Consider the following 56,588-nt stretch of genomic DNA (forward strand, 5'->3'; position numbering starts at 1 on the left):
ACCATGGCCTGACCGCTTTCCGCTGACCGATGTGCGGAGGGCCTGTGAGGGGGGTGTGCATGTCGCGATTCGCACGGTGGACGACCGCGGTCGCCCGGCTTGTTGACGAACGTGTGCCGGAAGTAGTCGGCCAGCTTCAGCTTGGACGCGGCCGGCTCGTCGACGACCACCGTGGCGTGCGGGTGCAGCTGGAGTGCCGACGCCGGGCACACCGCCGCCACCGGTCCCTCGACGGTCGCCGCGACCGCGTCCGCCTTGCCCTCGCCCGTCGCGAGCAGCACCAGGTGCCGCGCCTCCAGGATCGTGCCGATGCCCTGCGTGATGACGTGGTGCGGCACCTGCTCGATGTCGCCGTCGAAGAACCGCGCGTTGTCCACCCGTGTCTGCTCGGTCAGCGTCTTGATGCGGGTGCGCGAGGCGAGCGACGAGCACGGCTCGTTGAACCCGATGTGCCCGTCCGTCCCGATCCCGAGCAGCTGGAGGTCGACGCCCCCGGCCCCGGCCAGCGCCCTGTCGTACGCCTCGCACGCCGCCTGGACGTCCTGCGCCGTGCCGTCCGGGCCCATGAACGCGTCCATGCCGATGCCGAGCGGTTCCAGCACCTCGCGCCGCAGCACGGAGCGGTAGGACTCGGGGTGGTCGGCGGGCAGCCCCACGTACTCGTCGAGCTGGGCTATCCGCGCCCGCGAGGTGTCCGCCGCGCCGGAGCGCACCTTCGCCGTCAGCGCCTGGTAGACGGGCAGCGGGGTCGAACCGGTGGCCACGCCGAGCAGGGCGTCGGGCTTGCGTCCGAGGAGCTGTGCCATGGCCTCGGCGATCAGTTCGCCGCCCGCCGCTGCGTCCGGAACGATGACAACTTCCACGCTGGGCCTGCCGTTCTGAAGAGGGCTGGAAGGTGTATGAGGTGGCTATGTGGTTTAGACCAATCTAGCATTCGGCCCGCGCGGACACCGGACCTCGGAGGCACTCCCGGAAAACTCCTCCGCCGCCCATCCCCATACCCGACCATGCCGGGCTAGGCTGCGGAGGACAGCTTGTGAACAGCCTCCAACACATGGACACACAAACGTGGTCTAGTCCACAATGGAGTGCGTACGGCGCGACCGTACGACGCGGACGCACACGTCCGCCTTCCCCGCACAGGAAGGCGGACCGAGGAACCGGAGCTCTCTGCCCTGACTGCCCCGGGTCCTCACCCTTCGGCCGACCGGGACCGCACACCCCACGGCCGTTGTTGCTCCGGGCTGCGGTGCCGGGAGGGTTGAGGGTCCCTCCCAGGCGCCGCGGCCCGCGGGTGTCCCGGCCCGCGCGTTCCCCAGGGGCCCCGTGGCCGCGCCGGAGCACCGGTGTTGTCGCCCGGCGTTCATTTCCTGGCCGCACAAGGCCCCGGGTACGCTCACAACGTGCCCTCCATGAACGAACTCGTACGCCAGCACACGGCCCTCGACGACTCCGACCTCGAGTGGCTGCACCTGCTGGTCTCGGAGTGGCAACTGCTCTCCGACCTCTCCTTCGCCGACCTGGTCCTGTGGGTCCCCACCAGCGACGGCACCCGGTACGTCTCGGTCGCCCAGATGCGCCCCAACACGGGCCCGACCTCGTACCAGGACGACATGGTCGGCCATCTCGTCCCGCGCGGCCGCCGGCCCATGCTGGACGCGGCCCTGGACGAGGGCCGGATCGTGCGCGAGGGCGACCCGGAGTGGCGCGAGGAGGTCCCGGTCCGCGTCGAGTCGATCCCGGTGCGCCGCGCGAGCCGCGTCCTCGGCGTCATCGCCCGCAACACCAATCTGCTGACCGTGCGCACCCCGAGCCGGCTGGAGCTGACCTACCTCCAGAGCGCGTCGGACCTCGCGCAGATGATCGCGGCCGGCTCCTTCCCGTTCCCCGACCAGCAGGTCGACATGGACGCCTCGCCGCGCGTCGGGGACGGGCTGATCCGCCTCGACGCGGACGGCATCGTCCAGTACGCCTCCCCGAACGCGCTGTCCGCGTACCACCGTCTCGGCCTGGCCTCCGATCTGCTCGGCCACCGCCTCGGGCAGACCACCGCCGAACTCGCCCCGACGCGCGGGCCGGTGGACGAGGCGCTGTCCAAGCTCGCCAGCGGCTGGGCGCCGCGCGAGTTCGAGATCGAGGCGAACGACGGGGTCATCCAGTTCCGGGCCATCCCGCTCAAGCCCAAGGGCATTCGCACGGGCGCGCTGGTGCTGCTGCGCGACGTCACCGAACTGCGCCGCCGCGAACGCGAGTTGATCACCAAGGACGCGACCATCCGGGAGATCCACCACCGGGTGAAGAACAACCTCCAGACGGTCGCGGCCCTGTTGCGCCTCCAGGCGCGCCGCATCGAGTCCGAGCGCGGCCGGGAGGCGCTGGAGGAGGCCGTACGGCGTGTCGGCTCCATCGCGATCGTGCATGAGACGCTGTCCCAGAACCTGGACGAGCGCGTGGAGTTCGACGAGATCGCCGACCGGGTGCTCGCGATGGTCGCCGAGATCTCGCCGGGCAAGGTCACCGGCCGGCGCTCCGGGCGCTTCGGGATACTCGACGCCGAGGTGGCCACCCCGCTGTCGATGGTGCTGACCGAGATCCTCCAGAACGCGCTGGAGCACGGCTTCCGTGAGGGCGACACGGGCACCGTCGAGGTCTCGGCGGTCCGCGGCGGCACCTCCAAGGAGTCCCGCCTCCTCGTCACCGTCCAGGACGACGGCGTCGGCCTGCCCGACGGCTTCGACCCGCACCGCTCGGGCAACCTCGGTCTGCAGATCGTACGGACCCTGGTCGAGGGGGAGTTGGGAGGCACGTTCGACATGATCCCGGCGCCCGGACGGGGGACGCGCGTGATCCTGGACGTGCCGGTGCGGGCGCAGAAGTAGCCGGTCACCACGGCCGCCCCGGGTGCCCGCGCACCGCGGCGCACCCCGAACAGCAGTGAGCCCCGGGCCATGTGGCGGCCCGGGGCTCAGAGCTCGGTGCGATGGGCGTACCCCCTGCTCAAGCGATGTCGAGAGCCAGGGGGAGCATCGGGGTTACTGCGTGCTGCGGCTCGGGGGCGGGAGATGCGCACTCGCTGTACGCGCCGCCAAGCTCAGGCTGTCGAGCGGGGTGGTCGGTCAGGCGGAGGCCTGACGGGCCCGGTTGCGGGCGGCGCGGCGCTTCATGGCGCGGCGCTCGTCCTCGCTGAGGCCACCCCAGACGCCGGAGTCCTGACCGGACTCGAGCGCCCACTGCAGGCACTGCTCGATAACCGGGCAGCGACGGCAGACGGCCTTGGCTTCCTCGATCTGCAGCAGCGCAGGACCAGTGTTGCCGATGGGGAAGAAGAGCTCGGGGTCTTCTTCGCGGCAAACGGCGTTGTGACGCCAGTCCATGGCTGCTACCTCTCCTTGTATGACATGCAGATTGCTTGTGAATGTGAACGCTTTCACGAATCCCTCAACAAGTGAAGGGCTCACTGCCAGGTTCACTGGCATGTGTCCTGTGATGTGAAGAGGGGTTCTGGTGATCAGTGGAGGCCGGTGTTGCGGGCCGTCCCGATCGCCACGTAGAGACTCGCAAACCTCAGCGACGGATACAACCCCTTCAGAAAAGTTTTTTTTGATTCCTCGGTGTCGACTAGGTCACAGCCGTACTTCCATGGGGTGGATCCTGGCCTAAACGTTCGAGTGAAAGGACTTTGGGGCCTTCCACTCACACAATCACACGCAGTGCACGGCGTACGCCTGTGAACGTCACGCTCGTACGCAGTCCGAGGTGGTCGCCGTCCATCTGGAGGGGCAGGGGCACCTTCGAATGCAAGGTGAAGCCGTCCAGATCATGCAGGGGTACGGCGTGCTTGCCATGGGGTCCGCGCTCGGGGGACGAAGTGAGCAACTGGGTCCCATACCGGGCAACCGCGGCCGTGGACAGACGGCTGAGACCGAGTACGTCGAGGGCCGTGTCGAACGAAGCCTTAGGTGACGCGTATATGGGGCGATTGCCGAGGAAGGTCCACGGCGAGGTGTTCGAGACTATGGCGATGACCAGGTCGGTCACCGGGTCGGCGCCGGGGCGTTCGAGCGTGATCGTGCCGTGCCTGCGGTGCTGCTCGCCGAGGAACTGCCGGACCACCTGGCGCATGTAGAGCGCGTGCGTCGACTTCTTGCCGCGCTCCCGCTGCTGCTCGACCCGGCCCACCACGCCCGCGTCGAAGCCGAGCCCCGCGTTGAAGGTGAACCAGCGGGCCGGCACCGCCTCGTCCTCCGTGCCCGGGGTCCCCGCGGCGAGACCGAGGCCGACGACCCGCTCGCGCTTCTCGCGCAGTGCGTCCAGCAGGGCGCCGGTGGCCTCGACGGGATCGTTGGGCAGTCCCAGGGCACGGGCGAAGACGTTGGTGGAACCGCCCGGGACCACGGCGATGCCGGGCAGGTCGTCCGGAGCGGGGCCGCCGTGCAGCAGACCGTTGACGACCTCGTTCACCGTGCCGTCGCCGCCGAGGGCCACGACCAGGTCGACGTCGTCGCTCGCCGCGGCCTCCCGGCCCAGGTCGCGGGCGTGCCCGCGGTACTCGGTGGCGACCACCTCGAGCTTCATCTCGCTCGCCAGCGCGTGGATCAGCACGTCGCGTCTGCGTGCGCTGGTGGTGGTTGCCGCCGGATTGACCACGAGAAGTGCACGCATGGATTGCAGCGTACCTACTGGGGGGTACCCGGCCCAGACAGAGGTAGGGATCGGGTAAGAGAAGGCGACGTGAGCCTGAACACTCGGGGCGCCACGGCGGCGGCTACCCTGCTGGGGTGAGCAGCCAGCAGAACCCCGCCCCGAACGCAGTCGACGACGCCACCCCCCGGCCGCGCCGCCTGACGTGGGCGGCGGCACTGGCCGGCGTCGAGGGTCTCGCGCTCGTGGCCGGCGGGGTGTGGACGCTCGCCCTCGGCCTCACCGGTGACCCCGACGACCGGCAGCAGGCCGTCACGCTGGGCGTCACCGTCGTCGTGCTCGCGCTGCTGCCGCTGCTCGCCGCACGCGGGCTGCTGCTGCGCCGCAGCTGGAGCCGGGGCCCCGCCGTGATCACACAGATCATGGCCCTGCCGGTCGCCTACAGCCTGCTCCAGGCCGACAGCGCCGCCATCCCCGCGGGCATCGCCCTCGCGGTGATCGCCGTGGCCTCCCTGGTCCTGCTGGTCAGCCCGGCGACCACCGAGGCGCTGCGCATCCGCGGGCCCGGCCGTGGGGACGAGCCCGAGGCCCGCTGAGCGCGTCGTCCCTTCGGGACGCTCCTCGGCACCTGCTCCTCGCTACTCCTCCACCAGGAGCTTTTCCCGCAACTGCGCCAGTGTGCGTGCCAGCAGCCGGGAGACGTGCATCTGGGAGATGCCGACCTCCTGCGCGATCTGCGACTGGGTCATGTTGCCGAAGAAACGCAGCAGCAGGATGCGCTTCTCCCGCGGCGGCAGGTCCTCCAGGAGGGGCTTGAGCGACTCGCGGTACTCCACGCCCTCCAGCGCCTCGTCCTCCGCGCCGAGCGTGTCGGCGACCGCCGGGGACTCGTCGTCGGTGTCGGGCACGTCCAGCGAGAGCGTCGAGTAGGCGTTCGCCGACTCCAGGCCCTCCAGGACCTCCTCCTCCGAGATGGCCAGCTTCTCGGCCAGCTCGTGCACCGTGGGGGAGCGGCCGTGCAGCTGGGACAGCTCGGCCGTGGCCGTCGTCAGCGCCAGCCGCAGCTCCTGGAGCCGCCGCGGGACGCGGACCGCCCAGCCCTTGTCGCGGAAGTGCCGCTTGATCTCGCCGACGACCGTCGGAGTCGCGTACGTCGAGAACTCGACGCCGCGGTCCGGGTCGAACCGGTCGACCGACTTGATCAGGCCGATGGTGGCGACCTGCGTGAGGTCGTCCAGCGGCTCGCCGCGGTTGCGGAAGCGGCGCGCGAGGTGCTCCACGAGCGGCAGGTGCATCCGGACGAGCCGGTTGCGCAGCTCCGCGTACTCGGGGCTGCCGTCCTGCAGCTTGCGCAGCTCGACGAACATCGCGCGCGCCCCGCTCCGGTCCTGAGGATCGTGCTGGCTGCCCTGGGCGCTCGGTGCGCCCAGCGCCGCTTCCTCGGAGTATCGCTCGTGCTCGCTCATCGTCCCGCCCGTCGCCCTTCCACGAGCCCTCGCCTCCGTCCGGACCGGGGATGCCGCCCCGGTCCGTCCCGCCGGAGACGCGCTCCGCACGGCACCCTCCCGATCCGCTCCGGCGGACTCGTCCACCGGATGCGGTCTGGCCTGCTCGGGGATGCCGTCGATGCCGTCCGTCATGAGTCGGGAACCGTCCGGGGAGCCGGTGCCCCCGGACGGCACCTCCCGTGTGCCGCGCTCTTCGTCCCGCACGGGCCCGTCCCCGTTCCTCACGCCGGCCCGGGTCCCGCGCCGCGCTGTTTGTAGAGGCTGATGGACACGGTCCGGTCCTCGTCGACGGCCGAGGAGACCTTGCCCGCCAGGGCCGACAGCACGGTCCAGGCGAACGTGTCCCGTGACGGGGCGTGGCCGTCCGTGGTGGGCGCGGACACGGTGACCTCCAGCGAGTCGTCCACAAGGCGGAAGACGCAACTGAGGACCGAGCCGGGCACGGCCTGCTGAAGGAGGATCGCGCACGCCTCGTCCACGGCGATGCGCAGGTCCTCGATCTCGTCCAGGGTGAAGTCCAAGCGGGCGGCGAGTCCGGCCGTGGCCGTCCGCAGCACCGACAGGTAGGCACCCGCAGCCGGCAGCCGGACTTCCACGAAGTCCTGGGTCGCGGGCTCGCCTGCGATCTGGGACACCCTCACCTCCATGGTGGTACAAGCTTTTCGGGGCCGAGGGTCGCCCCCCGGGATAACGCGATTCCTGGTTCAGCGGTGACGCTACCGCGCTCCGAACTTATCCGTCCCCGGGACCCCAACCCCCTGGCGTCACTCACAGTAAACCTGCGGATACGCTCCGTGTCTAGAGGTCTGCGGGCCCAAATGGGAAGAGCGCGCGCCGGGTTGACGTACCCCGGCGTCGGACGGTCGAACCGTCGGCGCCGGGCGTCGCTCCGCAGTGTCACACGAGGACGTGGTCGACGAAGCACCAACGCCATGTCTCGCCCACTTCGAAGGTCCGCATCACCGGGTGACCGGACTCTGTGTGATGCTCCGTCGCGTGCCGTCCCGGCGACGAGTCGCAGCAGCCGACGTGGCCGCAGGACAGACACATCCGCAGCTGGACGGGGTGCGTTCCCTCCGCGAGGCACTCCGGGCAGGTCTCGTTCTGGGGGTCGGGTTCCGGGTGCGGCAGCGCATTGGCGTGCGTGCACTGTTTCATGATTGCCAGATTACGACGGGTGTGCGGGTGGCCGCGCGGAAAACGAGGGCGGGCGAGGACATGGATGTGATGCCGCTGCTGTTGCTGGTCGCGGGCAGTGCGGCGGTGGCCGCCGCGGCCCGGCGCACGCCGGTGCCCGCACCACTGCTGCTGGTGGCCGTCGGGCTGGTCGTCTCGTACGTCCCCGGCGTGCCCGACTACACCCTCGACCCCGAGGTCGTGCTGCCCCTGCTGCTGCCCCCGCTGCTCTACACGTCGGCCGGGGACAGCTCCTACCTCGACCTGCGGGCGCAGCTACGACCGGTCGCGCTGCTGTCCGTCGGATACGTGCTCTTCGCGACCTTCGTGGTCGGCTGGGCGGTCTACCAGTTCGTGCCGGGGATGCCGCTGACCGCGGCGCTGGTGCTCGGCGCGGTGGTGGCGCCGCCGGACGCGGTCGCGGCCACGGCCGTCGCGCGCCGGGTGGGGCTGCCCTCGCGGATCACGACCATCCTCCAGGGCGAGTCCCTGCTCAACGACGCCACCGCGATCACCGCCTACAAGGTGGCCCTGGCCGCGGCCGTCGGCGAGGGCGCCACCTGGGCCGGCGGGATCGGCGAGTTCCTGCTCGCGGCGGTCGGCGGCGTCGGCGTCGGCCTGGTGCTGATGGCCCCGCTGCACTGGCTGCGCACGCACCTCAAGGAGCCGCTGCTCCAGAACACGCTCTCCCTGCTCATCCCGTTCGTCGCGTACGGCGTCGCCGAGCAGTTGCACGCCTCCGGTGTGCTCGCGGTCGTGGTCGTCGCCCTGTACCTCGGCCACCGCGCGTGGGAGGTCGACTTCGCCACCCGCCTCCAGGAGGAAGCGGTGTGGAAGATGGTCGCGTTCGTCCTGGAGTCGGCGGTCTTCGCGCTCATCGGGCTCCAGCTGCCGGTGGTGCTGCGCGGGCTCGGCCAGTACGCGGGCACGGACGCCGCCTGGTACGCCGTCGTCCTCTTCGCCGTGGTCGTGGCGACCCGGTTCGTGTGGGTGTATCCGGCGGCCTTCGTGCCCCGGATCATGTCCGCGCGGATCAGGGAACGCGAGGAGAACCCCACCTGGCGCGGCGCGCTGGTGACGGGCTGGGCCGGCATGCGCGGTGTCGTGTCCCTGGCCATCGCCTTCTCGATCCCGGTCACGACGCACGACGGCGACCCCTTCCCGCACCGCAACCTGATCCTGTTCCTGACGTTCACGACGGTCATCGGGACGCTGGTCGTGCAGGGCGTGACCCTGCCGCCGCTGATCAGGCTGCTCAAGTTCCCCGGGCGGGACGTGCAGGCCGAGACCCTGGTCGAGGCCAACGCCCAGGCGCAGGCGTCCCGGGCCGCGGAGAGCCGCCTGGACGACCTCCTCGCCGACGAGCGCAACGCCCTGCCCCCGCCGCTCGCCGACCGGCTGCGCATGGTCCTGGAGCGCCGCCGCAACGCCGTCTGGGAGCGCCTCGGCGCGGTGAACCCGGTGACCGGGGAGACGGTCGACGACACCTACCGCAGACTGTCGCGGGACATGATCAGCGCCGAGCGCGAGGTCTTCGTGCGGCTGCGGGACCACCGCTACATCGACGACGAGATGCTGCGCACGCTGCTGCGCAGGCTGGACCTGGAGGAGGCGGCGGCCTACCGGGAGGCGGCCTGACCCTCAGGGGAGGGCTGGCCCGGCTCCGGGAAGGGCCGGCCCGTGACGACCGCGGCCAGGGTCGTCCCGCGCGCGAAGGCGCCCTCGGACGTCAGGGTGAGCAGTCCATAGAGCAATTTGGCGACATAGAGACGTTCCACGGGCAGTCCGTGACGGTCCTCGAAGTCCTCGGCGAAGGCGTCGAGTTGCGGGCCGGTGCGGGCGTACCCGCCGAAGTGGAAGCGCTCGTCGAGGCTCCAGGTGCCGCGCCGGCCGCCGAACGCGCGCTCCTGGAGGGCGGCCGTCTCCGCGCCCAGGAAGCCGCCCCTGAGCACCGGTATGCCGAGGGCACGCTGCTCAGGGGCGAGCCCCGCGGCGAGTCCGGCGAGGGTCCCACCGGTGCCCACGGCGACGGCGACGACGTCGGTGAGGCCGCGCAGCTCCTCGCCCAGCGCCCGGCAGCCGCGCACCGCCTCGATGTTGCTGCCGCCCTCCGGCACGACGTACGCGTCCTCGGCGCCGGCCGCGCGCAGGATGCCGGCCAGGGTCCCGGGTTCGTTCTTGTGCCGATACGTCGATCTGTCGACGAAGTGCAGTCGCATGCCGTCGGCCGCGCACCGCGCGAGGGAGGGATTGAGGGGGCGGCCGGCCAGTTCGTCGCCGCGCACCACGCCGATCGTGGCCCGCCCGAGCAGCCGTCCCGCGGCGGCGGTGGCCCGCAGGTGGTTGGAGTAGGCCCCGCCGAAGGTGAGCACGGTCCGTCCGCCGGCCGCCTCCAGGTTGGGCACGAGCTTGCGCCACTTGTTCCCGACCAGCTCGGGATGGATCAGGTCGTCCCGCTTCAGCGTCAGCCGCACCCCGTGCCGCCGGAACCGTTCGTCGTCCACGTCCTCCAGGGGCGAGGGGAGACGGGGGACGAGGGAGGCGGGACCGGTCACGGCTCCATTGTCCCGGTCGGGCCCGCCCGGTGCCCGCCCGGGACCCACCTCGTGCCCGTTCGCTGCCCGTCCGGCGGACCGGCCCCGATCCTTGTAGGTGTTCTCCCGGTCCTGGAGGTACCCCTAGCCCTTCAGGTGTTCCCTGACGCGGGCGCGGAGGGAGGCCATGGTGAAGCCGCGGGGGTCGACCTTGCCGGGCTGCCACTCCAGGTGGCCGACGACCGAGCGCTCCGTCCAGCCGTGGTGGCGGCAGACGGCCGCGGCCGCCCGGGCGATCGCGTCCAACTGGGCCGGTGGCCACGGGTCCTTCCCGTCGCCCAGGTTCTCGCACTCGAAGCCGTAGAAGTGCCGGTTGCCGTCGGTGTTCGCCTCGTTGTCGTGCGGCAGCGCCTTCTCGGCGATCACCGCCCGCAGCACGTCGTCGTCACCGAGCCCGGCGTGGTTGGCCCGCCCGTACCCGACGAGGTGGACCCGGCCGTCCTTGGTGATCACGCCGTGGCAGAGCGGCCCGGGCAGGTCCTCGTGCCCCTTCCGGCACAGCTCGACCGTCGCCGCGCTGCCCTCGGTGACCGTGTGGTGGACCATCACGCCGTGGACCGGCCCCCAGGGCCCCTTGTGGTTGCGGTTGTGGTGCTCCCAGTCGCCGACCTCGACGACCTTGACGCCCTCGGCTCTCAGCGCGGCCAGAAAGCCGCTCGCGGACATGGGCGAGGCCATGGACGCCTCCTTCGCGCGGTGCCCGGCGGTCACGGGCCGCGACCGCCTTGTGCCCCTGCTTCTACCGGAGAAAAACGTTCCCCCATGACTCGTTCGCACACTGTACGAGCCGATTCGGACAGGTCAGCGGGCAGGCCGTGCCGGAAAAGTCCCTCCATCTGCCCACTAGTGCGATGATCCATTCCCCCTCTTTCGGGTAATGGCACGGACACGCTCCGTGATGGAACGCTTGGTCGCGAGAACGATGCGCGGCGCACTTCGGCGCCCGGGCATGACTGGGAGGGCATTTCTCTATGTCGGTAGGCGAAGAGGTCCGCACGGATCAGGGCAGGCCTCAGCAGTCCCTGGACACGGCGGCGGCGCGGAACCTGGCCACCACCACCAAGTCGGCGCCGCAGATGCAGGAGATCAGCTCCCGCTGGCTGCTGAGGTCGCTGCCCTGGGTCGACGTGCAGGGCGGCACGTACCGCGTGAACCGGCGGCTGACCTACGCCGTCGGCGACGGCCGCATCACCTTCGTGAAGACGGGCGACCGCGTCGAGGTCGTCCCGGCCGAGCTGGGAGAGCTGCCGGCCCTCAGGTCGTACGAGGACGGGGAGGTCCTCTCGCGCCTGGCCCAGCGGTGTGCCCAGCGCGAGTTCGGCCCCGGCGAGGTGATCGTGTCCTTCGGCAGCCGCACCGACGAGGTGTACCTGCTCGCCCACGGCAGGGTGGAGAAGATCGGCACGGGACCCTACGGCGACGACGCGGTCCTGGGCGTGCTCGCCGACGGCGCCTACTTCGGTGAGCAGGCGCTGCTCGACCCGGACGCCATCTGGGACTACACGGCCCGCGCCGACACGGCCTGCACGGTCCTCGTCCTGTCCCGCGAGGAGTTCGAGCGGGTCGCCGAGCGCGCTGAATCGCTGCGCGAGCATCTGCGCCGGCTGCGGTCGATCCCGGCGCAGCGCACCAACAAGTACGGGGAGAAGGAGGTCGACCTGGCCGCCGGCCACACCGGCGAGCCGGACATCCCGCACACCTTCGTCGACTACGAGGCGACGCCGCGTGAGTACGAACTGAGCATCGCCCAGACCGTCCTGCGCATCCACACGCGCGTGGCGGACCTCTACAACCAGCCGATGAACCAGACCGAGCAGCAGATCCGGCTCACCGTCGAGGCGTTGAAGGAGCGCCAGGAGCACGAGCTGGTCAACAACCGCGAGTTCGGGCTGCTGAACAACTGCGAGTACGACCAGCGGATCCAGCCCCACGACGGCGTGCCGGGCCCGGACGACATGGACGAGCTGCTCAGCCGTCGGCGCGGCACCAGGCTCCTCCTCGCCCACCCGCGCGCGATCGCCGCGTTCGGCCGTGAGTTGAACAAGCGCGGGCTGGTGCCGGAGACCGTCGACGTCGGCGGCAACCGCATCCCCACGTGGCGCGGGGTGCCGATCTACCCGTGCAACAAGATCCCGGTCACCTCGGAGCGCACGACCTCGATCATCGCGATGCGTACGGGGGAGGAGGACCAGGGCGTGATCGGGCTCAGGCAGTCCGGTATCCCGGACGAGATCGAGCCGAGCCTGTCCGTCCGCTTCATGGGCATCAACGAACAGGCGATCATCAGCTACCTGGTGACCGCGTACTACTCGGCGGCGGTCCTCGTGCCGGACGCGCTGGGCGTCCTGGAGAACGTCGAAATCGGCCGGTGGAGGTGACGTCTGCGCACTTCGCGACCGTGTCCGGGTCTGCCGCCGCGGGTAGATCCCCGGGGTACGTGCGCAGTGGGGGCGGTGCCGTCACCGCCCGCGGACTCCGAGGGGGACCCATGGCCGAGTTCACGACGGAGACGAAGCAACGCCGCGCGGCGCGGTCCACGGGGGACGACGGGAGAGGGCCCCTCGACGGGGGCGAGGGGTCCCCTCCCGGGGCCGAAGGGTCTCCTTCCGGGCCCGAAGCCTCCCGCTCCGGGCCCGAGGGAGCCGATTGCGGTGGCGAAGGGGGAGATCCCGGACCCGAGGGGGCCGATCTCGGGACCGAACTGGCTGATACCGAGACCGAAGAGGCTGAACCCGGGATCGAGGAGGGGGAGCACGACGGGCACGAGGCCGTGGTGATCCTGGAGCGTGCACGGGCCGTGGTCGATCCCGAACTGCGGGGTGCCGTCGACTCGTTGCCCGGCTCGATGCGGCGGATCGCGCGCTACCACTTCGGCTGGGAGCAGGCCGACGGCACGCCGGCGGCGGGCAACGCGGGCAAGGCCATACGGCCCGCGCTCGTCCTCACCGCGGCCGGCGCGCTGGGCGGGCCCCCGGCGCGGGCGGCGGCCGTGCGGGCGGCCACGGCGGTGGAACTGGTCCACAACTTCACGCTGCTGCACGACGACGTGATGGACCGGGACACCTCCCGCAGACACCGGCCCACCGCATGGACGGTGTTCGGCGACGCCGACGCGATACTCGCCGGGGACACCCTCCAGGCGCTCGCCCTGCGGCTGCTCGCGGCCGACCCGCACCCGGCGTCCGCGGAAGCCGCCGCCCGGCTCGCGGACTGTGTCGTCGAGCTGTGCGCTGGCCAGCACGCCGACACGGCGATGGAGCGAAGGGCGCCCGACGAGGTCACCCTCGACGAGGTGCTCGCCATGGCCGAGGCCAAGACGGGCGCGCTGCTCGGGTGCGCGTGCGCGCTCGGCGCGCTGTACGCGGGGGCGGGGGAGGAGGAGGTCGCCGCGATGGACGGGTTCGGCCGGCAGGCGGGCCTCGCGTTCCAGCTGATCGACGACATCATCGGGATATGGGGCGACCCGAGGCGTACGGGCAAGCCGGCCGGTGCGGACCTCGCCGCCCGCAAGAAGTCCCTGCCGGTCGTCGCGGCGCTGGCCTCCGGCACCGAGGCCGCGGCCGAACTGGCCGAGTTGTACGGGGCGCCGTACGACGAGGGGGACCTGGAGCGGACGGCCCTGGCCGTGGAGCGCGCGGGCGGCAGGGACTGGGCCCAGGCGGAGGCCGCCGACCGGATGGCCCGGGCGGTGCACGAACTGGCCCGGGCGGTCCCGAAGCCGACGGCGGCGGACGGTCTGCTGTCGCTGGCGGAGTTCGTCACCCGCCGCAGCAGCTGACACGGGCCGCCGGGGGCCGGGGCTGGGGCTGGGGGCGGGGGCGGAGCCGGGGGCCCGGGGGCGGCGGGGTGACCGGAATATCCCTCGTGCCTGCCGTCCCTCGTGCCTGCCGTCCCTCGTGCCTGCCGTCCCTCGTGCCTGCCGTCCCTCGTGCCTGCCGTCCCTCGTGCCTGCCGTCCCTCGTGTTCCGGTCGGCCCGAGCGCCCCAGCTGGCCCGAGCGCCCCAGTCGGTCAGAGTGTCCCGGCCGTCCCCGGCGCCCCGCCCGCTTCGGCGGGGCCTGTCGGATCCCGGGGTCCCCGGGCCGTGCGGCTCCTGCCTCCGTGCGGTCGCCGGGGGCTTTGGCCCGATCCGGCGGGTCCCGCGCATCCCCACGGTGCGCGGGGCCGCGGGGGACCCGGCTCGTGCCCCGCTCGTGTCCGGTCGGTGAGGTCCCGGCGGCGGGGGAGCGCGGGGCGTCCTACGCTGAGGGCATGGACAGCGAACAACCCGTCTGTCCCACCTGTGGACAGCCGGTCGAGACCGTCGTCAAGCGGCACAAGACGCTGGGGGCCTGGGTCCCCGTGTGGACCCCCGGACCGTGCCGCAACCCCGAGTGCGCGTCCGGCGCCGATCCCGCAGGCCGGCAGGAGACACGGCCCAGGGAGCCCGCCGCCGATCGGCGGACCCGGGCGCAGGCCCCCGCCCCCGATCTCGCCCCCGGTCCCCGGGCGACCGTGACCAGGGATTCCTGAGCGCGGGCCGGGTGGGCGGCCGTAGCGTGATCACATGACCGAACTTCCGTACATCCTCCACATCACGGAACGCGCCCTGTGGGACGCGGCCCGCGAGAGCGGCGCCTACGAGATGTCGACCCGTGGCCGCACCCTCGGGGAGGAGGGCTTCGTCCACTTCTCCACCCGGGCGCAACTCCCCCGCGTGGCCGCCTTCCTGTACGGCTCCTACGACGGTCCGGACGAGCTGGTGGTCCTGGTGGTGGATCCGGCGCGGCTCGATGTGCCGGTGCGGTACGAGGCGATGGAGCCGGGCGGCGAGGAGTTCCCGCACGTGTACGGGCCGGTGCCGGTCGACGCCGTGGTGGCCGTGGAGCCCTGGAGGTGACGCCGGAGGAGGGCCGCCGTCGGCTGTGGCGTGGGCTGGCCGTGGCGTGGGCCGTGGTCGTCGCGGTCGGCGGGGGAGCGACCCTGTGGCTCCAGAACTCGCCGGCGTCGGCCGGGGGGCCGGCCCACTGGGAACGGGATTCCCCGGAGCCCGTGCCGAGTTCGGTGAGCTGTCCGTCGGAGCCCGGGCCGCCGGCGTGGTACGGCGAGCCCGCGCTGGTGGTCTGCGCCTACACCACAGGCGGTGGGTGAGGCAGGCCGCCGGTCTCCGGGTCCCGGCCGGTGAGGCAGTAGACGCCGCCCGCCGGGTCGCGCATCACCTGCCAGTGGGGGCCGCGGGCGATCGGGACCGCGCCCGACTCCTCGTGCCGGGCCCGGGTCGCCCCGATGTCCGCGCAGGCGAGGTCGAGATGGGCGGAGGCGGGCCGGTCCTCGCCCAGCCGCTGGAGGAGGATCCGCAGCGGCAGCCCCGCCGGGGGTCTCAGCACCCGGAACTCCGGGCGCGAACCGGTCAGCGGCTCCTAGCCGGTCAGGGCGGCCCAGAACGCGGTCTCGGCGTCGTAGCGGGACGGTCCGACGTCCAGGCAGACCTGGTCGAGCCTGCTGCCCGCCACCACCGGCGGCCGTGCCGACTCCCCGTTCCAGGGCACGACGCAGAACAACTGGCCGCCGGGAGACCGCAGTACGGACCAGCCGGGGTGCTCGGCGACCGGCTGGGCGCCCAGCTCGCGGGCCGTACCGACGTACGCGTCCACGTCCTCGACGCACAGGTCGAGATGGGCCCCGCCGGTGCTCGCGGCGACCCCCTGCACCTTCACGCAGGCGTACGCGCCCTCCGGCAGCAGGGTGGTGAACTCGCCCCGCTCGCCCCGCAGTTCGGAGATCCGGGTGCCGGTGACGGAGGCCCAGAAGGCGTGCGCGCGGGCGAAGGAGGCGGCGGGCCGGTCGACGAAGGCGTAGGTCCAGCGAACGGTCATACGATGATCGTAGGGAATCGCGGGACGGCGTGGAGTGGCGCGGGGAGGCGGACGGCCCTGGTCAGGACTTCTCCCGTTCCATGAAGCGGAGCAGGTTCCCGGCCGGGTCGCGGAAGGCGCAGTCGCGCACGCCGTACGGCTGGTCCATCGGTTCCTGGACCACCTCCCCGCCGGACTCGCGCACCCGCGTGTACAGGGTGTCGCAGTCCTCGGTGGTGAAGATGACCCCGCGCAGCATGCCCTTGGCCAGCAGCTCGGCCACGGCCTGCCGGTCGGCGGGGGAGGCGTCCGGGTTCATGCCCGGCGGCTCCAGCACGATCTCCACGTCCGGCTGGAGCGGCGAGCCCACCGTCACCCAGCGCATGCCCTCGAAGCCCACGTCGTTGCGGACTTCCAGGCCGAGCGCGTCACAGTAGAAGGCCAGTGCCTTGTCATGGTCGTCCACCGCGATGAAGCACTGCTTGAGTTTCAGGTCCATGGGCCCACGCTAAGCGCTCCGGCGGGAGAGCCGCGATGGCTCAGAACGAGCGGCGTCGGGGTCGGGTGAAGGCGCGGGCCACGCAGGAGGGGATCACCGCGCTCTCCTCGTGCGAGCGGGCCCGGTAGGCGCTCGGGGTCTCCCCGACCAGCTCGGTGAAGCGGGAGCTGAACGAGCCGAGCGAGGTGCACCCCACGGCGAGGCACACCTCCGTGACCGAGAGGTCGCCGCGGCGCAGCAGCATCTTGGCCCGCTCGACGCGGCGGGTCATGAGGTAGGCGTAGGGCGTCTCGCCGAACGCCTTGCGGAAACTGCGCTGGAAGTGACCCGGGGACATCAGGGCGGTGCGCGCGACCTCGGCCATGTCCAGCGGCTCGGCGTAATCGCGGTCCATGCGGTCGCGCGCCCGGCGCAGCCGGACCAGGTCCTCCAGGGTCACCGCTCCAGGATGGCACGCCGGCGGACGTCTCCACGAGGTCGGCGCGGGCTCCTGGAACGGACGTCGCCCGCCGTTCGCCGGGCATTGGCCCGCGCCCGTTTCCCTGAAGGGATGGACCACATCACGTTCCTCGTGGCGGTCGTCATCGTCACGGCGCTGGCCTTCGACTTCACCAATGGGTTCCACGACACGGCCAACGCGATGGCGACGTCCATCGCGACCGGCGCGCTGAAGCCGAGGACGGCCGTCCTCATCAGCGGCGCCCTGAACATCGTCGGTGCCTTCCTGTCGACGGAGGTCGCCAGGACGATCTCCGGCGGCATCGTGGACGACACCCTCGTCACCCCCGGGATGATCTTCGCGGGTCTGGTGGGGGCGATCCTGTGGAACCTCGTGACCTGGCTGGCGGGGCTGCCGTCCAGTTCGTCGCACGCGCTGTTCGGCGGGCTGATCGGGGCCGTCTGGGTGGGCGCGGGGTCGGACGGCGTGCACTTCGACAAGGTCGTCGAGAAGGTGCTGATCCCGGCCGTCGCCTCCCCCGTGGTGGCGGGCGTCGCGGCGCTGATCGCCACCTACCTCGCCTATCGGCTCACCGCGCGGGCCCGCAAGGACTCGGTCACCAAGGGGTTCCGGCTCGGCCAGATCGCCTCGGCCTCCCTGGTCTCGCTCGCGCACGGCACGAACGACGCGCAGAAGACCATGGGCGTCATCACGCTGACCCTGATCTCCGCGGGCGCGCTGGGGCACGACGCGGGCCCGCCGGTGTGGGTGATCGGCGCGGCCGGACTGGCGATCGGCCTCGGCACCTACCTCGGCGGCTGGCGGATCATCCGCACGATGGGCAAGGGCCTCACCGAGATCCAGTCCCCGCAGGGCTTCGCGGCGGAGACGGCCTCCACGACCGTCATCCTCACCTCCGCGCACCTCGGCTTCGCCCTGTCCACCACCCAGGTGGCCTCCGGCAGCATCCTCGGCGCGGGCCTGGGCCGGCGGCTCGCGGAGGTCCGCTGGGGCATCGCCGGGCGGATGGCGCTCGCCTGGCTGATCACACTGCCCGCCGCCGCGCTGGTCGGCGGGATCGCGGCGAGCGTGGTCAAGCACGGGGGCGACGTCGGAACCGCGGTGATCGCCGTCGTCGCCGCGGCCGTGGCGACGGGCATCTTCCTCGCCGCCCGCCGCAACCCGGTGGACGCGCAGAACGTCAACGACCACCACGAGGTCACCATCCGCACCCCGGCGCCGACGAACGTCGGCACGGCCGCCTGAGCCACGGAGGTTCCCCATGCATCTGGACTGGACCGCACTCGGCGAGGTCACCGCGGTGAGCATCGGTGTCACGGTCGCCGTGGTCGTCGTCTTCGCCCTGGGTGTCCTCGGCCTCGCCCGTCACGAGGGCGCCCGCGAGGCCGCGGCCGGCTCCCCGCTCGGCATGGCCCAGGCAGCCCTGTGCTTCCTGGCCTGCGTCGCGGTGGTGGCCTACGGCATCTACCTGATCGTGCCTCAGTTCCACTGAGGCCCACCGCCCTTGTCCTCCCACCCCCCACGCACACGACGAGGGCCCGGTCGTGATCACGACCGGGCCCACGCCGAGAAGAGAGCCGTCAGGCCTTCTTGGTCTCCCAGAAGATCTTGTCGATCTGGGCGATGTAGTCCAGGGCCTTCTGGCCGGTGGCGGGGTCGGTGGACGCCTTGGCGGCCGAGAGGGCCTTCAAGGCGTCGTTCACCAGCTGGTGGAGCTCGGGGTACTTCTCGAAGTGCGGGGGCTTGAAGTAGTCGCTCCAGAGCACGGAAACGTGGTGCTTCGCGAGCTCTGCGCGCTGCTCCTTGATGACGGTGGCACGCGCCTGGAAGTGCGGGTCGTCGTTGCCGGCCATCTTTTCCTGGACAGCCTTCACCGACTCCGCCTCGATGCGGGCCTGGGCAGGGTCGTACACGCCGCAGGGCAGGTCGCAGTGGGCGCTGACCTTGACCTTGGGAGCAAACAGGCGGGAAAGCATGGAGCATTCCTTCCTCGTGATCGTCTTCTCAGGTGGGACATTACTCCCTGGGAGGCTCGTTTTCGCGAGTGCCCCCTAGGGCTTAGGACAAAAGTCCAGGGTCACACTGGGACTGGTGGAGGAACGGACCGGGGAGGTGCCGGGGATGCCGGAGCTGTCGCAGGAGACCGAACGGGGGAGGGCGGTCGCGCCCTTCGGGCTGGCCGAGGTGACCGGCCCGTCCATGGTGCCCACCCTGTACCACGGGGACCGTCTCGTGCTGCACTACGGCGTCGCCGTCAGGCCCGGTGACATCGTCGTCCTGCGCCATCCGTTCCAGCAGGACCTGCTGGTCGTCAAGCGGGCCGTGGAGCGGCGCGAGGGCGGCTGGTGGGTGCTGGGGGACAACTCCCACGCGGGCGGGGACAGCACCGACTACGGGGTCGTGCCGGAGGACCTGGTGCTCGGCCGGGTGCGCCTGCGGTACCGGCCGCGCCGGCCCGATCAGCGTTCGCCGCTCGCCGTGGTGCGCTGGGCGCTGTCCGCGGTCAGGCCCGTCTTCGCCGACCGGTCGGCCTCCAGGCGCTTGCGGGCCCGGTAGGCGGCCACGTTCGCGCGGGTCGCGCAGCGGTCGGAGCAGTAGCGCCGGGAGCGGTTGGTCGAGGTGTCCAGATAAGCGTTGCGGCAGGGCGCGGCCTCGCACAGGCCGAGCCGGTCGACGCCGTACTCGGTCAGGTGGAACGCGAGGCCCATCGCGGCGATCGCGGCGTAGCCGGCGGTGGCGTTCGACGGGTGGTCGGCCAGGTGCATGTGCCACAGCGGGCGGCCGTCGTCGTCGCGGTGGTCGTGCCCGGAGATCTGCGGGCTGACCGGGAACTCCAGCAGCAGTGAGTTGAGCAGGTCCACGGCCAGGGTCTCGTCGCCCTGGTCGGCGGCCTCGAAGACCGCGCGCAGCCGTCCCCGGACCGAGCGGAAGCGGGTCACGTCGGCGTCGGTGGCACGGCGGGCGGCCGACTGGTTGCCGCCGAACAGGTCGCGGACCGCGTCGACGGAGGTGAGCGTGTCCTTGCCCCGGAGCGGCTCCTCGCTGTTGACGAGGCGTACGGCGTAGTCCGAGTAATAGGCCAGTTCCACTTGTAGTCCTTACGAGGGCGCTCTATGGTCGTGCGTGCGGTCGGGTAACAGCCGGTCGTGCTTCCAGGGTATTACGGGATCTTCGCGACCGAGGGGCGACGATGACGAACACGCGGACCACCGCGGCCGGTGCCGACTGGGCTGCCTGGCAGGAGAGCTGGGACCGCCAGCAGGAGTGGTACATGCCCGACCGCGAGGAACGCTTCACGGTCATGCTCGACATGGTCGAGGCCCTCGTGGGCACCGCACCCCGCGTCCTCGACCTCGCCTGCGGCACCGGCAGCATCACCGCCCGCCTGCTGCGCCGGTTCCCCGACGCCACCAGCACCGGCGTCGACCTCGACCCGGCCCTCCTCGCCATCGCCGAGGGCACCTTCGCGGGCGACGACCGCGTCACCCTCGTCGCCGCCGACCTCAAGGACCCGGCGTGGCGGGCGGCGCTGCCGTACGACGCGTACGACGCCGTCCTGACCGCCACGGCCCTGCACTGGCTGCACAGCGACCCCCTCGCCGACCTCTACGGCCGGATCGCCGAACTCGTGCGCGACGGCGGTGTGTTCATGAACGCGGACCACATGATCGACGGGACAACCCCGCGCATCAACGCCGCCGAACGCGCCCAGCGGCACGCGCGCATGGACCGGGCGAAGCGGGACGGCGCCCTGGACTGGGCCGACTGGTGGCAGGTCGCGGCCCAGGACCCCGTACTCGCCGGGCCGACCGCCCGCCGCTTCGAGATCTACGGCGAGCACGCCGACGGCGACATGCCCTCGCCCGCGTGGCACGCGCGCGTGCTGCGCGAGAAGGGTTTCGGCGAGGCGCGGCCCGTGTGGTGCTCGCCCTCGGACACGCTGCTCCTCGCGGTCAAGTAGCCCGCGGCCGCACAGGGGGCACGCGCGAACGCGGAGGGGCGGTACGGATCGATCCGTACCGCCCCTCCGCGTTCGTGTCCGCCGCCGCGCGGGTCAGAGGACCTTCGAGAGGAAGGACTTCGTCCGCTCGTGCTGGGGGCGGGTCAGGACGTCGCGCGGATGGCCGGACTCGACGACCACACCGTCGTCCATGAAGACCAGCGAGTCCCCGACCTCCCGGGCGAAGCCCATCTCATGGGTGACGACGATCATCGTCATGCCGTCCTCCGCGAGGTCCCGCATCACGTCCAGCACCTCGCCGACCAGCTCCGGGTCCAGGGCGGACGTCGGCTCGTCGAAGAGCATCAGCTTGGGCTCCATCGCCAGGGCGCGGGCGATGGCGACACGCTGCTGCTGGCCGCCGGAGAGCTGGGCCGGGTAGTGGTTCTTGCGGTCGCCGAGGCCGACCCGGTCGAGCAGCCGCTCGGCCCGCTCCCGGGCGACGGCCCTGGACTCGCGCTTGACCTGGACCGGTGCCTCCATGACGTTCTCCAGGGCCGTCATGTGGGGGAAGAGGTTGAAGCGCTGGAACACCATGCCGATGTCCCGCCGCTGCGCCGCGACCTCCTTCTCCTTCAGCTCGTAGAGCTTGTCGCCCTTCTGCCGGTAGCCGACGAGGTGACCGTCGACGTAGAGCCGCCCGGCGCTGATCTTCTCCAGGTGGTTGATGCACCGAAGGAACGTGGACTTGCCGGAGCCGGAGGGGCCGATCAGGCAGAACACCTCCCGCGCGTTCACCTCCAGGTCGATGCCCTTGAGGATGTGCGCCAGCCCGAAGGACTTGTGCACGCCCTCGGCCCTGACCATGGGGGCGCCGGTCGCGTCCTTGGCGAGATCTGTCATCGGGCCACCTCCGGGCGGCGGAACGAGCCGAACAGGCGCACGTTCCGCTTCAGGCGCTGGAGCGGGGTCGGCGGCAGGCTGTGCGTCGAACCGCGGGCGTAACGGCGCTCCAGGTAGTACTGGAAGACGCTGAACACGCTGGTGAGGATCAGGTACCAGATGGACGCCACGAAGTACATCTCGACCACCGCGAGCGAGGTGCTGGAGATGTCCGTGGCGCGCTTGATCAGCTCGTTGAACTGGACCGCGTAGGCGAGCGACGAGGTCTTCAGCATGTTGATGAACTCGTTGCCCGTCGGCGGGACGATCACGCGCATCGCCTGCGGGAGGACCACGCGCCGCAGCGTCTTGCCCTGGGTCATGCCCAGGGCGTGCGACGCCTCCGTCTGCCCGAGGTCGACGGACTGGATGCCCGCGCGCACGATCTCGGACATGTACGCCGCCTCGTTCAGGCCGAGGCCGAGCAGCGCGGCCAGGAACGGCGTCATGACCTGGTTCATCTCGTCCTTGTAGAACCCCAGGTTGAGCACGGGGAAGACGAGCGCGATGTTGTACCAGAGCAGGAGCTGGACCAGGACCGGCGTGCCGCGGAAGAACCAGATGTAGAGCCAGGACACCGTGCTCGTGACCGGGTTGGACGACATCCGCATGACCGCGAGGATCACGCCCAGCACCAGTCCGAGCGCCATGGCGAGCACGGAGATGTACAGCGTGTGCCAGACGCCGGACAGGATGGTCCCGTCCGTGAGGTAGTCCGGGATCACGCCGTAGTTGATCTTCGCGTTGGAGAACGCGATCCCGATGAGCACCAGGACCGCGACGACCGCGGCACCGGCCACCCAGCGGCCGTAGTGGCGCACCGGGATGGCCTTGATCTGCTCCGGCGGCACCGCCGGAGCCTTGTCGAGAGTGTCAGTCACGGTGACAGCCCTTCAGTGGTGCGCAGGGCTCAGGAGCCGCCGTTGATCTTGGCCTCGGTGACGCCGCCGTCCTTGACGTTCCACTTCTCCAGGATCTTCTGGTACTCGCCGTTCTTGATGATCGCGTCCATGGCGGCCTGGAGGGCGTCACGCAGCTGGGCGTTCTCCTTGGAGACGCCGATGCCGTAGGGGCCGGCCTCGATCTGGTCGCCCACGACCTCGAAGTCCTTGCCGCCGCCCGAGGTCTTCGCGTTGTACGCGGCCACCGGGAAGTCGTTCAGGTCGGCGACGGACGCGCCCTGCTTGAGCCGGAGCAGCGCCTCGGGGTCGGTGTCGAAGGTCTGGAGCGATATGGCCTTCTTGCCGTCGGCCGTGCACTTCTTGTTCTGCTCCTTGGCGATGCCCTCGGACGTGGTGCCCCGCTGGAGCGCGACCACCGTGCCGCACAGGTCGTCCAGGGACTTGATGCCCTTCGGGTTGCCCTTCTGGACGAGGATCGAGGTGCCGGCGGTGAAGTAGTCGACGAAGTCGATGCCGTCGCCGACCTTCTTGCCGGTGTCCGAGTCGATGCCGTTCTGGCGGTCCTTGGTGTCGTTCATCGCCGACATGATCACGTTGAACCGCTTGGACTGGAGTCCGACGATGAGCTGGTCGAACTTGCCGTTCTGGAACGTGAACGTCACGCCGAGCTGCTTGCCGAGGGCGGCGGCGACGTCGGGGTCGATGCCGACGGCCTTGCCGCCCTCCATGTACTCGACCGGCGGGTAGGCGATGTCGGAGCCCACCTTGATGACGCCCGCCTTGCGGATGTCGGCGGGGAGCTTGGCGGCCAGAGGCGCGGCGGACGACGAGCCGGACCCGTTGTCGTTGCCCTTGTCGGTCTGGTCACCGCAACCGGCGAGCAGCAGGGTGCCTGCGACCGCGATCGCGCCGACCGCTGCTAGCCGGGAGCGAGCGGCGGCCGTACGACGGGTGGAGCGTGCGGTCATGGTGGGTTCCTCCGGCGAGTGGGTGGAGATGCCGATGGGTCGACGAGAACACACACCATCGGGTGTCGCGACCTCGTGGGTTTACGGCATCTTGCCATTGGGTCTACGCCATTCAAGGGACCAGCCATGTCAAAATCGGATAACGGGTGACCCCCGAACCATGCCGATACGGACTTCTGGCCGCATCCTCTACGGAAAAGCCTGGTCACAACCGGAACATCTTCGGTCGATCTCAGTATGTGGTCGTTCCTTGTCGAATGCCGACCCTCGTGCGAGGGGCCAGGACGTCATCAGGACGTGACCTTCCGGTGCCCGGACGTGACCTTGGGCTCAACCGACTCGCTGTCGGCGCCGTCCGTCCGGTAAGAAGGTTCTTTACACCCCTCATCCGGGGCGCAGAGCGCGTGTGCGGCGCGTTCGTCGCGGACGACCCGTGGTAACGGTCAATCGGGTCGTGCGCGTCCCCGTCCACTCTTCACCAGGAGTGGCCCACCCTCGCACCATGAACTTCCTAAGGGGTACAGAAAAGTGGCAGCGGAGATCGTCAATCCTCGCAGCGACAGCAATACGGACCAGGACGGCGGGGCGGAGCCCCTCGATTCCTTCGATCCGGCGTTCGCGCTGCACCGCGGCGGCAAGATGGCCGTGCAGGCCACCGTGCCGGTCCGGGACAAGGACGACCTGTCCCTCGCGTACACGCCCGGCGTCGCGCGCGTGTGCTCCGCCATCGCGGAGCAGCCGGACCTGGTCAACGACTACACGTGGAAGTCGTCCGTGGTCGCCGTCGTGACCGACGGCACGGCCGTCCTCGGGCTCGGGGACATCGGCCCCCAGGCGTCCCTCCCCGTGATGGAGGGCAAGGCCATCCTCTTCAAGCAGTTCGGCGGGGTCGACGCGGTGCCGCTCGCGCTCGACTGCACGGACGTGGACGAGATCGTGGAGACCGTCGTCCGGCTCGCCCCCTCCTTCGGCGGGATCAACCTGGAGGACATCTCGGCGCCGCGGTGCTTCGAGATCGAGCGCAGGCTCCAGGAGCGGCTCGACATCCCGGTCTTCCACGACGACCAGCACGGTACGGCCGTCGTCACGCTGGCGGCGCTGCGCAACGCGGCACGCCTGAGCGGCCGGTCCATCGGCGACCTGCGGGCCGTCATCTCCGGCGCCGGAGCGGCCGGGGTGGCCATCGCGCGCATGCTGATCGAGGCCGGCATCGGGGACGTCGCGGTGGCCGACCGCAAGGGCGTCGTCTCGGCCGGGCGCGAGGACCTGACGCCGGTCAAGCGCGAGGTCGCCGGGTTCACCAACAAGGCCGGCATCAGCGGGTCGCTCGAGGACGCGCTCGCGGGCGCCGACGTCTTCATCGGCGTCTCCGGCGGTACGGTCCCGGAGGCGGCGGTGGCCTCCATGGCCGAGGGCGCCTTCGTGTTCGCCATGGCCAACCCGGACCCGGAGGTGCACCCCGACGTCGCGCACAAGTACGCGGCCGTCGTGGCGACCGGGCGGTCGGACTTCCCGAACCAGATCAACAACGTGCTGGCCTTCCCCGGGATCTTCGCCGGGGCGCTCCAGGTGCGGGCCTCCCGGATCACCGAGGGAATGAAGCTGGCGGCGGCCGAGGCGCTGGCCGCGGTGGTCGGGGACGACCTCGCCGCCGACTACGTCATCCCGTCGCCCTTCGACGAGCGGGTCGCTCCCGCGGTGACCGCGGCGGTTGCTGCCGCGGCTCGGGCCGAAGGGGTTGCCCGGCGTTAGTCCAGGTGCCGTCGCGGGGGCTGCCGCCCCCGGGCCCCCGCTTCGGCCTCCGGCCCCGTCCTCGAACGTCGGACGGGCTGAAAGACGTACGTGGCTGGTCCCCGAGGTTGTGACACGCGTCTCCGCATCCGGGGGGCGTGTGTCACGGAGGGGCGTGGTTCCTTCGGAGTGGGCGGGAACCTATCGTCTTGGCCATGTTCGCTGCCTACGCCTCCCGTATCGACCGTGACCAGCCGCTCTCCGGGCTCGAGCTGGGGGAGCGGCCGGCTCCCGAGGCCCGTTCCGGGTGGAGCGTCGTCGACGTCAGGGCCGCCTCCCTCAACCACCACGACCTCTGGTCCCTGCGCGGCGTCGGCCTCGCCGAGGACAAGCTGCCGATGATCCTCGGCTGTGACGCCGCCGGTGTCGACGAGGACGGCAACGAGGTCGTCCTGCACTCCGTCATCGGGCAGACCGGCCACGGCGTCGGTCCCAGGGAACCCCGCTCCATCCTCACCGAGCGCTACCAGGGCACCTTCGCCGAGCGGGTCGCCGTGCCGACCTGGAACATCCTGCCCAAGCCCAAGGAGCTCTCCTTCGAGGAGGCCGCCTGTCTGCCCACGGCCTGGCTGACGGCCTACCGGATGCTCTTCACCAACGCCGGTGTACGTCCCGGTGACGCGGTGCTCGTCCAGGGTGCCGGCGGCGGGGTCGCCACGGCGGCGATCGTGCTCGGCCGGGCCGCCGGGCTGCGCGTGTTCGCCACCAGCCGGGACGAGGCCAAGCGGAAGCGGGCCGTGGAGCTCGGTGCCGTCGAGGCCGTGGAACCGGGGGCGCGGCTGCCGCAGCGGGTGGACGCCGTGATCGAGACCGTCGGCGCCGCGACCTGGTCCCACTCGGTGAAGTCGCTGCGGCCCGGCGGCACCCTCGTCATCTCCGGCGCCACGAGCGGGGACCGTCCCTCGCACGCCGAACTCACCCGTGTCTTCTTCCTTGAGCTGAAGATCGTCGGCTCGACCATGGGCACCAAGGACGAGCTGGAGGACCTGCTCTCCTTCTGCGCCGCGACCGGGGTCCGTCCCGTCATCGACGAGGTGCTGCCGCTCGACCGGGCCCGCGAGGGCTTCGAACGGATGGAGTCCGGCAACCAGTTCGGCAAGATCGTGCTCACCAACGGAGGCTGAGACCGCCCGTCTCCGGGCACGCCTGCGTCAACTGTGGTTGACATCTGCCGGATGTCAACGTACGTTGACGTCATGACCGAAGCAACGGATCTCGCCGAGCGGGCGGGAGACCGCGATCCGCGGATCGGACTGCGCGCCGTCGCCGCGCTGCGCAGGCTGCTGGAGCAGCTGGAGGCGGTGCAGGTGCGCAGTGCGCGCAATCAGGGCTGGTCGTGGCAGGAGATCGCCGCCGAGCTCGGCGTCAGCAGGCAGGCCGTGCACAAGAAGTACGGGAGGCAGTGATGTTCGAACGGTTCACCCAGCATGCTCGTGACGTCGTACGGGGTGCCGTCGAGCACGCCGGACGTGACGGCGCGCGGACCGTCGAGGCCGAGCACCTGTTGCTCGCCCTGCTGGACCGGGAGGAGAGCCGCGCCTCCGCCGCGCTGACCGCCCTCGGCGTCAAGGATCACCCCGAGTCCGTGCGGGAGGAGCTGGACGCGGCCCGGCGGCGGGCCGGTCTGTCCCGGGCCGACACCGACGCCCTCGCCGGGCTGGGGATCGATGTCACGGAGATCGTCCAGCGGGTGGAGGAGGCGCACGGAGCCGGAGCGCTGTCCGGGAACCGCGCCGACGGGGCGGGCGGCGAGGGGCGGCGCTCCGGGCGGCGCTTCCTCGGGCCCGGCGCCAAGGACGTCCTCGAACGGTCCCTCCGGATCGCTGTCGCCCGCAAGGACCGTCACATCGGCGACGAGCATCTGCTGCTCGCCCTCACCGTCCGCCCCGGCGTCCCCGCGGAGGTCCTCGCCGACCACGGCGTGACCCACGCGTCCCTCATGCGGGTGCTGTACGGCGAGGGTGAGGCCAAGGCGGGCTGAGGGGCGTCGGCGGCCCCGAGGGGCCGGGGGCCGAGGGGCTCGGGAGCTCAGGGGGAGTCGTGGGCGGTCCGGTGTGGCCCGGCGGGTGGTCGGTGGGTCAGGGTTTCGGGGTGCGGAGCAGCGCCCCGATGTGGGCCGCCGCCGTCGACAAGTGCCTCCGGGCGTCGCGGAGTTGGTCGGGTGAGACGCCGTGGTCGCGGGCCGCGTCCCGGATGTCGTCGCGGAAGCGGTCGAGCAGCCGGTCCAGGTCGCGGGCCGGGTCGCCGGTGGGTTCCTCGTGGGTCCAGGACGGTTCGTACCCCGCGGGGAAGTCCTCCGGGGTCTTGGAGAAGTCCGGTCCCGGGCTCCGCCGCCCGGGGGCGGTGTCCGTCGGCGCCCTGCCGGGGTCGGTGGAGCCACCGCGGCCGAAGGCATAGTCCTTGCCGAACTCGCCGAATTCCTTGGCCAGTTCGGCAAGCCCCTCGCGCACCCCGGTCGGCCAGTCGCCCCGCGTGAAGTGGTCCTGCACCTGCTCCTGGACGCGCCGCGCGATGCGCTGCATCTCCTCCTGTGCCTGGGCCCGCGCCCGCGCCTGGGCCTCCTGGGCCTGGCGGCGGGCCCGCTGTGCCTCGTCCCGGGCGCGGCGGCTCTCGTCCTTCGCCCGGCGGGCCTGCTCCTTCCACTCCTGCTTGACGCGCCGCATCTCCTCCTTGGCCGCGCGCCACGCCTCCTTGTCGTTCGTCTCGCCCGCCGTCCCGAACGGCCCGTGCTCCCCGTCACCCGCCCCGGAACCGTGCCGGGCCTCGCTGGCGGCGGCCCGCATCTCGCGCCGCAGATCCCCCGCCGCGCCGCGCACATCGGCCCGGATCTCGGCGGCGAGCTCGGCCACGGACTCGCGGATCTCCAGCTCCAGATCGGCCAGTTCACCGCTGCGGTCGGCGAGTTCGGCGCGGCCGGCGTCCGTGATCGCGTACACCTTCCGGCCCCCCTCGGTGGTGTGGGTGACCAGGCCCTCGGCCTCCAGCTTGGCCAGCCGGGGGTAGACCGTGCCCGCCGACGGCGCGTACAGCCCCTGGAAGCGCTCCTCCAGCAGTCTGATCACCTCGTAGCCGTGGCGCGGGGCCTCGTCCAGGAGTTTGAGCAGGTAGAGGCGGAGGCGGCCGTGCGCGAAGACGGGAGGCATGTCAGAGCACCTTCTTGTCGGTCGTACCGTCGGCCGGGGCCGCGGCGCTCGTCCCGGCGCCGGCCCGGCCGGAAACGGAATTGTCCCCCGAGTCGGCCCCCGCCCCGGCCGACGGGTCGGCGTCCGGGGCGTCCCAGGTGCCGTCCTCGTCCTCCTTGGGCGGGCGGCGCAGCAGGGCGATCGAACCGGAGACCGTCGTGGCCCGCAGTGTGCCCGTGCCGGCGCCGAGGCGGCCGGTTATCTTGTGGGCGCCCCACTGGCCGTGCACCCGCAGGCCGTCGAAGGCGTTGGAGATCGTGCCGCTCGCCGTGTTGGCCTCGACGTCCGCGTCCGCCGGGTGCGGCAGGCGGATCGCGATCTCGCCGGAGACACTGGTCAGCCGGACGTCGGTCGGACCCTCCGGGTCGAGGTCGACGATCATGGAGCCGCTGACGGAGTCGGCGCGCACGGCGGAGCCGGACGCCTCGACGACGGTCAGGTCGCCGGAGACGGAGTTGAAGCGGAGGTCGCCGGTGACGGCCTGTGCCTCCACGTTTCCGGACACCGTGTCGGCGCGGACCGGGCCGGAGAGGGCGACCAGGGTCGTGTCGCCGGTGACGCCCTTGACCGCCGAGGTGCCGCGTATGCCCGAGAGGACGGCGCCGGCGCCGACGACGCCCACCTCCACGCGGGTGTGCGCGGGGACGGCGAGGGAGACGACCGCGCTGCGGCGCCAGCCCTTGCGGTCGAGCCACTTGAGGAAGCCCTTCCAGGGCAGGTCGTCGTAGGCCACGGTGAGGGTGCCGTCCTCGTGGGTGACCACCAGGGGCGGGCCCTCGACGTCCGTCACCTCCAGGCGGGCGGAACCTTCGTCCGTGCCCACGACGTTGACCGTCCCGTTGACGATGCGTACGTGGAGTTCGCTCACGGGGGTGTCGAAGGTGAGTTTCCTGGGCTCGGCGACGGACCACTCCGGCATGGTGCTGACCTCCTCGGGCGTGACGCGACGCGCCATATCGCGTCTTACGTGAAACACGATATATCGCGGCCGGGGAAAGTCAAGACACTCGTTCGTGTGGCAGGGAGGGGTGCCCGCGGGAGTGAGGTCAGGCGGGCGCGTGTAGGGGTTCTACATATCAGGCGAGGATTGGGCAAATCGGTCGACCGATGGGCATGCCGACGGGAGCGCTCCGCGTCGGGAGCGCTCCCGACGGGGGTGCGGTTCCGGAGAGGGGTGGTGCTACTCGTCGTCCTCGTCGTCCAGGCGGGCGAGCCACGTCGCCAGGCGTTCGACCGGCACCTCGAAGTCCGGGTTCAGGTCGACGAAGGTCCGCAGCTGCTCGGCGAGCCACTCGAAGCTGACCTCCTCCTCGCCGCGCCGCTTCTCCAGTTCCTCGATGCCGCGGTCGGTGAAGTACATGGGGGCTCTCCTGGGTGATGCGTGGGTGTGACGGTGACTCGGTACCAGCGTAGGCCGCGGTCGGAGTGCCTGGTCGTGCGCGGTGCGCGCTCCCGGTGCGCCCCTCGGTGACGGTCCGGGCGGTCCGAGTGGCGCGGGGTGCGGGGGAACCGGGGCGGGGCGCAGGGGTAGGGGGTGCCCGGTGCGGGAAGGACAACTTCCCCGCGGAAGGTGACATGAGTCGACCCGCGTGGGGAGAGCGCACGGTCACGAAGAAACGAATCGGTGCGGGGTGTGCCGTTCGGCTGCCGGGTGGACGGTCGTGCGGGTACTTTGCGCCGTCGGCACCCCCACGTCGGTCCGTGCTCGGGCGGGCGGGGGGGCTCGGGGGAAACGGGGGAAGGCCATGGCACGGGACGTGACGCGGGTGGCGCGGATCGAGTTGCCGGACGGTACGCCGGTGTGGGCGCGGATTTCGGGCGCCGAGGAACTGGGGGCGCCGGCGGGGGAGTTGTCGTACACCGACACGGGTTTCGCCGAGCGGGTGGAGGCGAGCGTCGAGAGTCTGCACTCGCTGGTGACCGGGGTGGCGCGGTCGCTCGCGGGGCCGTTGCGGGCGGTGCGGCCGGACGAGGTGAGCGTCGAGTTCGGCATCGAGCTGACGGCCAAGGCGGGGAAGGTGGTGGGCCTGCTGGCGGACGGGGAGGCGAAGGCCGGCATCACGGTCACCCTCACCTGGACCAACGGCGGCCCCCCGGACCCCACGGCCCCGGCCTCACCGCCCTCGCAGGCCCCACCGGGTGCGCCGACGCCAACGGCTCCCTCGGCTCCGCCGGCCCCGACGGTGCCACCGACCACGCCGGGCTCCGCACCCGCGACACCGCTCCCGGACGTCCCACCGACTCCATCGACGGCCTCGGCCCCACCCACCCCACCGATGGCAACGCACCCCACCCCCCTGGTCGACCCCCGCCCCACCCTCCGCAATCACCCCACCCCCGTTCCCAACCCCCCGACCCCCCACTCTCCGGGTGCGTGGGGCGGCGGTTCGGGGCACGGGGGCGTTCGGGGGGTCGGTTGTGGGGAGCGGGGATGAGTGGGGGGTACGACGGGGGCGCACCGGAGGGCCACCGTGCCGCGCAGCATGCGCTGCGTGAACTCGTCATCGCGGCCACCGTGCGCATTCATCGCACACGTGTCGGGTATGCCCTGGACGAGCCCGACACCTTCCTCGGCAGCGGATTCTTCATCGCCCCGAACTGGGTTCTGACCTGCGCACACGTGGTACACGGCGAGGAGGGGGGCGAAGTGACCGTGGTGTACGAGAGCGGACCGGAGCAGGGGCCCTCCGTCGTCGCCGGCCGGGTCGCCGCGACCCTGCCCGAGCACGTGGGGCAGCGGGTGCGCGGCAGCTGGCCCGCCCCGGACCTCGCGCTGGTCCGGCTGCGCGAACCCGTCGGCCACGACTGCGTGTACGTCTCCGAGCGGCCCACCGCGCAGTACGGCGAGGGCCGGGTCTTCTACGCGGGCTGGACCGTGACGGGAGGCCAACTCCAGCTCCTGGACGGGTTCCTGACGGTGCAGGGCGCCATCGGCGGCTGGTCCTCGGGCGTGCAGATGCGGCTCGGGCAGAACGACCTGCCGCGCGGCGTCTCCGGCGGCCCGGTGATCGACCCGGCGCGCGGCGAGGTCATCGGCGTGCTCAAGTCCCGCTCGGACAACGGCACGGGCGGCACCTCCACCGGCATCGACCGGCTGCGCACGCTCCAGGTCCCGCCGGGCGCGGTCCGCACCGAGCACGACGACGTCTACCAGGCCGTCTTCCACGCCCACGACCGCTACCACCGCGACCGCCAGCAGCCCTCCGACTCCCGCCGTCCCACCTGGGCGGACGTCCAGGGCGGACTCGGGGCCCGGCCGGGCCGGGTGCTCGGCCCGGACCGGCGCGGGGAACTGCTGGGCCGGCTCGCCGAACTGCCGCCGCCCGACACCACCCGCACCCTGCTGGACCTGCTCGACTCCCTGCCCAACTTCCAGGCGCCCGCCCTGACTCCGGCTCCGCGCGGCTGGCGGGACGGGCTCGGTGTGCTCTACGAGAACGCGCCGCGCGACGGCGCGCTGAAGCTGGTCCTCGACTACGCGGTGCTGGTGATGGCGGCCGACCGCCCGGCCACGCCGAGCAACCTCGCCGCCGAACAGGCGCTGTGGGACTGGGCGCGGCAGGTGTCGACGGGCCTCGACCCCGGTTACCGCAGCCGGCTCGCCCGGCAGCGCGTCCGGCATCTGGAGCGCCGCCGCGGCCGGACGCACGCGGGGCACACGGTGGTGCCGGGCGACCGGGACACCGCCGTCCTGCTGGAGGTCCTGCCGCGCGGCTGGGAACCCGACCGCTGCGACTGGTCGGTGTCCGTGAGCGGCCCGGACGGCGAGGTGACCCGGCTGCACGAGGTGGAACGGACCCGCCTGGACGACCTCCCGGCGCACGTCACGGCCCCCCTGGCCGAGGCGTTCCGGCGCTGCGACGGGCCCGGACGGCCCGTGGCCCTGCACGCCGCGCTCCCGCACGGACTGCTCGGACTCGCCGTCGACACCTGGCGGTTGAGGCCGGACGGGCCCCCGCTCGGCGCGCAACGGCCCGTCGTCGTGCGCTGCTCCGACCGCGACCAGCTGCCCGGCGACGACGGCGGTCCGGGAGCCGCGGACGGCCACGGCGGACAGGGGTACGGCGGGCACGGGGACCGGGGGCACGACGACGAGGAGCGGCGCGACCGCTGGAGCCGGCTGCACGCGCGCGACGCGCAGGCGGAGGTGCTGGACTGCGACGACGGGGTACGCGAACCGGTACCGGCCGCGGTCGAGTTGCGCGACCTGCCGCCCCGCACGGTCCCGGTCCTGTGCCGGTACGGCGACGAGCGGTACGAGGACGACACGGCCGCGCTCGGCAGGATCGTGCGCGCGGGGTTCGGCGTGGTGCTGTGGCGCCGCTGGCAGGGCCTGCCGGACGCCGTGTGCGGGGAGTTCCACCGGGGCGCCAGAAAGGCGGTCGACGACGGGGACGGCGCGGCCTTCCTGCCCGACCTGGTGCACGGACTGCGGGTGAAGCTGCGCGCGGGGCTCACGGAGGCGTACTGGGCCGACGGCATCGCCCTGCTGTACGACGATCCGCACCGCCCCCTGCCCGGAACCGGAGATCTCCTGGAGGCACCCTGATGCGACCGCCCGCCTGGCCCTTCCGGCCCCTTACCAGGCTTCGGGCGGCTCGATACCGTGAGGCACGTTCGACGGCCGCCGTGGTGCGACGAGTGACGACGAGGACCGGACCATGACCGAATCCAGTGAGTGGCTCATCTACCGAGGCGCCGGGGAACCCCACGACGGCATGAACCGGCTGCCCCCGCCCCCGCCCTGGCGCGACTTCTCCGGCCGGGACGCGGCCGACGGCGGCGACGGCTCCCGCGACCGCAGGCTCGGCGCGCACCGCCACCTCGCCGAACTGCACCGGCCCGGCGCCGAGGAACTGGAGATGATCAACGCGGCGCTGTACCTGCGCCGCCCGCTGCTGGTCACCGGCAGCCCCGGCGCGGGCAAGAGCACGCTCGCGCATTCGGTGGCGTACGAACTCGGGCTCGGCGACGTCCTGCGCTGGTCCATCGTGAGCCGCTCCGCCCTCCAGGACGGCCTGTACCACTACGACGCCATCGCCCGGCTCCAGGACGTCCAGATCGCCGCGCAGGGCGGGTTCGGCAACGCGGCGGGCAGCCCCGGGGCCGTCGAGGCCATCGGCAGCTACATCCGGCTCGGCCCGCTCGGCACCGCCCTGCTGCCCTCGGACACCCCGCGCGTACTGCTCATCGACGAGCTGGACAAGAGCGACATCGACCTGCCCAACGACCTGCTCAACGTGCTGGAGGAGGGCGAGTTCCAGATACCCGAGCTGGAACGCATCGCCGACCGGCTGCCCGACGGCGAGGCCGAGGTGCTCACCGCCGACGGCACCAAGGTGCGGGTCCGCGACGGCCGGGTGCGCTGCCGGGCCTTCCCGTTCGTGGTGCTCACCAGCAACGGCGAACGGGACTTCCCCGCCCCGCTGATGCGCCGCTGCATCCACCTGGAGCTGGGCCGGCCCGACCACAACCGGCTCGCCACCTTCGTCCGTGCCCACCTCGGCGACGAGGCGGCCCGCGCCGGAGACGACCTGATCGGCCGTTTCCTGGAGCGCTCGCGCAGCGAACTCCTCGCCGCCGACCAGCTCCTGAACGCCATCTACCTCACCGACGCCGCCGCCCCGCCCAGTCGCGACCGCCTCGCCGACCAGCTCATCCAGCGGCTCGACCGCCCGAGGTGAGGCGCTCATGCCCGACGCAGCGGCGCGACACGGCCCGGACCCGGTGAACGGCTCCTTCGGCGACCCCATCGCCGAACTCGTCGTCCGGCTGCGGGAGATCGGCCTCGACCCGGACGCCGAGACACTGAGCGACGCGCTCTGGCTGGCCCGCTGGTCGCGCCCCGCGCACGCCGGTGACGTCGGGGACGCCGACGGCACGGCCGCCGCAGGGGGCGTACGCCCACCGCGCACGACCGGCGACCTGCCGGCGGACCGGCGTCCTTCGCCGTCGGACGAGGAGCGCCGTCCGCCGCACCCGACGCCGCAGCCCGCGGACGCCGGGCCCGACCGGCACGTCGCGCTGTACCCGCCGCCGCAGGACGGCTCCTCCCGCACCCGCGCGTCGGCACGGACGACGGCGCTGCCCGTCGGTGTGCCCGCGGCCCCCGTGCTGCCCGCTCCACTCGAACTCCAGCGCGCATTACGGCCGTTGCAGGCGTACCGCAGCCCCGCCCCGCCGCTGCGCACCGAGCTGGACGAGACCGCGACCGCCGAACTCAGCGCTCGCGCGGGCGGGTTGATCCTGCCCGTGCACCGGGCCGTCACCCGCGGCGACGCCCGGCTGCACCTGGTGCTCGACGCCTCGCCCGCCATGCGGGTGTGGGACCGCATGTTCGCCGAACTCCAGCAGGTCTTCGGCCAGTTGGGCGCCTTCGGCGACATCCAGGTCAGCCATCTGCACACCGGCCCGGACGGCCGACCCGCCGTCAGCCGCAGTGCCGACGCCCACGCGGCGCCGCTGCACACCGCCGACCGGCTCAGCGACCCCACCGGCCGCCGGATCGTCCTCCTCGTCAGCGACTGCGCCGGGCCGCTGTGGCGCAGCGGCCACGCCCACCGGCTGCTGCACCAGCTGTCCCGGCAGGGCCCGGTCGCCGTCCTCCAGCCGCTGCCGCAGCGCCTGTGGAACCGCACCCGGCTGCCCGTCTCCTACGGCGAGCTGACCCGCGGCGAGACCCTCGGCGGCGCCGCCGCGCTGCGCGTGCGCACCAAGGCGGGCGCTCCCGCGGGCGGGCCGCCGGGGGCCCTCCCGGTGCCGGTGCTGCCGCCCGAGCCGGTGGCGCTCGGCGCGTGGGCGCGGCTGCTGTCCGGGGCCGGCTCGGGGCCCGTCGCCGGCGCGGTGGGCTGGGTGCGTGCCGACCAGCCGCCCGCCCCCGAGGCGCGGCCCGGCCGCCGGCCGACGCCTGTCGAACGGGTCAGCCGGTTCCGCTCGGCCGCCTCCCCGGCCGCCGGCCGGCTCGCGGTCTACCTCGCGGCCGCCCCGCTCTGCCTGCCCGTCATGCAGTTGGTGCAGCGCACGATGCTGCCCGACTCCGGGCCCTCCGAACTCGCCGAGGTCCTGCTCGGCGGGCTCGTCACGCGGGCCCGCGAGGAGTACGGCGCCGACGGCGTCCAGTGGTACGAGATGCCGCCCGAGGTCCGGGAGGCGCTGCTGTCCACGCTCGGCCGCGACGAGGCCGTCCTCGTCCTCAAGCACTGCTCCGCCTACATCGAGCAGCGCTTCGGCAAGGGCGGCCCCAACTTCCCGGCCCTCGCCCTCGCCCAACTCGGCGACGGCCCCCCGGAACGCGGCCCCGGTGGCCCCGGCGGCCCCGGACGCCCGTACGCGTCCGGCACCGGACACCCCGGCGGGAGCGGCTTCGGCGGGTTCAGCGGTTCGAACGGTTTGAACGGTGTGAACGGAGACAACGGGGACAACGGCTTCAACGGTGACCACGGCGACACCACGCTGGTCCCGCAGCCCTTCGCGGAGGTCGCCGCCCGCGTCCTGGAGCGCTTCATGCCCCTGCCCGAGCAGTTCCGCGTCTACGGAACCACCACGGGCGGCGCCGGCGGCCCCGGCGGCGGGGAGCGGACCACGCACCCCGCGGTCACCCGGGCCCGCTCGCTGCTCGCCCGGTTCGACGACGAGGGCATGGTGCAGGACCTGATCGACGCCGTGCAGTTCCTGCGCGGTGCCGCCGAGCACGAGAGCCCGCCCGGCGCCGACCCCGAGCTGTGGGCCGAGTACGCCCGCTGCACCCTGCGCCTGTGGGAGGTGCAGGGCGGCGCGGAGCTGCTGCGGGAGGCGGAGGCCGCCGCCGAACGGGCCGTCGCCCAGCCGCACGCCCTGCGGGAACGCTCCGCGCTCGCCCGGGTGCTGCACGCCGCCGCCACCGACCGCAGACGCCGCGGCGACCGGCGCGGCGCCCTCGATCTGCTGCGCCGCGCCGACCGGGAGTACGCCGTCGCCTGCGGCGCCCCCGACCTCGACCAGGAGGAGGCCCTGCGGCTCACCCTGGAGCGGGTCGGCGCCCTGGAGGCGCAGTGGCGGCTCGGCGGGGACAGCGCGCTGCTCCAGGGCGCGGTCGGCATGCTGGAGGCGTTCACCGACGCCTGGCCGGACCGCCGCACCCGCCCGCCCGGACTGCCCCTCGCGCACGGCCGCGTCCTGCTGCTCCTGTCCGACGCGACCACCGACCCCGGACAGGCCCGCGGCTACGCCGACCAGGCCGCGCGCTCGCTGCGGGAGGCGCTGGAGGCCGAGCCGGGCGAGCCGCTGCCGGATCGCGGCAGGGTGGTGCTCGACCTGGTCGACGCGCTGCTCGGGTCGGACGGCGACCTCGACGAGGCGCAGGACCACGTCGACGAGGCGCTGGCCACCACCCACCGGCGAGGCCGGCGCGCGGCCCTGCACGTCCGCGCCGGACGCATCGGGACCGCCCGGTACGCCGAGTCCGGCGACCCACGCCAACTCCAGGACGCGGCCCACGCGTTCGCCACGGCCGCCGCCGACATGCCGCGCGACGCGGCCGGGTACTCCGACGTCCTCGCCGAGTGGGGCGAGACGCTGCTGCGCCGCGCCGAGTCCGAGGCGCCCGCCCGCGCGCGGGACGCCCTGTCGCAGGCGGTGCGGGTCCTGCGGGACTGCCGCACCGAGACCCCGGCGGGCAGCGCGCGCATGGCGTACCGGCTGCTGCTGCTCGGCCGCGCCCTGATGCTGCGCTACCGGCAGCGCGGCGACCGGGTCGACCTCAGGGAGGCGGAGTACCTCTTCGGGCTCGCGGCGGCCGACGCGGACGCCCCGCTGCTGGCCGCCCGCTGCCGGCTGGAACTCGGGCAGGCGCAGTACGAGGCGTACCGCGGCCTCGGCCGGCCGACCCGGCTGGACGACGCGGTCGACGCGTTCCGGCTGGCCGCCGAGTCCGCCCGCGAGGCGGAGGAGGGCGCCCCGACCGACCGGCGCCGCCAGGAGGCCGTGGAACTGGGTGCGCAGGCACACCACTGGCGGGGTATGTCCTACGAGGCGGCCGCACGCCCGCGCGCGGCCCGCGAGGCGTACCGCGCGGCCCGCGCCGAGTGGTCCAGGCTCCCCGAGGGCAGCCTGAGCACCACCCGCCCCACGGCCGCCGACACGGCCGCACGCCTGGCCGAGCTGGAGTGAACCGGAGCGCACACGACGAGGGAGACCGGCACATGACGGAACGGACCGACACCCCCGCGGAAGCGGACGAGGCGCTGCCGGACCTGCTGGGCGTGGACCTGGAGGAGCTGCGCACCGTCCAGCACCCCGTGCTGCGCGAGGTCCTGGCGGACCTGCGCGAGCGGGCGACCCGGCCCAGCGAGATGCTGTGGGGCTGGAACAACGCGATCTGACCCCGCACGAGGGACGGCGGCACGGCGGGCCCGCGCCACGCCGGTTTCGGTCGAGTCCGCCTCCCCCTCGGACGGAATCGAACATTCCGCGTTTGGAGCGCTCTCCGGCGAGGGATGCCGTTCCCGAACGCACGGGTCGTGATACGGGCATACGACATGGGGGTGCAGGTGTGTCCGGAGAGGCCGTTCCCGAACGCACATCACAACCTCCCCTTCCCTTCAGCCAGTTCGTGGTGAAGGTGCACGGCCGCTGCAACCTCGCCTGCCGCTACTGCTACCTCTACGCCGGGCCCGACCACACCTGGCGCACCCGCGCCGCCGCCGCGTCCCCCGAGGTGCTGGACCGCACGGCCTCCCGCATCGCGGAACACGCCCGCGCCCACCGCCTCACCGCCGTCTCCCTGGTCCTGCACGGCGGGGAGCCCCTGCTCGCCGGAGCCGCCCGGCTCGGCCGGTTCGCCGACCTGGTCCGTGAGCGGGTGCCGGCGGGCTGTACGGTCCGCGCCACCGTGCAGACCAACGCCACACTGCTCACCGAGGACGGTCTCGCCACCCTCGCCCGGCACCGCGTCGGCGTCGGCATCAGCCTGGACGGCGGCCTCGCACGGCACAACGCGCGCCGCGTCGACCACGCGGGCCGCCCCTCCTGGCCCGCCGCCGCGCGCGGTGCCCGCCTGGCCGCCGAGCGCTTCCCCGGGACGTACACCGGGATCCTCGCCGTCGTCGACCCCGCCCAGGACCCGGTGGAGACGTACGAGTCCCTGCTCGCCCTGCGCCCGCCGGCCCTCGATCTGCTGCTGCCGCACGGCAACTGGAGCGCCCCGCCGCCCGGTTGGGACGCCACCGGCCGGGTGTACGGCGACTGGCTGTGCGCCGTCTTCGACCGGTGGTGGGGCGCGGAGCGGCGCGAGACACGGGTACGGCTCTTCGAGGAGTGCGTCGCCCTGCTGCTCGGACTGCCCGCCGCCACCGAGTCCCTGGGGCTGGCTCCCCTGGACTTCGTGGTGATCGAGACCGACGGCTCCATCGAACTGGTCGACTCCCTGAAGTCGGCGTACGAAGGGGCCGCGCGCACCGGCCTCGACGTCTTCCGGCACGCCTTCGACGAGGCCCTGGACCACCCCGGCGTGGTGGCCCGGCAGACGGGCGCCGCGGCGCTCTCCGGGCAGTGCCGGGCCTGCCCGCTGCTCACGGTCTGCGGCGGCGGCCACTACGCCCATCGGTACCGGGCCGGACACGGCTTCCGGAACCCCTCCGTGTACTGCGCCGACCTCCAGCGCTTCGTCCGCCACGTGGCCGCGCGGCTCGCCCGGGGCACGACCGCCGCCGTCCCGGCCTCTCGTGAAGGGGACACACCGTGATACTCCAGGAGGTCCCGGACGGGGCCCTGGCCGAACTCGCCCGCACCGAGGGCGGACCCGACACCCTGGCGCTGCTCGCGCGCGACCAGGACACCCGGCGGCTGCTCCTGCTGCGCGCCGTGCTGGACGCGGCGGAGGCGGCCGACGAGGCGCTGTGCGCCGCCGCCGACAAGGCACGTCTGCGCGACGCGTGGTCACTGCTCACGGAGTCCGACCGCACCGGGGGAGACACCCGCGACGCCCGACACCCCCGCACCACCGACAGCGACCGCGCCGACCGCGCCGACAGCACCGGGCCCGCAGGCGCAGCGGCTCGGGCCGACCGTACCGACCGTACCGACCGCGCCGACCGCGCCGACCGCGCCGACATTGTCGACCGTGCCGACCCGCCGGGCCACGTCGGACGCAGCGGCAGCACCGGTGGCGCCGGCCGTCCCGGTGACGTCGGCGACGCCGACCGCGCCGGACGTCCCGGTGCCGTTCTCCCCGGCAGTGCCGGCGGCGTCTCGTCCGCCCGTGCGCTGCTGCTGCGGCCGTTGACCGGGGCGTGGGCGGTGCGGTGTCTGCGGGGTCTGCTGGAGCCCGAGGGACGCGCCGGGGCGGCCGGAGCGCCGTATCCGGGCGATCCCGGGGCCCGTCCCGGCGGGGACGAACTGAGCCGGGACCTCGCCCATCTGGGCGCCCTCGCCGCCGCGGCGGCGGCACGCGCCGGCCTCGCCTTCGACCTCCGTCTGACCGCCCGGGACGGCACGCTCGTCCTGCCCTCCCTCGGCGCCCTCCGCACGGCGGACCCCGGCGCCGCCACGGTCCGGGTGACCGGCCGCAACGGCTGTCTGACACTCCGGCAGGGGTCGGCGCCCGACGTGGTCGTCTTCCTGGAGGCCGGATACGGCGCCTGGTCCGGATCGCCCGCCTGGAGCCCGGCGGGCGCCCTGCCCGGCCTGACCCTCGACGCCGCGCCCATGCCCCTCGACGACCTCGACCCCTACCGCGGTGTGCGCGCGGACCCCCGCCACCGCACCCTCAGCGGACCGGCCACACTGGACGACGTGGCCCGCAAGCGCTGGCTCCAGGCGTGGTCCGGCACGGCGGCCGCCCTGCGCACCGGCGGCGAACGACGGCAGACCGAGGCCCTGGCGCTGCTGCGCTGCCTGGTGCCGCTGGAGATGCCGCCCGGAGCCGACGGCCGCGGCGGATGCAGCGCCACCCGGCGCGAGGCGTTCGGCGCCCTCCTCAGCAGCACCCCGCCCAGCCCCGTGGCCTTCGCCGCGACCCTCGTCCACGAACTCCAGCACGCCAAACTCGCCGCGCTGGGCGAGATGGTGACGCTGCATCAAGAGGACGGCGAGGAACGGTACTTCGCGCCCTGGCGACCCGACCCACGGCCGTACGACGGCCTGTTGCAGGGCGCCTACGCGCATCTCGGGCTCGCCGACTTCTTCCAGCGCCGGGCCCTCACCGCCGAACCCGCGCACCGCGAGTCCGCCTGGGTGCAGCACGCGCGCTACCGCGCCCAGGTCGGCGCGGTCCTGCCCGCCCTCGTCGGCTCGCCCCGCCTCACCGCGCGGGGACGGCGGTTCGTCGACGGCATGGCCGCCGCCCACGAGGCGATGGCCACGCATCCCGCCCCGCGGGGGCACACCGCCCGTGCCCAGGCGTACCTCAGGGCCGCCCGCACCCTGTGGACCCAACGGCAGTCCTCCGCCCCGGGGCCGAATGAGTGAAGATACCCGCGCCCGGCCCTCCGCTGCGCGAAGATCGTCGCGCCGAGGCGTCCTTCGCGGGCGCGCCCCACTTACCAGCGATGCGCCGAGGTTCTACGATTTTTCAGGACTACGCGCTGGAGGCCGCTGCATGTCTGGAGCTCGTACGCCGGTCGGGCCGACCGAGGACGCGGCGAAACCGACCGTCACCATCAGCTTCGCCGGGTTCAACCGGGCCTGGGCCGCCTGGATCGGCGACCGGCTCGAACGGCGGGGGCTGCGCGTCGTGTTCCAGCGCTGGGATTCGCCGTCCGACATCCCCCTGGCCGACCTGCTGCGCGACCTCAAGCTCTCCGAGGGCCGCATCCTCATCCTGGTCAGCGAGTGGTACTTCCAACTGGGCCCGCGCACCAACGAGGAGTGGAACGCGGCCCTGCGCGAGGTCGTCGCCCCCGACCCCTCCCGCTTCGCGGCCGTGTCCCTGACCACCGCGTCCGTCCCCTCGGCCGCGACCGTGCTCGGCGCGGTCAACCTCATCAACACCGGTGCCGAGGACGCCGAACGGCGCCTGCTGGAACGGCTCGGCCTGCCCTCCGACCCCCTGCCCGAGTCCACCGTGAGCGCCCGGCGCGGACCCCGCTTCCCGGCCACCATGCCCGAGGTGTGGGGCGGCGTGCCGCGCCGCAACACCCGCTTCACCGGCCGCGAGGCCCTGCTCAACGAGGCGTACCACCGGCTCACCGGCGCCGAGCCCGGCGCGGGCGTCGTCACCCTCCACGGCATGTCCGGCGTCGGCAAGACCCAGCTCGCCGCCGAGTACGTCTACCGCTTCGGCTCCGAGTACGACGTCGTGTGGTGGGTCAACGCCGAGAAACGCGTCACCTACCGCCGCGGCCTCGCCGAACTCGCCCCGAAACTGGGCCTCCAGACCGGCCAGGAGTACGGCGAACGGCTGCGCGCCGTACGCGACTCGCTGCGCCGGGGCGACCCGTTCGCCCGCTGGCTGATCATCCTGGACGGCGCCGACGAACCCGACCAGGTGTGGGACCTCGTGCCGACCGGCCCCGGGCACGTCATCGTCACCTCGCGCAACCCCGAGTGGAGCGAGCACAACAGCATGCTGCTGGAGGTGCCCGTCTACGAGCGCTACGAGTCCGTCGCCTTCATCCGCCGCCGGGCGCCCCGCCTCTCCGAACCCGAGGCCGACCAGCTCGCCGACGCCCTGGAGGACCTGCCGCTGCTGCTGGACCAGACGGCGGGCTGGCTCAACGACTCCGACCTGTCGGTCGACGACTACATCGCCCTGCTGGAGGGCGGCATCGACCAGGACGTCGTCAAGGTGTCGGCGGACTTCCCGCTCGCCTTCCAGACCGCCTGGTCGATACTGCTGAACAAACTCCGCGAGACCGTCCCCGAATCCGTCGACCTGCTGCGGCTGTGCACCTTCTTCGCGCCCGGCTTCATCCCCGTGCGCCTCCTCAAGGAGATGCCCGCCGACGACCTGCCCGAGCAGATCGCCCGGCTGCTGGACGACCCGCTGCTGTGGAACAAGGCGATCAACCAGCTCCGCCAGTACTCGGTGGTCCGCCTGGAGTCCCACGAGAGCGCAGGCGACGAGGCCGTCTCCTCCGGCGAGTCCCTCTACCTGCACCGGATGGTCCACCAGATCGTCCACAAGGACATGCCCGACGCGGACCGCGCCGAGTTCGTCGACGTCGTCCGCCGCGCCCTCGCCGCCGCCGACCCGCGCAGGCCCACCGACACCCGCCTGTGGCTCGGGTACGCCGAACTCGTGCCCCACCTCAAGTACGCCGACGTCCTCCAGAGCAAGGACCCCCGGGTCCAGGGCCTGGTCCTCAACTGCCTGCGCTACATGTACTTCTCCGGCGAGTACGCGGCCGGCATCAAGCTCGGCGAGCGCGCCATGGAAGCCTGGCGCGAACTGCTCGGGCCGAGCCACCCCCGCATCTGGGAACTGGCCTTCCACTACGTCAACGTGCTGCGCGCGGACGGCGAGTACGCCAGGACCGAGGCCCTCGACCGCGCCGCCGTCGAACACCTGCGGGAGGAACGCGGACCGGAGGACCTGGAACACCTGCGTGCCGCCAGCGGCCTCGCCGCCGACCTGCGCGGCCTCGGCCGCTACGACGAGGCCCTCGAACTGTCCCGCTGGGTCGTCGTCGCCTACAACGGCCTGCTCGGCGAGCAGGACTCACGCACCCTCAACGCCCGCAACAACATCGCCGTCTCGCTCCGGCTGCTCGGCTCCTACGCGGAGGCGCTCGACATCGACCGCCAGGTGATGGAGTCCCGCAGGACGCTCCTCAAGGGGCGCCACCCCTGGACGCTGGACTCCCAGATCTCCTACTCCATCGACCTCCGGCTGCTCGGCCGCTACGGCGAGGCGGAGTCCGTCCAGGCGCAGAGCGTGCGCGAGAACCGGATCGTGATGGGGGAGAACAACCCCCAGACCCTCAAGGCCGAGTACAACCTCGCGCTGTGCCAGTACCGCAGCGGCGATCGCGCCAGGGCCGCGGAGCTGTTCACCGGGGTCCTGGAACGCGGCGAGCGCGTCATGGGCGAGACCCACCCCTGGACCCTGATGTTCGCCTGCGCCCAGAGCTGCTTCGCCCGCGAGAACGGCGACATCGACCAGGCGCGGGAACTCAGCGAGGCCGTCGTGGCCCGCTACGAGGTGATGCTCGCCGACACCCACCCCTTCGTCGCCGGGGCCCGCGCCAACCAGGCCCTGATCCTGCGCAACGTCGGCGAGCGCGAACACGCCCACGTCCTGCTGGAGCAGTCACTGGCCGCCATGGCCGCCGCCGTGGGCGAGCACCACCCCTGGACACTCGGCTGCGCCGTCAACGCCTCCGCGCTGCGCAACCTCGTCGGCGACACCGAGGGCGCCGCCGCGCTCAGCAAGGCCACCGCCACGCACGCCACCGACGTCCTGGGCCGCTCCCACCCGCTCACCCTGTCCGCCCGGATCGCGTACGCCGCCGACCTCCGCGGACTGCGCGAACGCCAGCGGGCCGAGAAGGTCGAGCAGGAGGCGCTCTCCGACCTCGACACGACCCTGGGCAAGCAGCACGTCCACACCATCTCCGCCCGCTCCCGCAACCGCCCCTTCTGGGACTTCGAACCCCAAACCACGTAACGCCCCCACACCAAAGGGCCCGCCCCCGAACTGATCCGGGAACGGGCCCTTCAGCGCCCCGAAGGGGCGCGGGGCTCTGTCGATCTGCGGCTCCGCCACGTGGGCGCGACCAGCCACAACGAAGCCCGCAGACAACGGACGACCCATCACGGACGACCCATCACGGCCGACCCAGCGGAGCGCCTACGCTTCGAACACCTCACGCACCAGCTGCTCCTGCTCCGCCTGGTGACGCTTCGCGGAGCCGACCGCCGGGGACGACGAGTGCGGGCGCGAGATGCGGCGCAGCCGCTCACCGTGCGGGACGTCGGCGCCGACCGCCAGGTCCAGGTGGTCGATCAGGTTCAGGGCGATGAACGGCCACGCACCCTGGTTCGCCGGCTCCTCCTGGGCCCACAGGTACTTCTCGGCGTTCGGGTACTTGGCGATCTCGGCCTGGAGCTCGGCACCCGGCAGCGGGTACAGGCGCTCGATCCGGATGATCGCGGTGTCCGTCGCGCCGCGCTTCTGCCGCTCGGCGTCCAGGTCGTAGAAGACCTTGCCCGCGGTGAACACGACCTTCTTGACGGCCGCCGGGTCGGTGACCGTCTCGTCGCCGATGACCGGACGGAACTGGCCCGCCGTGAACTCCTCCGCCTTCGAGGCCGCCGCCTTGAGGCGCAGCATCGACTTCGGGGTGAAGACGACCAGCGGCTTGTGGTGCGGGTTGTGCACCTGCCACCGCAGGAGGTGGAAGTAGTTCGACGGGAGCGTGGGCATCGCGACCGTCATGTTGTTCTGCGCGCACAGCTGGAGGAAGCGCTCAGGGCGGGCCGACGAGTGGTCGGGGCCCTGGCCCTCGTAGCCGTGCGGGAGGAGCAGGGTCACTCCGCTCGTCTGGCCCCACTTCTGCTCCGCGGACGAGATGAACTCGTCCACGACCGTCTGGGCGCCGTTGACGAAGTCGCCGAACTGGGCCTCCCACATCACCAGCGCGTCCGGACGGGCCAGCGAGTAGCCGTACTCGAAGCCCATCGCCGCGTACTCCGACAGCAGCGAGTTGTAGACGTTCAGCCGCGCCTGCTCCTCGGCGAGGTACATCAGCGGCGTGAACTCCTCGCCCGTCTCACGGTCGATGAGGACCGCGTGACGCTGGCCGAAGGTGCCGCGCTGCGAGTCCTGGCCGGCGAGCCGGACCGGGACGCCTTCGAGGAGCAGGGAGCCGACGGCGAGGGTCTCGCCCATGCCCCAGTCGATCGTGCCGTCCTCGACCATGGCCGCCCGGCGCTGCAGCTGCGGCAGCAGACGCGGGTGGACGGTGATGTGGTCGGGGATGTTGACCTGGGACTCGGCGATCCGCTTCACGACCTCCGTGGAGACGGCCGTGGTGACCGCGACCGGGAACTCGGCCTGCGGGTCGGACGTCTCGGACGCCACCGGCTGCGAGGTGGCCTCACGGACCTCCGTGAAGACCTTCTCCAGCTGGCCCTGGTAGTCCTGGAGCGCCTGCTCGGCCTCTTCCAGGGTGATGTCGCCACGACCGATCAGGGACTCGGTGTAGAGCTTGCGCACCGAGCGCTTCTTGTCGATCAGGTCGTACATCAGCGGCTGGGTGAAGGCCGGGTTGTCCGACTCGTTGTGACCGCGGCGGCGGTAGCAGATGAGGTCGATCACCACGTCCTTGTTGAACGCCTGGCGGAACTCGAAGGCGAGCCGCGCCACCCGCACGACGGCCTCGGGGTCGTCGCCGTTCACGTGGAAGATCGGGGCCTCGATCATGCGGGCCACGTCCGTCGCGTACATCGAGGAGCGCGAGGACTCGGGGGCCGCGGTGAAGCCGACCTGGTTGTTGATGACGATGTGGACCGTGCCGCCGGTGCGGTAGCCGCGCAGCTGCGACATGTTCAGGGTCTCGGCCACCACACCCTGGCCCGCGAAGGCCGCGTCGCCGTGGATCGCCACCGGCAGCACCGTGAAGTCCGTGCCGCCCTTGTTGACGATGTCCTGCTTGGCGCGGGAGACGCCCTCCAGGATCGGGTCGACCGCCTCCAGGTGCGAGGGGTTGGCGACCAGCGAGACCTTGATCTGCTCGCCGTCCAGGCCGGTGAAGGTGCCCTCGGCGCCCAGGTGGTACTTCACGTCGCCGGAGCCGTGCATCGACTTCGGGTCGAGGTTGCCCTCGAACTCGCGGAAGATCTGCGCGTACGACTTGCCGACGATGTTGGCGAGGACGTTCAGGCGGCCGCGGTGGGCCATGCCGACGACGACCTCGTCCAGGCGGGACTCGGCGGCCGAGTCCAGCACCGCGTCCAGCAGCGGGATGACGGACTCGCCGCCCTCCAGGGAGAACCGCTTCTGCCCGACGTACTTCGTCTGGAGGAAGGTCTCGAACGCCTCGGCCGCGTTCAGGCGGCGCAGGATGCGCAGCTGCTCCTCGCGCTCCGGCTTGGAGTGCGGGCGCTCGACGCGGTCCTGGATCCACTTGCGCTGCTTCGGGTCCTGGATGTGCATGAACTCGATGCCGGTGGTGCGGCAGTACGAGTCGCGCAGGACACCGAGGATGTCGCGCAGCTTCATCATCGACTTGCCGGCGAAGCCGCCGACGGCGAACTCGCGCTCCAGGTCCCACAGGGTGAGGCCGTGCTCGACGATGTCCAGGTCGGGGTGCTTGCGCTGGCGGTACTCCAGCGGGTCGGTGTCGGCCATGACGTGGCCGCGGACCCGGTAGGAGTGGATCAGCTCGAAGACACGGGCGGCCTTGGTGACGTCGTCGTCGTGGCTCGCGTCGATGTCCTTGAGCCAGCGGACCGGCTCGTAGGGGATGCGCAGGGCCTCGAAGATGTCGTCGTAGAAGCCGCTCTCGCCCAGCAGCAGGTTGGCGACCTGGCGCAGGAACTCGCCGGACGCGGCGCCCTGGATGACCCGGTGGTCGTAGGTCGACGTGAGCGTCATGACCTTCGAGATGCCGAGCTTGTTCAGGGTGTCCTGGCTGGTGCCCTGGAACTCCGCGGGGTAGTCCATCGAGCCGACGCCCATGATCACCGACTGGCCGGGCATCAGGCGCGGCACGGAGTGCACGGTGCCGAGGCCGCCGGGGTTGGTCAGGGAGACCGTGACGCCGGTGAAGTCGTCCATCGTCAGCTTGTTGTCGCGGGCGCGACGGACGATGTCCTCGTAGGCCTGCCAGAACTCGAAGAAGTTCAGGGTCTCGGCCTTCTTGATCGCCGCGACGACCAGCTGGCGGTCGCCGTTGGGCTTGACCAGGTCGATGGCGAGGCCGAGGTTGACGTGCGCCGGCTTGACGAGGGTCGGCTTGCCGTCCTTCTCGCCGAACGACCAGTTCATCGACGGCATGGCCTTGATGGCCTGGACCATCGCGAAGCCGATGAGGTGCGTGAAGGAGATCTTCCCGCCCCGCGCCCGCTTCAGGTGGTTGTTGATGACGATGCGGTTGTCGAACAGCAGCTTCACCGGGACCGCGCGGACCGAGGTGGCCGTCGGCAGCTCCAGCGAGGCGTTCATGTTCTTGGCGACCGCGGCGGACGGGCCGCGCAGCGTCACGAACTCCGGGCCGTCGGGCGCCCCGGCAGTGGGCGCGGCCGACGCGGCCGGCTTGGCCGCGGGCGCCGGCTTCGCGGGCGCCGGGGCGGCCGGAGCAGGCGCCGCGGCGGCGGGCCGGGGAGCGGCCGGGGCCGGTGCGGGCACCGCGGGGGCGGCCGCGGCGGCGGGCTGCGCCGGAGCGGCCGGAGCGGCGGCGGTGGTCTCCGCGGCCCCCGCGGCCGCGGCACCCGCCGGAGCCGACGCGGCGGCCGCGCCGGGCTTGTAGTCGGCGAAGAAGTCCCACCAGGCTCGGTCTACCGAATTCGGGTCCTGGAGGTACTGCTGATAGATCTCGTCGACGAGCCACTCGTTGGGACCGAACGCGGCGGCAGGGTTCTTCCCGGCTTGGTCGTCGGTCGAAAGACTCGAGTTACTGGGGGACTGTGGCGACACGGCGGCAACCGCCCTCTTCCGCTTCACAAGGTGATGGACAGCGGGAATAAAGGCTACGCCCCCGCGGCCGGGAAGGTCAGGTCGGGCAGGTTCATCGTCGCGTAAGTCACATCGGAATGTGTGTTTCGGGACTTGAAATGGCGGGAAACAAGCGTGGTTCATCCGTGAGAGGTACGCCTCGACCGGGGCCCCGGCGCTCGACGGGCGCGGGCCTTCGCTGATCACACGTGTCCGTCGGCGCGGACGCTCGTGGATCTTGTTGCTCCGATTCGAACTTTACGTCAACTTGGCGCGGAAGGCTCTCCCGGAAGGGTGACGAGAATCCGGCACCCCCGCTCGGATTCGGCCACACCGATCCGGCCGCCGTGCAGATCGACGGCCCAGCGCGCGATCGCCAGGCCGAGGCCCGTACCGCCGTCGCTGCCCGGTCCGTGCGGTCGGCTGACCGCCCCCCGGTTGAACCGCTCGAAGACCTTGTGCCACTCGGACCTGGGGATGCCCGGACCCTCGTCCAGGACCTCCAGCTCCAGCGAGTCGGGCAGCGGCCCGCGCCGCGCCTTCACCGTCACCCGGCCGTGCGCCGGGCTGTGCTTGACCGCGTTGTCGATGAGATTCGCCACGACCTGGTGGATGCGCTCCGGGTCGGCGAGCGCGGTCAGCTCGGGCGGGGAGACGTCGAGGTGCAGGTGCACGTCCGTGCGCGAGTGGCTGCCCGAGTCCGACGCGATGCCCGCGCGCGCGGAGGCGACCATGTTGGCCTCCTTCAGCACGCCCGAGAGGTACGGCCACACCTCGAACCGCTGGGTGCGCAGCGGTACGACGCCGTTGTCCAGCCGGGACAGGTCGAGCAGCGTCTCCACCAGCCGGCCGAGCCGCTCCGTCTGCTTCAGCGCCGTGCGCATGGTCTCGGGGTCGGCCCGGGTGACCCCGTCCACGATGTTCTCCAGCACCGCGCGCAGCCCCGCGATGGGGGTGCGCAGCTCGTGCGAGACGTTCGCCACCAGCTCCTTGCGCTGGCGGTCCTGCGCCTCCAGCTCGTCCGCCATGACGTTGATCGTCTGGGCCAGGTCGCCCAGTTCGTCGCGGCGGTTCTCGCGCACCCGGCGTGTGTAGTCGCCGTGCGAGATCGAGCGGGCCACCGCGTTCATCTCGTCCAGCGGCGAGGTCAGGGACAGCGCCACGAACTGGGTGATCAGCAGCGTGGCGATCATCGAGAAGACCGTGATGAAGCGCAGCTCCGTCTTGGTGTGCACCGCGATCATGGACAGACCGGTGGTGATCAGCACCGAGATGACGACGAGCGCGCCCAGCTTGGTCTTGATCGAGAACGGGCGTACGCCGCCCCAGGGTTCCCCGGGGCTCCTCCGTGCGGCCGGCCGCCCCTCGCTCATGGCGTCGGTGTCTCCAGCGCGTAGCCCACGCCGTGCACCGTGCGGATGCGTTCCGCGCCGATCTTCCGCCGCAGCGCCTTGATGTGGCTGTCGACGGTGCGGGTGCCCGACGCGTCCGCCCAGTCCCACACCTCGGCCAGCAGCTGCTCGCGGGAGAGCACCGCGCGCGGGGTGTTGGCCAGGCAGACCAGGAGGTCGAACTCGGTCGGCGTCAGGTGCACGTCCTCGCTGCGCACCCGCACCCGGCGCTGGGCGTGGTCGATCTCCAGCTCGCCCAGGCGCAGGATGCCCGAGCGCGGCGTGGCCGCGGCGAGGGCCGCCCGCTCCACGCGGCGCAGCAGCACGTGCACCCGCGCCGCCAGCTCCCGCATCGAGAACGGCTTGGTCATGTAGTCGTCGGCGCCGACCCCGAGCCCGACCAGCATGTCGGTCTCGTCGTCCCGCGCGGTGAGCATCAGCACCGGCACCGGGCGCTGGGCCTGCACCCGGCGGCAGACCTCCAGGCCGTCGAAGCCCGGCAGCATGATGTCGAGGATCAGCAGATCGGGCTGCCATGCCTCGGCGGTGTCCACGGCCGCCGGTCCGTCGCCCGCCGTTTGCACGAGGAATCCCTCGGCGCGCAGGCGGGCCGCGATGGCGTCGACGATCGTGGGGTCGTCCTCGACGACCAGGACGCGGCGCTGTGCGCCCGGTGTGGCCGCGGTGCCGCTGTGCGAGGTGTGTGTCTGCTCCATCGCCCGCCCCTGATGTGTGCTTTCCGGAATCCGTGGGGTGATTCCATGACTGCGTTTGACGCTTGAATGATCGGCGTCAGGGAAGCACATTACGGGGACGGGCCCTGCCGTCGCTATCCAGGTCGTACGGCGAGATGCACGACGTCGGGAACGCCCCGGGCAACGGGGATCTCTTCGGTACGCACCTGTTTGAACCCGGCATTCCGCAAGGATCCTTCAAATTCCGGGGAGGGTGTCGCGGACCACACCGCGAGTACCCCTCCGGGCCTCAACACCCTTGCGCAGCTTGCCAGTCCGGCCGGTGAGTACAGGCTGTCGTTGCCCTCGTCGACCGTCCAGCCGGGGCCGTTGTCGATGTCCAGGCACAGCGCGTCGAACGTGTCGCACGTCACATTGACGTACGCGACGAGATCGCTCTCCACGATCGCCGTGCGCGGATCGGCCAGGGCGGCCGCGGACAGGTCGGACAGCGGGCCCCGGCGATGCCAGTCGATCACCGCGGGCTCCCGCTCGACGACCGTGATCCGCCCCCAGCGGGGATCGGCGGCCGCGTGCGCCAGGGAGAACCCGACGCCCAGGCCGCCGATCAGCACGTCGGGCGCCGCCCTGCCGTCCAGGGAGTTCGACGCGGCGTCGACGAGGAGGCGTTCCGAGCGGCCGTCCGAGGTGTCCATCAGGAAGCAGCCGTTGGCGATGATCTGGAGCAGCCGCCCGTGCCGGCGCAGGACGACCTCGCCGTAGGGGCCCTCGCGCCGGTCCAGTACTTCGGGGATCTCGTAGGCGCTGGTCATGGGCCCATCCTGCCCGAACGGGCGGTCACGGCCCGGGGAATTACGGATGACGGCAGGTGGGCCGCACAGTTCACCCGTACGAGCGTCCTCCTGTTCCCGGGAACACCCGACCGCCACCTCGGGTTCACCCAAACAGCCGTGCGGAAGGAGGCCGTGGTCCGTGGAACGCGCAGCACGTACGCCCGTCACCCTCGTCTACGCCCTCCTCCTCGTCGTCACCTCCCTCGTCGCCGAGTTCGCCGACCCCGATCTCGTGCGCGACCTCCAGCAGGCGTCGAGCACCGACGTGGCGCATCTGCTGCGCACCCCCGGGCCCGTGCTGCTGACCAGCGCCCTGTGGATCGTGGGCGGACTGTGGTCGCCGTTCGGGCTCGCCTTCGTCGTCGTACTGGGCGCCCTCGAACGGCGGATCGGCGGGGCGCGCACCCTCGCCGTCTTCCTGCTCGGCCATGTGTTCGCCACCCTCGCCACCGAGGTGCCCGTGGGGTTCGCCGTCCTCGCCGGCCATCTGCCCGACAGTTCGCTGCACCGGCTCGACATCGGGGTCAGCTTCGGCATGGCCGCGTCCGCCGGCGCCCTCGCCGGGCTGCTGGCCCCCTGGCCGCGCCGGCTGCTGCTCCTCGGGACCGGCGGCGCCCTCGTCGGGGGCCTGGTCGCGTTCACCGACCCGCTGACCGACTGGGGACACCTGATCGCCCTCGGCATCGGCGTCGCCCTCTGGCCGCTGGTCCGGCTCTGGCGGCGCACCCGGGTGTTTCCGCAGGCCGGAGGCGGTGACGGAGCGATCGCTCAGAGCGAACGCGGCCAGGGGAACAATCGAAGGCTCACGTGCATTGAGTCGGCATAGCTCAACTTGAATGCCGAAGGGGAGATCATGGCTTCTGAGTCCTCTGCGTCCACAACGCTCACTCTGCCTGTGCTGCCGCTCGACGACGAGGTCGTGCTGCCCGGAATGGTGGTGCCGCTGGACCTCAACGATCCCGACGTACGCGCCGCGGTGGAGGCCGCCCAGGCCGCCGCCCGCTCCGAACCGGGCAAGCCCAAGGTGCTCCTGGTCCCGCGCGTCGACGGCTCGTACGCCGGCATCGGCGTCCTGGGCACGGTCGAGCAGGTCGGCCGTCTCGCCGACGGCGACCCGGGCGCACTGATCCGCGGTCGCGGCCGGGTGCGGATCGGCGCCGGCACCACCGGACCGGGCGCGGCCCTGTGGGTCGAGGGCACACGGGTCGACGAGGAGGTGCCGGACCCGCAGCCCGGACACGTCGCCGAGCTGGTGAAGGAGTACAAGGCACTCGCCACCGCCTGGCTGCGCAAGCGCGGCGCCTGGCAGGTCGTGGACCGCGTCCAGGCCATCGACGGCGTCTCCGCGCTCGCCGACAACTCCGGCTACTCGCCCTTCCTGACCACCGAGCAGAAGGTCGAACTGCTGGAGACCACCGACCCGGTGGCCCGGCTGAAGCTCGCCACCCAGCAGCTGCGCGACCACCTCGCCGAGCAGGACGTGGCCGAGAGCATCGCCAAGGACGTCCAGGAGGGCGTCGACAAGCAGCAGCGCGAGTTCCTGCTCCGCCGTCAGCTGGAGGCCGTCCGCAAGGAACTGCGCGAGCTGAACGGCGAACAGGACGGCGAGGAGTCCGACGACTACCGCACCCGTGTGGAGGCCGCCGACCTGCCCGAGAAGGTCCGTGAGGCCGCTCTCAAGGAGGTCGACAAGCTGGAGCGCGCCAGCGACCAGTCGCCCGAGGGCTCCTGGATCCGCACCTGGCTGGACACCGTCCTCGAACTGCCGTGGAACGAGCGGACCGAGGACGCGTACGACATCCAGGGCGCCAAGGCCGTCCTCGACGCCGAGCACGCCGGCCTGGACGACGTGAAGGAACGGATCACCGAGTACCTGGCGGTGCGCAAGCGCCGCACCGACCGCGGCCTCGGGGTCATCGGCGGGCGGCGCGGCGGTGCCGTGCTCGCGCTCGTCGGCCCGCCCGGCGTCGGCAAGACCTCGCTCGGCGAGTCCGTCGCCCACGCCATGGGCCGCAAGTTCGTCCGCGTCGCCCTCGGCGGCGTCCGCGACGAGGCGGAGATCCGCGGCCACCGGCGCACCTACGTCGGCGCGCTGCCCGGCCGCGTCGTCCGCGCGATCAAGGAGGCCGGTTCGATGAACCCGGTCGTCCTGCTCGACGAGATCGACAAGGTCGGCTCCGACTTCCGCGGCGACCCGGCCGCGGCCCTCCTGGAGGTGCTGGACCCGGCCCAGAACCACACCTTCCGCGACCACTACCTGGAGGTCGAACTCGACCTGTCCGACGTGGTGTTCCTGGCCACGGCGAACGTGCTCGAAGCCATCCCGGAGGCCCTGCTCGACCGCATGGAGCTGGTCCGCCTGGACGGTTACACGGAGGACGAGAAGGTCGTCATCGCCCGCGACCACCTGCTCCCGCGCCAGCTGGAGCGGGCGGGCCTGGGCAAGGACGAGGTCACCCTGGAGGAGAGCGCGCTGCGCAGGCTGGCCGGCGAGTACACGCGCGAGGCTGGCGTGCGCACCCTGGAGCGCTCCATCGCCCGGCTGCTGCGCAAGGTCGCGGCCCAGCACGAACTCGGCGAGCGGGAGCTGCCGTTCACGATCACGGACGCGGAACTGCGCGGACTGATCGGCCGGCCGCACCACGTGCCGGAGTCGGCGCAGGACCCGGCCGAGCGCCGCACGTCGGTCCCGGGTGTCGCGACCGGTCTCGCCGTGACCGGCGCGGGCGGCGACGTGCTCTTCGTCGAGGCGTCCCTCGCCGACCCGGAGACGGGCGCGGCGGGCCTGACCCTGACCGGTCAGCTGGGCGATGTGATGAAGGAGTCGGCGCAGATCGCGCTGAGCTTCCTGCGCAGCCACGGCGCCGAGCTGGAACTGCCGGTGGCCGACCTCAAGGACCGGGGCGCGCACATCCACTTCCCGGCGGGCGCGGTCCCCAAGGACGGACCGAGCGCGGGCATCACGATGACGACGGCGCTGGCCTCGCTGCTGTCCGGGCGGCTGGTGCGCACCGACGTCGCGATGACCGGCGAGGTCTCGCTGACCGGGCGGGTCCTGCCGATCGGCGGCCTGAAGCAGAAGCTGCTCGCCGCGCACCGGGCGGGGGTCACGACCGTGATCATCCCCAAGCGCAACGAGCCCGACCTGGACGACGTCCCGGCCGAGGTGCTGGACAAGCTCGACGTCCACGCCGTGACCGACGTCCGCCAGGTCCTGGAGCTGGCCCTCGCGCCCGCCACGAACGGCGCGGAGCCGGAGGTCCCGGTGGCGGCGTGACGGACGCCGGCGGGTGACCGGAGGCCCGGATCCCCCGAGGGGGTCCGGGCCTTCGTCGTGCTCAGCCGTTGGCGAGGGCGACGACCCGGTCCAGGGCGCCGTTGAACCGGTCGTGGTCGCCCACGGTCGGACCGGACGAGGTGTACTGCCACATCGTCTGGTACGCCCAGCCCGCGGGCAGCGTCCCGGGGTCCGCGGCGTAGCGGGCGATCCACAGCGGATGGCTCGCCGCGAAGCCCGCGTGGTTGCCGGTGCACTGCGTCCACCAGCTCGTGGCCGTGTAGATGACGGCGTCCCGGCCGGTGCGGGCCCGGTAGCGGGCGAGGAAGTCGGAGATCCAGTCGACCATCGCGCCGGCCGACTTGCCGTAACAGGCGTCGCCGTACGGGTTCCACTCGATGTCGAGCACACCGGGCAGCGTCCTGCCGTCGCGGGACCAGCCGCCGCCGTGGTCGGCGAAGTAGTCCGCCTGGGCGGTACCGGTCGTGGTGTCGGGCGTCGCGAAGTGGTAGGCGCCGCGGATCATCCCGATGTCGTAGGAGCCGTTGTACTGCTGCGCGAAGGACGGGTTCGTGTAGTACGTGCCCTCCGTCGCCTTGGCGTACGCCCAGCGGACCCCGCTGCTCCACAGGGTCGGCCAGGCCACGGCGCCCTGGTGGCCGGAGACGTCGACGCCCTCGGTCTGGGCGGCCCGGCCGGTGCCGGGCGCTCCTGACCGCCCGTCGTGGGCGAGGACGCCCATGCCCATGTGGGCGGAGCCGCGCGGCGGGACGGTCGCGGCCTCGGCGGAGGTGAGCGGAAGGGTGAGGGAGAGGGCCGACAGGAGCGTCACGGCGAGCGCCGTGAGCGTGCGGCGGTGACGGGGGACGGAACCGAGCACGGGCATGACGTGTCTCCGGTGGGGGTGGTGGGGGGAACCTCGGACGGCCCGCGGACGCGGGCATGCCGTCGCGTGCCGTACGGAGACGCTACGCACGTAGACGACGGCGTGGGAAGGGGGTCCGGAGGCTGCCGTTGGTCTACGCCTGCGAAATACTGGCCGAGCTGCGGCTGTCGCGGCGTTCGGCGGAAACTTTCAGGACCGCGAAACCGATCAGGGGTGCTGACGTGCACGAGGACGGAAACGGCGACGGACCCTCCGTCGTCCCCCAGTTGACGCCCAGTGGCGCGGACCAGGAATTCCTGTCCCTGGAGCGTGAGTTGACGGTGCTGCTCCGGCGCGCCCGGGCCAGCCAGGGGGAGATGGCCCGCGAGGTCCACCCCGACCTGGAGACGGCCGCGTACGGACTGCTGGCCCGCCTCGACGAGCAGGGCGCCCAGCGTGCCACCGAACTCGCCGCGTACATCGGCGTCGGCAAGGCCACCATGTCCCGCCAGCTGCGCGCCCTGGAGCAGCTCGGGCTGGTCGCCCGCGAGCCCGACCCCGCCGACGGCCGGGCCTGGCTGGTGGCGCTCACCGAGACCGGCCGCGGCCGGGTCGGCAAGGTCCGCGAGGCCCGCCGCGGCCGCTACGTCAGCCAGCTCGCCCACTGGGACCGCCGCGAGGTCGCGGAACTGGCCCGGCTGCTGCGCCGGTTGAACGACGTCATGGAGAAGTAGCCGCCGTCCCTCACAGCTCGGCGTACACGGCCGTCGCGTCGTCGTGCGTCTTGCCGCGGCCGAGACGCACCCGCTGCTCACGGTCCGCCGTCTCCAGCTCTCGTACCCGGTCGACCAGGGCGCGCGCGCCCCGCTTCCGTATCAGAGTGAAGCACTCCGTCCAGTCGCCCTCGTGGAACGTCTCCACCCAGCGGGTCGCGCCGTCCGTGAGCGCGGCCAGGGCGCGCACCTCGGCGCGCGGGAGGGTGCCGGAGACCGCGCGGGCGGCGACCGAGGGGTCGGCGGCGGCCGTGAAGAAGCCGCCCTCGCGATTGCGCACCGTGGCGTCCACGACGGCGTCGGTGACGAGGGCGGACCGCGGCAGCCGGGAGAGCCGGTCGTCCAGGACGGGGGTCACCGTGCCGTCGGGGGCCTCCAGCAGCAGGGCCGAGTCGGAGAGCACCAGGTACTCGACGGTGTCGGCGGACCAGCGGACCAGGACGACGGTTGCCTGAGGCGTCCGCGGGTGAGAAAGGTCACAGGTCGCGGAGTGTGCCTCGGCCGTACGGAGGATGGCCCGGGAGAGAATCTCCGGCAGCGTCAGATCTCGCCCCGAAACGGTCAGTTCGACCAGGGCCCCGCCGAGCCGGGCGGTGAACCAGGGGACCGAATGCAGACACCCCGTGCCGTCCCGAGGTGGGGTGACTCCGTCCAGGACCACCACGCAACCGCCCTGTCCGCAGGCCGGTAGTCCGACAGCGGCGAAGTCCTCGTTGGGGCGGTCGACGGCGCCGGGCTCCGAGATG

The 56,588-nt window shown here is 72.3% G+C and carries 47 protein-coding genes and 4 pseudogenes (1 of these 51 running past the window's edge); 26 read left to right on the plus strand and 25 right to left on the minus strand.

Annotated features, from left to right (window positions below; genetic code table 11):
• Window positions 1-107: 107 nt before the first annotated feature.
• A pseudogene (gene nagB, locus AB0F77_RS33685) lies at window positions 108-863 on the minus strand (glucosamine-6-phosphate deaminase); the annotation flags it as partial.
• A 549-nt stretch (window positions 864-1,412) separates the two neighbouring features.
• Between nagB and AB0F77_RS33690 the strand changes: the two are divergent.
• Complete coding sequence (locus tag AB0F77_RS33690; RefSeq protein ID WP_361955699.1) at window positions 1,413-2,879, plus strand: PAS domain-containing sensor histidine kinase; 1,467 nt, start codon at window positions 1,413-1,415, stop codon at window positions 2,877-2,879.
• Between the two features lie 237 nt (window positions 2,880-3,116).
• Here the strand turns inward: AB0F77_RS33690 and AB0F77_RS33695 are convergent, their stop codons facing one another.
• Both AB0F77_RS33695 and AB0F77_RS33700 read right to left on the minus strand, forming a co-directional pair.
• A complete protein-coding gene (locus AB0F77_RS33695) occupies window positions 3,117-3,374 on the minus strand; it encodes a WhiB family transcriptional regulator (protein WP_003992873.1) in 258 nt (85 codons plus the stop codon).
• 319 nt (window positions 3,375-3,693) lie between these two features.
• Window positions 3,694-4,662 carry a diacylglycerol kinase family protein gene (locus tag AB0F77_RS33700; protein ID WP_361955581.1) on the minus strand — a complete coding sequence of 323 codons (969 nt, stop codon included), beginning with the start codon at window positions 4,660-4,662 and terminating at the stop codon, window positions 3,694-3,696.
• Window positions 4,663-4,778: 116 nt separating this feature from the next.
• On the opposite strand from AB0F77_RS33700, the gene AB0F77_RS33705 reads away from it, so the two are divergent.
• On the plus strand, window positions 4,779-5,237 hold the full coding sequence (locus tag AB0F77_RS33705; RefSeq protein WP_361955583.1) for a hypothetical protein: 459 nt from the start codon (window positions 4,779-4,781) through the stop codon (window positions 5,235-5,237).
• Between the two features lie 42 nt (window positions 5,238-5,279).
• Here AB0F77_RS33705 and AB0F77_RS33710 read toward each other — a convergent pair whose 3' ends face one another.
• From AB0F77_RS33710 to AB0F77_RS33720, 3 genes are all read right to left on the minus strand, one after another.
• A complete protein-coding gene (locus tag AB0F77_RS33710) occupies window positions 5,280-6,353 on the minus strand; it encodes an RNA polymerase sigma factor SigF (RefSeq protein ID WP_361955585.1) in 1,074 nt (357 codons plus the stop codon).
• A gap of 17 nt (window positions 6,354-6,370) precedes the next feature.
• Window positions 6,371-6,784: an anti-sigma factor gene (locus AB0F77_RS33715; protein WP_006136266.1), complete on the minus strand. Its 414-nt coding sequence runs from the start codon at window positions 6,782-6,784 to the stop codon at window positions 6,371-6,373.
• 262 nt (window positions 6,785-7,046) lie between these two features.
• On the minus strand, window positions 7,047-7,307 hold the full coding sequence (locus tag AB0F77_RS33720) for a UBP-type zinc finger domain-containing protein (RefSeq protein ID WP_361955587.1): 261 nt from the start codon (window positions 7,305-7,307) through the stop codon (window positions 7,047-7,049).
• Between the two features lie 60 nt (window positions 7,308-7,367).
• On the opposite strand from AB0F77_RS33720, the gene AB0F77_RS33725 reads away from it, so the two are divergent.
• Window positions 7,368-8,963, plus strand: coding sequence for a Na+/H+ antiporter (locus tag AB0F77_RS33725; protein WP_361955589.1), 1,596 nt, complete (start codon window positions 7,368-7,370; stop codon window positions 8,961-8,963).
• Here AB0F77_RS33725 and AB0F77_RS33730 read toward each other — a convergent pair.
• Window positions 8,945-9,880 carry a pyridoxal-phosphate dependent enzyme gene (locus AB0F77_RS33730; protein ID WP_361955591.1) on the minus strand — a complete coding sequence of 312 codons (936 nt, stop codon included), beginning with the start codon at window positions 9,878-9,880 and terminating at the stop codon, window positions 8,945-8,947. The two genes, AB0F77_RS33725 and AB0F77_RS33730, sit on opposite strands and share 19 nt — an antisense overlap.
• 123 nt (window positions 9,881-10,003) lie before the next feature.
• On the minus strand, window positions 10,004-10,597 hold the full coding sequence (locus tag AB0F77_RS33735; RefSeq protein WP_361955593.1) for an N-acetylmuramoyl-L-alanine amidase: 594 nt from the start codon (window positions 10,595-10,597) through the stop codon (window positions 10,004-10,006).
• A gap of 293 nt (window positions 10,598-10,890) precedes the next feature.
• Between AB0F77_RS33735 and AB0F77_RS33740 the strand changes: the two genes are divergently transcribed.
• From AB0F77_RS33740 to AB0F77_RS33755, 4 genes and pseudogenes are all read left to right on the plus strand, one after another.
• On the plus strand, window positions 10,891-12,297 hold the full coding sequence (locus AB0F77_RS33740) for a family 2B encapsulin nanocompartment shell protein (protein ID WP_361955595.1): 1,407 nt from the start codon (window positions 10,891-10,893) through the stop codon (window positions 12,295-12,297).
• 377 nt (window positions 12,298-12,674) lie between these two features.
• Window positions 12,675-13,697: pseudogene (locus AB0F77_RS33745) on the plus strand (family 2 encapsulin nanocompartment cargo protein polyprenyl transferase); the annotation flags it as partial.
• Between the two features lie 471 nt (window positions 13,698-14,168).
• The gene (locus tag AB0F77_RS33750) at window positions 14,169-14,429 is read left to right on the plus strand and encodes a hypothetical protein (protein WP_361955597.1); all 261 of its coding nucleotides are present in this window, start codon (window positions 14,169-14,171) and stop codon (window positions 14,427-14,429) included.
• Between the two features lie 34 nt (window positions 14,430-14,463).
• Complete coding sequence (locus AB0F77_RS33755; RefSeq protein ID WP_361955599.1) at window positions 14,464-14,796, plus strand: DUF952 domain-containing protein; 333 nt, start codon at window positions 14,464-14,466, stop codon at window positions 14,794-14,796.
• Window positions 14,797-15,025: 229 nt separating this feature from the next.
• Here the strand turns inward: AB0F77_RS33755 and AB0F77_RS33760 are convergent.
• From AB0F77_RS33760 to AB0F77_RS33770, 3 genes and pseudogenes are all read right to left on the minus strand, one after another.
• A pseudogene (locus AB0F77_RS33760) lies at window positions 15,026-15,772 on the minus strand (VOC family protein).
• Window positions 15,773-15,833: 61 nt separating this feature from the next.
• Window positions 15,834-16,250 carry a VOC family protein gene (locus AB0F77_RS33765; protein ID WP_361955601.1) on the minus strand — a complete coding sequence of 139 codons (417 nt, stop codon included), beginning with the start codon at window positions 16,248-16,250 and terminating at the stop codon, window positions 15,834-15,836.
• A 40-nt stretch (window positions 16,251-16,290) separates the two neighbouring features.
• Window positions 16,291-16,689 carry a helix-turn-helix transcriptional regulator gene (locus AB0F77_RS33770; RefSeq protein WP_361955603.1) on the minus strand — a complete coding sequence of 133 codons (399 nt, stop codon included), beginning with the start codon at window positions 16,687-16,689 and terminating at the stop codon, window positions 16,291-16,293.
• Between the two features lie 111 nt (window positions 16,690-16,800).
• Between AB0F77_RS33770 and AB0F77_RS33775 the strand changes: the two genes are divergently transcribed.
• Window positions 16,801-17,955, plus strand: a complete 1,155-nt coding sequence (locus tag AB0F77_RS33775) for an inorganic phosphate transporter (protein WP_361955605.1) — start codon at window positions 16,801-16,803, stop codon at window positions 17,953-17,955.
• 16 nt (window positions 17,956-17,971) lie between these two features.
• Window positions 17,972-18,202 (plus strand): hypothetical protein, encoded by a 231-nt coding sequence (locus tag AB0F77_RS33780; RefSeq protein WP_361955607.1) that lies wholly within the window; start codon window positions 17,972-17,974, stop codon window positions 18,200-18,202.
• A gap of 88 nt (window positions 18,203-18,290) precedes the next feature.
• On the opposite strand, the gene sodN is transcribed toward AB0F77_RS33780, so the two are convergent.
• Window positions 18,291-18,686 (minus strand): superoxide dismutase, Ni, encoded by a 396-nt coding sequence (sodN, locus tag AB0F77_RS33785; protein WP_023546844.1) that lies wholly within the window; start codon window positions 18,684-18,686, stop codon window positions 18,291-18,293.
• 145 nt (window positions 18,687-18,831) lie between these two features.
• Between sodN and sodX the strand changes: the two genes are divergently transcribed.
• Window positions 18,832-19,266 (plus strand): nickel-type superoxide dismutase maturation protease, encoded by a 435-nt coding sequence (gene sodX, locus AB0F77_RS33790; protein WP_361955701.1) that lies wholly within the window; start codon window positions 18,832-18,834, stop codon window positions 19,264-19,266.
• Here sodX and AB0F77_RS33795 read toward each other — a convergent pair.
• Window positions 19,170-19,799: a CGNR zinc finger domain-containing protein gene (locus AB0F77_RS33795; RefSeq protein WP_361955609.1), complete on the minus strand. Its 630-nt coding sequence runs from the start codon at window positions 19,797-19,799 to the stop codon at window positions 19,170-19,172. The genes sodX and AB0F77_RS33795 overlap by 97 nt on opposite strands.
• Before the next feature lie 101 nt (window positions 19,800-19,900).
• On the opposite strand from AB0F77_RS33795, the gene AB0F77_RS33800 reads away from it, so the two are divergent.
• On the plus strand, window positions 19,901-20,671 hold the full coding sequence (locus AB0F77_RS33800) for a class I SAM-dependent methyltransferase (protein WP_361955611.1): 771 nt from the start codon (window positions 19,901-19,903) through the stop codon (window positions 20,669-20,671).
• A gap of 93 nt (window positions 20,672-20,764) precedes the next feature.
• On the opposite strand, the gene AB0F77_RS33805 is transcribed toward AB0F77_RS33800, so the two are convergent.
• From AB0F77_RS33805 to AB0F77_RS33815, 3 genes are read right to left on the minus strand one after another with little or no spacing between them, the layout of a single operon-like run.
• Window positions 20,765-21,553, minus strand: a complete 789-nt coding sequence (locus AB0F77_RS33805) for an amino acid ABC transporter ATP-binding protein (RefSeq protein ID WP_361955613.1) — start codon at window positions 21,551-21,553, stop codon at window positions 20,765-20,767.
• Entirely contained in the window at window positions 21,550-22,473 is a 924-nt protein-coding gene (locus tag AB0F77_RS33810; protein ID WP_361955615.1) for an amino acid ABC transporter permease, read from the minus strand. The genes AB0F77_RS33805 and AB0F77_RS33810 overlap by 4 nt, the downstream gene beginning before the upstream one ends.
• 29 nt (window positions 22,474-22,502) lie before the next feature.
• The gene (locus AB0F77_RS33815) at window positions 22,503-23,462 is read right to left on the minus strand and encodes an ABC transporter substrate-binding protein (protein WP_361955617.1); all 960 of its coding nucleotides are present in this window, start codon (window positions 23,460-23,462) and stop codon (window positions 22,503-22,505) included.
• Between the two features lie 528 nt (window positions 23,463-23,990).
• Between AB0F77_RS33815 and AB0F77_RS33820 the strand changes: the two genes are divergently transcribed.
• The 4 genes from AB0F77_RS33820 (at window position 23,991) to AB0F77_RS33835 (ending at window position 27,234) form a co-directional block, all read left to right on the plus strand.
• Window positions 23,991-25,214, plus strand: a complete 1,224-nt coding sequence (locus AB0F77_RS33820) for an NADP-dependent malic enzyme (protein ID WP_361955619.1) — start codon at window positions 23,991-23,993, stop codon at window positions 25,212-25,214.
• A gap of 194 nt (window positions 25,215-25,408) precedes the next feature.
• Window positions 25,409-26,377: a zinc-binding dehydrogenase gene (locus tag AB0F77_RS33825; RefSeq protein WP_361955621.1), complete on the plus strand. Its 969-nt coding sequence runs from the start codon at window positions 25,409-25,411 to the stop codon at window positions 26,375-26,377.
• A 72-nt stretch (window positions 26,378-26,449) separates the two neighbouring features.
• Entirely contained in the window at window positions 26,450-26,659 is a 210-nt protein-coding gene (locus tag AB0F77_RS33830) for an HTH domain-containing protein (RefSeq protein ID WP_040248424.1), read from the plus strand.
• Window positions 26,659-27,234, plus strand: coding sequence for a Clp protease N-terminal domain-containing protein (locus AB0F77_RS33835; protein WP_361955623.1), 576 nt, complete (start codon window positions 26,659-26,661; stop codon window positions 27,232-27,234). The genes AB0F77_RS33830 and AB0F77_RS33835 overlap by 1 nt, the downstream gene beginning before the upstream one ends.
• Window positions 27,235-27,331: 97 nt before the next feature.
• On the opposite strand, the gene AB0F77_RS33840 is transcribed toward AB0F77_RS33835, so the two are convergent.
• The 3 genes from AB0F77_RS33840 to AB0F77_RS33850 all read right to left on the minus strand — a co-directional run bounded on the left by AB0F77_RS33840 (window position 27,332) and on the right by AB0F77_RS33850 (window position 29,795).
• The gene (locus AB0F77_RS33840; RefSeq protein WP_361955625.1) at window positions 27,332-28,396 is read right to left on the minus strand and encodes a PadR family transcriptional regulator; all 1,065 of its coding nucleotides are present in this window, start codon (window positions 28,394-28,396) and stop codon (window positions 27,332-27,334) included.
• Between the two features lies 1 nt (window position 28,397).
• Window positions 28,398-29,354, minus strand: a complete 957-nt coding sequence (locus tag AB0F77_RS33845; RefSeq protein ID WP_361955627.1) for a DUF4097 family beta strand repeat-containing protein — start codon at window positions 29,352-29,354, stop codon at window positions 28,398-28,400.
• Between the two features lie 261 nt (window positions 29,355-29,615).
• Window positions 29,616-29,795, minus strand: coding sequence for a DUF6104 family protein (locus tag AB0F77_RS33850; protein WP_018544467.1), 180 nt, complete (start codon window positions 29,793-29,795; stop codon window positions 29,616-29,618).
• A gap of 385 nt (window positions 29,796-30,180) precedes the next feature.
• Between AB0F77_RS33850 and AB0F77_RS33855 the strand changes: the two are divergent.
• The 8 genes and pseudogenes from AB0F77_RS33855 to fxsT all read left to right on the plus strand — a co-directional run.
• A pseudogene (locus AB0F77_RS33855) lies at window positions 30,181-30,531 on the plus strand (CU044_2847 family protein); the annotation flags it as partial.
• A gap of 335 nt (window positions 30,532-30,866) precedes the next feature.
• Window positions 30,867-32,984, plus strand: a complete 2,118-nt coding sequence (locus tag AB0F77_RS33860; protein WP_361955629.1) for a trypsin-like peptidase domain-containing protein — start codon at window positions 30,867-30,869, stop codon at window positions 32,982-32,984.
• Between the two features lie 112 nt (window positions 32,985-33,096).
• Window positions 33,097-34,119, plus strand: coding sequence for a MoxR family ATPase (locus tag AB0F77_RS33865; RefSeq protein ID WP_361955631.1), 1,023 nt, complete (start codon window positions 33,097-33,099; stop codon window positions 34,117-34,119).
• A gap of 7 nt (window positions 34,120-34,126) precedes the next feature.
• Window positions 34,127-37,582, plus strand: a complete 3,456-nt coding sequence (locus AB0F77_RS33870) for an SAV_2336 N-terminal domain-related protein (protein WP_361955633.1) — start codon at window positions 34,127-34,129, stop codon at window positions 37,580-37,582.
• Between the two features lie 32 nt (window positions 37,583-37,614).
• Entirely contained in the window at window positions 37,615-37,794 is a 180-nt protein-coding gene (fxsA, locus tag AB0F77_RS33875; protein ID WP_361955635.1) for an FxSxx-COOH cyclophane-containing RiPP peptide, read from the plus strand.
• Between the two features lie 170 nt (window positions 37,795-37,964).
• A complete protein-coding gene (locus AB0F77_RS33880) occupies window positions 37,965-39,155 on the plus strand; it encodes an FxsB family cyclophane-forming radical SAM/SPASM peptide maturase (protein WP_361955637.1) in 1,191 nt (396 codons plus the stop codon).
• Window positions 39,155-40,879: an HEXXH motif-containing putative peptide modification protein gene (locus AB0F77_RS33885; RefSeq protein ID WP_361955703.1), complete on the plus strand. Its 1,725-nt coding sequence runs from the start codon at window positions 39,155-39,157 to the stop codon at window positions 40,877-40,879. The genes AB0F77_RS33880 and AB0F77_RS33885 overlap by 1 nt, the downstream gene beginning before the upstream one ends.
• A 130-nt stretch (window positions 40,880-41,009) precedes the next feature.
• Complete coding sequence (fxsT, locus tag AB0F77_RS33890) at window positions 41,010-44,018, plus strand: FxSxx-COOH system tetratricopeptide repeat protein (protein WP_361955639.1); 3,009 nt, start codon at window positions 41,010-41,012, stop codon at window positions 44,016-44,018.
• Window positions 44,019-44,201: 183 nt separating this feature from the next.
• Here fxsT and AB0F77_RS33895 read toward each other — a convergent pair whose 3' ends face one another.
• The 4 genes from AB0F77_RS33895 to AB0F77_RS33910 all read right to left on the minus strand — a co-directional run bounded on the left by AB0F77_RS33895 (window position 44,202) and on the right by AB0F77_RS33910 (window position 50,906).
• Window positions 44,202-47,990 (minus strand): multifunctional oxoglutarate decarboxylase/oxoglutarate dehydrogenase thiamine pyrophosphate-binding subunit/dihydrolipoyllysine-residue succinyltransferase subunit, encoded by a 3,789-nt coding sequence (locus AB0F77_RS33895; RefSeq protein WP_361955641.1) that lies wholly within the window; start codon window positions 47,988-47,990, stop codon window positions 44,202-44,204.
• A 281-nt stretch (window positions 47,991-48,271) separates the two neighbouring features.
• Window positions 48,272-49,381 carry an ATP-binding protein gene (locus AB0F77_RS33900; protein WP_361955643.1) on the minus strand — a complete coding sequence of 370 codons (1,110 nt, stop codon included), beginning with the start codon at window positions 49,379-49,381 and terminating at the stop codon, window positions 48,272-48,274.
• On the minus strand, window positions 49,378-50,115 hold the full coding sequence (locus AB0F77_RS33905) for a response regulator transcription factor (protein ID WP_361955645.1): 738 nt from the start codon (window positions 50,113-50,115) through the stop codon (window positions 49,378-49,380). The genes AB0F77_RS33900 and AB0F77_RS33905 overlap by 4 nt, the downstream gene beginning before the upstream one ends.
• Before the next feature lie 113 nt (window positions 50,116-50,228).
• On the minus strand, window positions 50,229-50,906 hold the full coding sequence (locus AB0F77_RS33910; protein ID WP_361955647.1) for a spermidine synthase: 678 nt from the start codon (window positions 50,904-50,906) through the stop codon (window positions 50,229-50,231).
• 160 nt (window positions 50,907-51,066) lie between these two features.
• On the opposite strand from AB0F77_RS33910, the gene AB0F77_RS33915 reads away from it, so the two are divergent.
• Both AB0F77_RS33915 and lon read left to right on the plus strand, forming a co-directional pair.
• Window positions 51,067-51,753, plus strand: coding sequence for a rhomboid-like protein (locus AB0F77_RS33915; RefSeq protein ID WP_361955649.1), 687 nt, complete (start codon window positions 51,067-51,069; stop codon window positions 51,751-51,753).
• Between the two features lie 27 nt (window positions 51,754-51,780).
• On the plus strand, window positions 51,781-54,204 hold the full coding sequence (lon, locus tag AB0F77_RS33920) for an endopeptidase La (RefSeq protein WP_361955651.1): 2,424 nt from the start codon (window positions 51,781-51,783) through the stop codon (window positions 54,202-54,204).
• Between the two features lie 61 nt (window positions 54,205-54,265).
• Here the strand turns inward: lon and AB0F77_RS33925 are convergent, their stop codons facing one another.
• On the minus strand, window positions 54,266-55,090 hold the full coding sequence (locus tag AB0F77_RS33925; protein WP_361955653.1) for a lysozyme: 825 nt from the start codon (window positions 55,088-55,090) through the stop codon (window positions 54,266-54,268).
• A 221-nt stretch (window positions 55,091-55,311) separates the two neighbouring features.
• Here AB0F77_RS33925 and AB0F77_RS33930 point away from each other — a divergent pair, with 221 nt between their 5' ends.
• The gene (locus AB0F77_RS33930) at window positions 55,312-55,803 is read left to right on the plus strand and encodes a MarR family transcriptional regulator (protein WP_361955655.1); all 492 of its coding nucleotides are present in this window, start codon (window positions 55,312-55,314) and stop codon (window positions 55,801-55,803) included.
• A gap of 10 nt (window positions 55,804-55,813) precedes the next feature.
• On the opposite strand, the gene AB0F77_RS33935 is transcribed toward AB0F77_RS33930, so the two are convergent.
• On the minus strand, window positions 55,814-56,588 hold the 3' portion of the coding sequence (locus AB0F77_RS33935) for a protein phosphatase 2C domain-containing protein (protein WP_361955657.1). 14 nt of this gene lie beyond the right edge of the window; 775 of the gene's 789 nt are visible here — the last part of the coding sequence; its start codon lies beyond the right edge, outside the window; it ends in the stop codon at window positions 55,814-55,816.

Origin of the sequence: Streptomyces sp. NPDC026672, assembly GCF_040638185.1 — a bacterium.
GTDB lineage: Bacteria > Actinomycetota > Actinomycetes > Streptomycetales > Streptomycetaceae > Streptomyces.

What these genes read in the sequence shown, in the direction of transcription:
- AB0F77_RS33845 (WP_361955627.1), bottom strand. Translation starts at nt 29,354, where the DNA reads ATGCCGGAGTGGTCCGTCGCCGAGCCCAGGAAACTCACCTTCGACACC.
- sodX (WP_361955701.1), top strand. Translation starts at nt 18,832, where the DNA reads ATGCCGGAGCTGTCGCAGGAGACCGAACGGGGGAGGGCGGTCGCGCCC.
- AB0F77_RS33755 (WP_361955599.1), top strand. Translation starts at nt 14,464, where the DNA reads ATGACCGAACTTCCGTACATCCTCCACATCACGGAACGCGCCCTGTGG.
- AB0F77_RS33840 (WP_361955625.1), bottom strand. Translation starts at nt 28,396, where the DNA reads ATGCCTCCCGTCTTCGCGCACGGCCGCCTCCGCCTCTACCTGCTCAAA.
- AB0F77_RS33750 (WP_361955597.1), top strand. Translation starts at nt 14,169, where the DNA reads ATGGACAGCGAACAACCCGTCTGTCCCACCTGTGGACAGCCGGTCGAG.
- AB0F77_RS33910 (WP_361955647.1), bottom strand. Translation starts at nt 50,906, where the DNA reads ATGACCAGCGCCTACGAGATCCCCGAAGTACTGGACCGGCGCGAGGGC.
- AB0F77_RS33860 (WP_361955629.1), top strand. Translation starts at nt 30,867, where the DNA reads ATGAGTGGGGGGTACGACGGGGGCGCACCGGAGGGCCACCGTGCCGCG.
- AB0F77_RS33725 (WP_361955589.1), top strand. Translation starts at nt 7,368, where the DNA reads ATGGATGTGATGCCGCTGCTGTTGCTGGTCGCGGGCAGTGCGGCGGTG.
- AB0F77_RS33735 (WP_361955593.1), bottom strand. Translation starts at nt 10,597, where the DNA reads ATGGCCTCGCCCATGTCCGCGAGCGGCTTTCTGGCCGCGCTGAGAGCC.
- fxsA (WP_361955635.1), top strand. Translation starts at nt 37,615, where the DNA reads ATGACGGAACGGACCGACACCCCCGCGGAAGCGGACGAGGCGCTGCCG.
- AB0F77_RS33865 (WP_361955631.1), top strand. Translation starts at nt 33,097, where the DNA reads ATGACCGAATCCAGTGAGTGGCTCATCTACCGAGGCGCCGGGGAACCC.
- AB0F77_RS33765 (WP_361955601.1), bottom strand. Translation starts at nt 16,250, where the DNA reads ATGGACCTGAAACTCAAGCAGTGCTTCATCGCGGTGGACGACCATGAC.
- AB0F77_RS33925 (WP_361955653.1), bottom strand. Translation starts at nt 55,090, where the DNA reads ATGCCCGTGCTCGGTTCCGTCCCCCGTCACCGCCGCACGCTCACGGCG.
- AB0F77_RS33850 (WP_018544467.1), bottom strand. Translation starts at nt 29,795, where the DNA reads ATGTACTTCACCGACCGCGGCATCGAGGAACTGGAGAAGCGGCGCGGC.
- AB0F77_RS33900 (WP_361955643.1), bottom strand. Translation starts at nt 49,381, where the DNA reads ATGAGCGAGGGGCGGCCGGCCGCACGGAGGAGCCCCGGGGAACCCTGG.
- AB0F77_RS33695 (WP_003992873.1), bottom strand. Translation starts at nt 3,374, where the DNA reads ATGGACTGGCGTCACAACGCCGTTTGCCGCGAAGAAGACCCCGAGCTC.
- lon (WP_361955651.1), top strand. Translation starts at nt 51,781, where the DNA reads ATGGCTTCTGAGTCCTCTGCGTCCACAACGCTCACTCTGCCTGTGCTG.
- sodN (WP_023546844.1), bottom strand. Translation starts at nt 18,686, where the DNA reads ATGCTTTCCCGCCTGTTTGCTCCCAAGGTCAAGGTCAGCGCCCACTGC.
- AB0F77_RS33905 (WP_361955645.1), bottom strand. Translation starts at nt 50,115, where the DNA reads ATGGAGCAGACACACACCTCGCACAGCGGCACCGCGGCCACACCGGGC.
- AB0F77_RS33775 (WP_361955605.1), top strand. Translation starts at nt 16,801, where the DNA reads ATGGACCACATCACGTTCCTCGTGGCGGTCGTCATCGTCACGGCGCTG.
- AB0F77_RS33720 (WP_361955587.1), bottom strand. Translation starts at nt 7,307, where the DNA reads ATGAAACAGTGCACGCACGCCAATGCGCTGCCGCACCCGGAACCCGAC.
- AB0F77_RS33740 (WP_361955595.1), top strand. Translation starts at nt 10,891, where the DNA reads ATGTCGGTAGGCGAAGAGGTCCGCACGGATCAGGGCAGGCCTCAGCAG.
- AB0F77_RS33825 (WP_361955621.1), top strand. Translation starts at nt 25,409, where the DNA reads ATGTTCGCTGCCTACGCCTCCCGTATCGACCGTGACCAGCCGCTCTCC.
- fxsT (WP_361955639.1), top strand. Translation starts at nt 41,010, where the DNA reads ATGTCTGGAGCTCGTACGCCGGTCGGGCCGACCGAGGACGCGGCGAAA.
- AB0F77_RS33800 (WP_361955611.1), top strand. Translation starts at nt 19,901, where the DNA reads ATGACGAACACGCGGACCACCGCGGCCGGTGCCGACTGGGCTGCCTGG.
- AB0F77_RS33805 (WP_361955613.1), bottom strand. Translation starts at nt 21,553, where the DNA reads ATGACAGATCTCGCCAAGGACGCGACCGGCGCCCCCATGGTCAGGGCC.
- AB0F77_RS33870 (WP_361955633.1), top strand. Translation starts at nt 34,127, where the DNA reads ATGCCCGACGCAGCGGCGCGACACGGCCCGGACCCGGTGAACGGCTCC.
- AB0F77_RS33830 (WP_040248424.1), top strand. Translation starts at nt 26,450, where the DNA reads ATGACCGAAGCAACGGATCTCGCCGAGCGGGCGGGAGACCGCGATCCG.
- AB0F77_RS33700 (WP_361955581.1), bottom strand. Translation starts at nt 4,662, where the DNA reads ATGCGTGCACTTCTCGTGGTCAATCCGGCGGCAACCACCACCAGCGCA.
- AB0F77_RS33835 (WP_361955623.1), top strand. Translation starts at nt 26,659, where the DNA reads ATGTTCGAACGGTTCACCCAGCATGCTCGTGACGTCGTACGGGGTGCC.
- AB0F77_RS33815 (WP_361955617.1), bottom strand. Translation starts at nt 23,462, where the DNA reads ATGACCGCACGCTCCACCCGTCGTACGGCCGCCGCTCGCTCCCGGCTA.
- AB0F77_RS33690 (WP_361955699.1), top strand. Translation starts at nt 1,413, where the DNA reads ATGAACGAACTCGTACGCCAGCACACGGCCCTCGACGACTCCGACCTC.
- AB0F77_RS33780 (WP_361955607.1), top strand. Translation starts at nt 17,972, where the DNA reads ATGCATCTGGACTGGACCGCACTCGGCGAGGTCACCGCGGTGAGCATC.